This is a genomic window from Isoptericola sp. NPDC056134, from assembly GCF_042264825.1.
GTDB lineage: Bacteria > Actinomycetota > Actinomycetes > Actinomycetales > Cellulomonadaceae > Isoptericola > Isoptericola nanjingensis.
The window spans coordinates 113,854-169,740 of record NZ_JBHJVM010000004.1 but is presented as its reverse complement, the minus strand read 5'-3'; the positions used below and the strand labels follow the sequence as shown (position 1 = coordinate 169,740).

The window sequence follows — 55,887 nt, the reverse complement described above, 5'->3', positions numbered from 1 at the left end:
GACGGCGAGCCGCTGGCGCTGCCCGCCGGACAGGTTGGCCCCGCGCTCGCCGAGGGGCGCGTCGAGCCCGCCGGGCAGCGCGCGCACGACGTCGTCGACGCGGGCGACGCGCAGCGCCTCCCAGACCGCGGGGTCCTCGGGGGCGCCGTCGTCGCCCGGGTCCGCGAGGGTCACGTTGGCGCGGACCGTGTCCTCGAAGACGAACGTCTGCTGCGTCACGAGCGCCACCTGCGCGGGGACCTCGCCCGCGGCGAGGCCGCGCACGTCCGCGCCGTCGAGCAGCACCCGGCCTCGCGTCGGGTCGCTCAGGCGCGCGAGCAGCGACACCAGGGTCGTCTTGCCCGCGCCCGTGCTGCCCACGACCGCGACGGTGGTCCCGGGCGCGACCTCGAGGTCGACGCCGTCGAGCAGGGTGGCCGTCGTGCCCGAAGCCGGGACGTCGACCCCGACGCCCTCGAGGCGGACCGCCAGGCCCCCCGCCGCGTGCGGGAGCGCCTGCGTGCCCGGGACCAGCGTCGACGGGGCATCGAGGATGCCCGCGATCCGGTCGTAGCCGACGAGGGCGCGCGGCAGCTCGCCGAGCACCCAGCCGAACGCGCGCACCGGCACCGCCATGACGGTCAGCAGGTAGGCCGCCGTCACGACGTCGCCCGCGTCGACGGCCCCGGTGGAAGCGCGCCAGGTGCCCACGCCGAGCACGGCCAGGGTGCCGAGGGAGGGCAGCAGCTCGATGACCGGGTCGAAGACGGCCCGGACGGTGCCGACGCGCACGTTCGCGGCGCGCAGCGCGTCCGTGCGCTCGGCGAACCGACGCTCCTCGCGGTCCGCGGTGCCGAGCGACGTGACGAGCAGCGCGCCCTCGAAGGACTCGTGCGCGACGTCGGCCACCTCGGCCCGCAGCTGCTGCGCCCGCGTCACGGCGGGCGTCATGTGCCGTTGGAAGACGACGTTCGCGGCGACCGCGGCGGGCACGACCAGCAGGGCGGCGACGGCCAGCCACACGTCGACCGCGAGGAGCATCCCCGCGGCGACCCCGATCATCACCACGACGCCGAGCGCGAAGGGCAGGGGGTTGAAGACTCCGGTGGCGGCCTCGACGTCGGCGCTCGCCGCGGACAGCAGCCGGCCCGCGGGGTGCGCGCGGTGCCACGACACGGGCAGGCGCAGGTACTGCCGGGACAGCCCCCTCCGGTGGTGCGCCTGGATCGCCGCGAACCCGTAGCCGGCCCAGATGCGCCGCCCGGCGACGCCGAGGGCGAGGGTGAGCGCCACCGCGGCGAGCACGAGCCCGGCGACCCAGATGCGCGAGCGCGCGTCGGGGTCGCCCGCGATCGCGGGGACGACGACCGCGTCGGTGGCCCAGCCCACGGCGCGGCTCACGGCGACGGTGGCGGCGCCGAACAGCGCGGACGCGCCCACGGCGAGCACGTACAGGCGCGGCTCGGAGCGCATGCCGCGCCACACGAGCGTCGCCGAGCGGCGCAGCCTCGACCCCGTGAGCGCGGTCGTGACGGCTCCGCTCACCGTCGGCGGGAGCGTCGCCCGACCGACCCCGCGCTCACCTCCGAACCTCGACGCCCGCCTCGGCCAGGGCCGTCTTGACCTGGCCGACCGTCAGCGTGCCGAAGTGGAAGACGCTCGCGGCGAGCACCGCGTCGGCGCCCGCGCGGGCCGCGGCGACGAAGTGCTCCGGGGTCCCCGCGCCGCCCGACGCCACGAGCGGCACGTCGACCTTGTCCCGCACGGCGCCGAGCATCTCGAGGTCGAAGCCCGCGGTGGTGCCGTCGGCGTCCATCGAGTTCAGCAGGATCTCGCCCGCTCCCAGGTGGGCGACGCGCGCCGCCCACTCGACGGCGTCGATGCCCGTGCCCCGGCGGCCGCCGTGGGTCGTGACCTCGAAGCCCGAGGCGGTCACCGTCTCACCGGTGACGCGGCGGGCGTCCACCGACAGCGTCAGCACCTGCCGGCCGAAGCGGGCCGCGATCTCCGCGACCAGCTCGGGCCGCGCGATCGCGGCGGTGTTGACGCCGACCTTGTCGGCGCCGGCACGCAGCAGGCGGTCGACGTCCTCCGTCGAGCGGACGCCGCCGCCCACGGTGAGGGGCACGAAGACCTGGTCGGCGGTCCGCCTCACGACGTCGATCATCGTGTCGCGGCCGCCCGAGGACGCGGACACGTCCAGGAAGGTCACCTCGTCGGCGCCCTCGCCGTCGTACCGGGAGGCGAGCTCCACGGGGTCGCCCGCGTCGCGCAGGTTCGTGAAGTTGACGCCCTTGACGACCCGACCGTCGTCGACGTCGAGGCACGGGATCACGCGGACGGCCACGGACATGCGGGACTCACCCTTCCTTGCTGCTGTCGTCGCTCCCGGCGGGCTCGTCCGAGCCCTTGCCGGACTTCTGCTCCGGGTCACCGCCGTCGTCGCCCTTGGCCTTGCCGGTCGACTCGTCCTCGGTGACCTGGAAGTGGGCGTCCAGGATGTCCACGACGTAGACCAGGGTCTCGTCGGCGAGGTCGCTGCTGGTGCCACCGTAGCCGAGGCTCGGGGGGACCACGAGCAGCACCTGCGAGCCCACGGTCTGCTCGACCAGCCCCTGGTCGAGGCCGTCGACCAGCTGGCCGATGCCGATCGTGGCGGACTGCGGCCGCGTCCCGGCGGTCCACGTGGTGTCGAACTGCCGCCCGTCGCTCCACCGCACCGCGGTGAACCGCATCGTGACGACCTGCCCCACCTGCACCTGCGGCCCGGTGCCCCGCACCAGCGGCTGCACCTGCAGGTCGGCGGGCGCGTCGGCCTTCCGCGGCACGGTCACGCTCGGCGCGCCGCCGTCGCCACGCTCGACGGTCGGGAGTCCCTTCGCCGCGCTCACCTCGGCACCGGAGGCGTGCGTCGGCAGCACGTCGACGACGAGGATCACGGGCACGTCGCCGTCCTGCTCGAGCAGGAGCATGCGCGCCCCCACCTTCTGGCCGCGCAGCGTGTCGTAGAGGTTCGAGCCGAGCGACTCCGGCGACATCGAGTACCACCCCGGCGCGTCGATGTACGTGCTCGAGATGACGGTGCCGTCGCGCCCGTCCTCGGCGTACATGTTCAGCAGCACGGGCTCACCGTCCACCACGGGCTCGCCCGACCCGGGCCACACCGTCCGCGCGCCCGCCTGCACGACGTCGTACGGCTGCTCGTAGTCGAGGGCGGGCGGCTCCCCCACAGCCCCCGACACCTGCACGGGCGCCGCCGACGGCGCGGACGACGGCCGCTTGCCCAGGTCGTCCAGCAGCGACGAGCCGCACCCGCCGAGCACGAGCGCGCCACCGAGCAGCAGCGAGATCAGGAGGGTGAGACGGCGGAGCACCGCGTCATCCTGCCATGCCCACCCGGCGAACGGGGCCCCCGTCCACCGCCCGCGCGCGACCGGACCACGCCAAGCCGTGAGCCGAGAGCACGGCGGCACCTGCCGACGCGCGACGCTTCACATGGACTCGATCAGCCGATCCACACGCTCGTCCACGCTCTTGAACGGGTCCTTGCACAGCACGGTGCGCTGCGCCTGGTCGTTGAGCTTCAGGTGCACCCAGTCCACGGTGTAGTCCCGACGCGCCTCCTGCGCGGCGCGCACGAAGTCGCCCCGCAGCTTGGCGCGCGTCGTGGGCGGCGGCACGGCCGTCGACTCGAACACCTCGAGGTCGGTGACGACGCGCTCCACCATGCCGCGCGCGGCGAGCAGGTTGTACAGCCCCTCGGTGCGGGAGATGTCGTGGTAGGCGAGGTCGAGGCGCGCGATGCGGGGGTCGTCGAGCGGCAGGTCGTGCTTGGCCTGGTACCGCTCGATGAGCTTGAGCTTGATGACCCAGTCGAGCTCGCGGTCCACGAGGGACAGGTTGCCGGACTCCAGCGCCCGCAGCCCGCGCTCCCACAGGTCCAGGACCTGCTTGACGACGGGAGTGGCACCGGCGTGCGCGTCCACGTGCTCGCGCACGCGGTGGTAGTACTCCCACTGGATGTCGACGGCGGTGGCGGTGCGCCCGTTGGCGAGCTGGACGGGGTGCAGGCCGGTGCGGTCGTGGCTGATCTCGCGGATCGCGCGGATGGGGTTCTCGAGGGTGAGGTCGCGCATCGGCACGCCCGCCTCGACGAGGCGCAGCACGAGGTCCGTGGCGCCGACCTTGAGCATCGTGGTCGGCTCGGCCATCGACGAGTCGCCGACGATGACGTGCAGGCGGCGGTAGCTCTCCGCGTCGGCGTGCGGCTCGTCGCGCGTGTTGATGATCGGCCGGGAGCGGGTGGTGGCGCTGGAGACGGCCTCCCAGATGTGGTCCGCACGCTGGGACAGGCAGTAGACGGCGCCGCGCGGGGTGGCGAGCACCTTCCCTGCACCCGTGAGCACCTGGCGGGTGATGAGGAACGGCACGAGCACCTCGGAGAGGCGCGAGAAGTCGCCCTGCCGGCGCACGAGGTAGTTCTCGTGGCAGCCGTAGGAGTTGCCCGCGGAGTCGGTGTTGTTCTTGAACAGGTGCACCTTGCCGGACAGGCCCTCGTGCTCCAGCCGCTGCTGCGCGTCGGCCACCAGGCCCTCGAGGATGCGCTCGCCGCCCCGGTCGTACGCCACGAGCTGGTGCACGTCGTCGCACTCCGCCGTCGCGTACTCGGGGTGCGACCCCACGTCGAGGTAGAGGCGCGAGCCGTTGCGCAGGAAGACGTTCGAGCTCCGCCCCCATGCCACGACCTTGCGGAACAGGTAGCGGGCCACCTCGTCCGCGGACAGGCCGCGCCCGTCGTCCGCCGCGCACGTCACCCCGTACTCGGTCTCCAGACCGAAGATCCTGCGGTCCACGACGTCTCCCCTCGCTCGGCCCTGCTGCCCGACCTGCTGCCCCACCTTGCGCCCGACTGCGGTGCGACCTGCTCGCCCGTCTCAGTCGCCAGTCTCACTCACCGGGCTGCTCGAGCAGCCCGGCCAGCGTCGCGCCCTGCAGCCGGCGGAACGCCCGCCGCCGGCCCGCGCGCTCCAGCACCGCCACCTCGAGGCCGGCGGGCGCGATCTCGCGCTCCTCCCCCTCGGCGGCGACGGAACCGTCCGACCCGACGGCGCCGAGGGTGCGCACCGCGAGCGCGAGCACCTGCGGCAGCGTCATCCCCTCGTGCCAGGCCTCGCCGACGCGCGCGCCCAGCTGCTCCGCCTGGCCGCCCATCACGACGTGCCCGTGCTCGTCCGCGACGGAGCCGTCGTAGGACAGCCGGTAGATCTGGTCGGCGGCCGGGGTGTCCCCCACCTCCGCCACGACCAGCTCGACCTCCAGCGGCTTGGACTCGGTGGTGAACACCGTGCCCAGCGTCTGCGCGTACGCGTTGGCCAGCCCGCGCGCGGTGACGTCGGTGCGGTCGTAGGAGTACCCGCGCAGGTCGGCGTAGCGGACTCCGGCGACCCGCAGGTTCTCGAACTCGTTGTACTTGCCCACCGCGGCGAACGCGATGCGGTCGTAGATCTCCGAGATCTTGTGCAGCGCTCGCGACGGGTTCTCCGTGGCGAACGCGATCCCGCCCTCGTACGCGAGCACGACGACGGACCGGCCGCGGGCGATGCCCTTGCGGGCGAAGTCCGCCCGGTCCTTCATCAGCTGCTCGGGCGAGACGTAGAACGGCATCGTCATGCGCGCGCACCCCCCTGGTGGCCGGTCCGGGGACCGCCGGCGGGGCGGTCGCCGTGGGCGGCCCGGTGGGCGGCCCCGCGCTCGTCGACGATCCTCTCGACCGACGCGGCGAGCTCCTCGTCCGCCACCCGGCGCACGCCGTCGGCGGTCACGACGTTCACCACGGGCCAGATCTGGCGCACGGGGTCGGGGCCGCCGGTCGCGCTGTCGTCGTCGGCCGCGTCGTAGAGCGCCTCGACCGCGACGCCGACCGCTGCGTCGGCGTCGAGCCCGGGCCGCCACAGCTTCTTCAGCGCGCCGCGCGCGAACACCGAGCCGGAGCCGACCGTGTGGTGGTCGTGCTCCTCGTACCGGCCACCGGTGACGTCGTAGCTGAACAGCCGTCCGTACCCGCGGTCGAGGTCGTAGCCCGCGAACAGCGGCACGACGGCCAGACCTTGCAGGGCGAGGGGCAGGTTGCCGCGGATCATCGTGGACAGGCGGTTGGCCTTGCCGTCGAGGGAGAGCAGGGAGCCCTCGATCTTCTCGTAGTGCTCCAGCTCGAGCTGGAAGAGCCGCACGAGCTCGATCGCCACGCCCGCGGACCCCGCGATGCCGACCACCGAGTAGGCGTCGGCGGCGAAGACCTTCTCCATCTCGCGGCTCGCGATGAGGTTGCCCGCCGTGGCCCGGCGGTCGCCGGCCATGATCACGCCGCGGCCGCCGTCGTCGGTGCCGAAGGTCAGCGCGACGATGGTGGTGGCGTGCGGAGCGAGGCCGTCGGCGCTCGCCCCGCCGACGTCGCGACGCCCGGGCAGCAGGTCGGGCGCGTGGCCTGCGAGGAAGTCCACGAACGAGGACGAGCCGGGGCGCAGGAACGCGTCCGGCAGCCGTCCCGAGGTGTCAGCGTGGGTCATGGGCGCTCACTGACCGCCCTTCTGCACGAAGCCCCGAACGAACGACTCGGCGTTCGTCTCGAGGACCTCGTCGATCTCCTCCAGCAGGGCGTCCACCTCGGCGTCGCGCTCGGTCGCCGCCGGGGCGACCGGGGCGGGGGTGTCCGCGTCGTCGTCGGGCGTGCGGTCCTCGTGCTGCGGGTTGATCCGTTCCTGACCGGCCATGGTCCGCCTCCTTCGCTGCTGCGGAGCCCCCGACAAGGAGCTCCGGGAGAGTCTCGCGACGCCAGCCTATGCGCTGCGGCCGACACCGCGCGGCGACGTCCACGCCGGTTGCGCCCAGGGCTGAACGACTCCACCCGTGCCCGCCCCGGGCACGGGGTGGACGACGTCGTCGCCGGTCAGGCGGTCACCCGTCACCCCGCAGCCCCTTGAGCAGCGCCGCCGCGTCCGGGCTGGCGTCCAGGAGCGCGCCGATGTGCGCGCGGGTGCCGCGGGAGGGATCGAGCATCGGCACCCGCTGCAGGGCGGCGGCCCCCGGGACGTCGAAGATCACCGAGTCCCAGCTCGCCGCCGACACCTGGTCGGCGTACCGGGCCATCACCTCGCCGCGGAACCACGCCCGCGTGTCCGCCGGCGCGTGGTGCACCGCGTCCGCGACCCGCTCGTCGTCCACGAGGCGCTCGACGGCGCCCGACGCGACGAGCCGGTGGTAGACGCCGCGCTCGGGGCGCACGTCCGTCCACTGCAGGTCCAGCGCGTGCAGCCGGGGGTGGTCCCAGCCGAGCCCGTCCCGCGACCGCATCCGCTCCAGGAGCCGGTGCTTCGCCACCCACTCCACCTCGCGCGCGCACGTCGACGGGTCGGTGCCCAGCCGGTGGAGCACCGAGCGCCAGCGGTCCAGCACCGCGGCGGTCTCGTCGTCGCCCGGCGCGCCGGAGGCCGCCGTGCCCCCCGCCGAACCCGCTGCCGTACCCGCTGCCGCGAGCGCCGCGACCGACCGGGCCACGACGTCGGCGTATGCCTCCTGGACCTCCAGCGCCGTGAGCCGGCGGCCGTCGGCGAGCTCGAGGGGGACGGCGAGGGTGAGGTCGCGCGACACCCGCTGGACGTCGGCGACCGGGTCGGCGAGCCGCAGGGCGGCGAGCTCCTCCCGGGCGGGGACGCCCGCCTCGGCCAGCTCGTCGAGGTGCTCGAGCACCCAGAGCACGAGCGAGGTGGTGCCGAGCTTGAGAAAGGTCGCGACCTCGAAGAGGTTGGCGTCGCCGATGATGAGGTGCAGGCGGCGCCACCGCGTGCGGTCCGCGTGCGGCTCGTCGCGGGTGTTGACGATGGGGCGGCGCAGCGTCGTCTCGAGCCCCACCTCCGCCTCGATGTAGTCGGCGCGCTGGGAGAGCTGGAAGCCGGCGTCCGAGCCCGTCGGGCCGAGACCGACCCGCCCCGACCCGGCGAACACCTGCCGCGTGACGAGGAACGGCGTCAGCAGCGCGACGAGCGTGCCGAACGGCAGCGCCCGGTCCACCAGGAAGTTCTCGTGCGTGCCGTAGCTGGCGCCCTTGCCGTCCACGTTGTTCTTGTAGAGGACCACCTCGCCGCCGGGCACCTCCGCGAGCGACCGCACGGCCGCGAGCATGACCCGCTCCCCCGCGACGTCCCACAGGACACCGTCGCGCGGCCCGGTGACCTCGGGCGACGAGTACTCCGGGTGCGCGTGGTCCACGTAGAGGCGCGCGCCGTTGGTGAGGATGCAGTTCGCGGCGCTCGGGTCGTCGTAGTCCTCGACCGACGGCCGCTCCACCTCCTCCGGCTCCTGCCGGACGGGGCGCGCCCGACCGCGGGAGGACCCGGGCGTGCCCGCCGCGGAGGCCACCTGGGCCGACGCGGGGGTGCTGCCGGACGTCGGGCCGGACGACGAGGGTCCGGACGGCGCGGGGCGCGACGGGTCGTCGGTGAGGAGCGAGGGGTGCGCCGAGGCGCGCTGGAGGTGGAACCCGCGCGCGTCCTGCAGCGGGTCCTCGTCGTCGTAGTCCCAGCGGGCCGGCGGGCGCCCGCCCGCCCGCGCCACCAGGGCGCGGTACGTCATGACCACCTGCGAGCTCATGAGCATCGGGTTGGCCATCGGCCGCCCCGGTGCCAGCACGCCGTACTCGGTCTCGATCCCCATCACGCGACGAACGCTCACGCCACCACCCTAGGTGGCCGGGAACGAGATCGAGGTACCCGTCCCGAAGTCGACCCACGGTGGGTCGACCTCGCGGCGGGTACCTCGATCTGGTGGGCTCGCGACGGGCCGGTGCTACAGGTACTGCCCCGTGCTGGTCACCGTGTCGATGGTGCGCGGGGTGCCGTCGCCGCCCTTCTTCTGGACGATCGTGCGGATGAAGACGATGCGCTCGCCCTTCTTGCCGCTGATGCGCGCCCAGTCGTCGGGGTTGGTGGTGTTGGGCAGGTCCTCGTTCTCCTTGAACTCGTCGACGCACGCCGACAGGAGGTGCTCGACCCGGATGCCGCGCTGCCCGGTGGCCAGGAAGTCCTTGATCGCCGACTTCTTGGCCCGGTCCACGACGTTCTGGATCATCGCGCCGGAGTTGAAGTCCTTGAAGTACAGGGTCTCCTTGTCGCCCGACGCGTACGTGACCTCGAGGAACTGGTTCTCCTCGTCCTCGGAGTACATCCGCTCCACCACGCTGCGGATCATCGCCCCGACGGCCTCGTTCTGGCTGCCGCCGTGCTCGGCCAGGTCGTCGGGGTGGATGGGCAGCTGCGGCGTGAGGTACTTGCCGAAGATCTCGGTGGCGCCCTCGGCGTCCGGCCGCTCGATCTTGATCTTCACGTCCAGGCGGCCGGGCCGCAGGATCGCGGGGTCGATCATGTCCTCGCGGTTCGACGCGCCGATGACGATGACGTTGTCGAGCCGCTCGACGCCGTCGATCTCGGCGAGCAGCTGGGGCACGATCGTCGTCTCGACGTCCGACGAGAGGCCCGTGCCGCGGGTGCGGAACAGCGACTCCATCTCGTCGAAGAACACCACGACGGGCGCACCCTGCGTCGCCTTCTCGCGCGCGCGGGCGAAGATCAGGCGGATGTGCCGCTCGGTCTCGCCCACGTACTTGTTGAGCAGCTCCGGGCCCTTGACGTTGAGGAAGTAGCTCTTGGCCGTCGGGTCGCCGCCCTGCGCGCTGGCGACCATCCCGGCCAGCGAGCTGGCCACCGCCTTCGCGATGAGCGTCTTGCCGCACCCGGGCGGGCCGTACAGCAGCACGCCCTTGGGCGGCCGCAGCCCGTGCTCGCGGAAGAGGTCGGGGTGCGAGAACGGCAGCTCGACGGCGTCGCGGATCTGCTCGATCTGCGGCCCCAGCCCGCCGATGTCCTCGTAGGCGATGTCGGGCACCTCTTCGAGGACGAGCTCCTCGACCTCCGACTTCGGGACCACCTCGTAGACGAACCCGCTGCGCACGTCGACCGTGAGCGCGTCGCCCACCCGCAGCTCCGCGTCGGCGACCGACCCGGCGAGGCGCACGACCCGCTCCTCGTCGGCACGCCCGACGACGAGCACCCGCTCGGCGTCGAGCACCTCCTTGACGGTCACCAGCTCGCCCGTGCGCTCGTAGCCGCCGACCTCGACGACCGTCATGGCCTCGTTGAGCTTGACCTCCTGCCCGGGGCGCAGCTCGGCGACGTCGAGGCCCGGGCTCGCCTGCACGTGCATCTTCCGGCCGGCCGACGAGATGTCGACCGAGCCGTCGTCGTGTGCGGCGAGGAACGTCGCGTACGTCCCGGGGGGCTTGGCGAGCTCGTCGATCTGGCCCTTGAGCTCCACGATCTGGTCGCGGGCGGCGCGGAGCGCCTCGGCGAGCCGCTCGTTCTTGGCGGCGAGAAGGGCGAGCTGTGCGTCGTGGCTCGGTCCGGTGGGCAGCGTCGGCTGCTCCGGTCGAGGCTCCGGGCGGACAGGGTTGTCGGACATCGCATCCCCTCTCGTGCGGCCCGGGTGACCGCCTCCCCGGGCGGGAAGGCGTCCCCGGAGTACAGCACCCTAGACATCAACACGGTCGTCCGGGGGTTCATTTCACGGAGCGGTCGCGAGGTTCACACGACCGAGACCTCCCGGTGACCTGCCGCGGGGCCGACGGCCGCCCGAGGGGCGTCAGGCCTGCGCGTCGTCAGGGGCGACGCCGAGGTCGCGCCGGACGCGGCGGATCTTCTTGTCCGAGACGGCGCGCTCGCCCAGCTCCTCCTCCGACCACTCCGCGTCGGGGGCGGGGTAGGAACCCTTGGCCGGGCGTCGCGTGCGCTCCGGCGGCGTGACGCCGTCGGCCAGCCGCCGGGCCGTGACGAGGAAGCCGGTGTGCCCGATCATCCGGTGCTGCGGGCGGACCGCGAGGCCCTCGAGGTGCCAGCCGCGCACCATGGACTCCCATGCCTGCGGCTCCGCGAACCGGCCGTCGGCACGCAGGTCCTCGGCCGTGCGGGACAGCTGCGTGGCGGTCGCGACGTAGCAGATGAGCACGCCGCCGGGGACGAGGGCCCGGGCGACCGGGTCGACGTTCTCCCAGGGCGCGAGCATGTCGAGGACGACGCGGTCGACGCTGCCCGGCTCGGCCACGGTGGGCAGCACGTCGGCGAGGTCGCCGACCGACAGCCGCCACGCCGGGTGCTCGCCGCCGAAGAACGACTCGACGTTGCCGCGCGCGATCGCCGCGAAGTCCTCGCGCCGCTCGATGGAGTGCAGCTCGCCGGCGTCGCCCACGGCGCGCAGCAGCGACATGGTCAGCGCCCCGGAGCCGACGCCGGCCTCGACGACGCGGGCACCCGGGAAGATGTCCGCCATCTGCACGATCTGGCCCGCGTCCTTGGGGTAGACGACGGCGGCACCGCGCGGCATGGACAGCACGTAGTCGCTCAGCAGGGGGCGCAGGGCGAGGTACTCGATCCCCGCCGTGTTGGTCACGACCCACCCCTCGGGGCGGCCGATGAGGTCCTCGTGGCGGAAGTACCCCTTGTGCGTGTGGAAGGTGCCGCCGGGCTTGAGCGTGATGGTGTGCAGGCGCCCCTTGGGGTCCGTGAGCTGCACCCGGTCGCCCTCGCGCAGGGGTCCGCGGCGCAGGTCCGCACCCGTGGCGCGGCCGGTCGGGTCGGCGGTCGGGCGGTTCTCGGGCACGGTGGCGTCGGCGGAGGTCACGACGGGCGAGTCTACCGGCCCGCCTCCCGCCACCTCATCGGCGGAGCGCGGCCGCGACCCGGGCGACGTCGAGCACGCCCGTCAGGCGGCCGGCGTCCACGACCGGCACCACGCGCGCCCCGGACGAGCCGCGGGCGAGGCGGCCGAGGAGGTCGTCGCCCTCGAGCTCGGGGCTCACCGCGGACCCGGGCGGGAACGGGACGACGACGGCCTCCACCGGCGTGGCTGCGGCCTGACCCGCGGGAACGTTCGCGACCGCGGTCGGGTCCACCCAGCCCACGGGCTCCCCGGCGGGCCCGACGACGGCCACGACCGCGCCGGGCTGTCGCGCCGCCGCCTCGGAGACGCCGGCGACGGTGGCGGTGACGGGGAGCACGACGGCCGGCACGGCCAGGCCGCGCGCGGACAGCGTCGCGACCCGGGCCCTGGTCCGCGCGCCCTTGATCGCGTCGCCCGCGCCGGACCACAGGAACGCGCCGATGAGCGCCGCCCACGCGACCGTCACCCACGACGGCCTCCGCCCCTCGAGCAGCGGCCACAGCAACGCCACGACCAGCACGCCGACCGCCACCACCCGTCCGGCCCAGCCCGCCGCGAGCGTGCCCCGCGTGCGCGAGCCGGTCGCGCCCCAGACCGCGGACTCGAGGATCTGCCCGCCGTCCAGCGGCAGCCCCGGCACCAGGTTGAACAGCCCGACGAACGCGTTCGAGAACGCACCGGCGAGGAGCAGCGCCGTCACGACCGACGACACCGGCTGCAGCAGGTACACGACCCAGAACGCGGCCGCGAGCACGAGGTTGGTGAGCGGGCCGACCACGGCCACGAGGGCGCCGTCGAGCGGGCGCCCGCCCGACCCGGTGTACGCGGTGTGTCCGCCCCACAGCGTCAGCGCGATCTCGGTGACGCGGTGCCCGCGCGACCGCGCGACGAGGGCGTGCGCGACCTCGTGCAGGAACACGGACCCGAAGAGGAGCAGCACGAACGCGGCGGCGACGACGAGCACGGCCGTCGTCCCCAGCTGGGGTGCGAACCACGTCCGCACCGAGGGCGCGAACACGAGGGTGAGGACGACGGCTCCGAGGAACCACGACGGGGTGACGAGGACGGGCGCGCCCGCGATGCGGCCGACCACCCATCCCCGGGAGCGAGAGGTCACCCGGTCAGGCTATCCGGCCGGGTTGCCGGTCGGCCGCGCGCCGACCGATCGACGGCCGGTCGACGGCCGATCGACGGTTGCTCGTCAGAGGGCGTGGGACGGCCTGTCACCGTCCGCCCGTAGGGTGGCGCGCATGACGACGACCGCCGCTCCCGACCCGTCGCCGACGGCGTCGCGGGCCCCGGCGCTGTCGCCGTCGCGGGCGGCGGACTTCATGCGCTGCCCCCTGCTGTTCCGGTTCCGCGTGGTCGACCGGCTGCCCGAGCCCCCGGCGTCCGCCGCCGCGCGGGGCACGCTGGTGCACGCCGTGCTCGAGCGGCTCTACGACGCCCCGCGCGGCGAGCGCACGCCGGAGGCGGCGGCCGCCCTCCTGCCGGTCGAGTGGGAGCGGCTCGTCGAGGCGGAGCCGCGGTACGCGACGCTCTTCGACGACGGCGGCGACGCGGCCGGCACCACGCCGACGGAGTGGCTCGGCCGGGCGCGGCGGCTCGTCGGCACGTACTTCACGCTGGAGGACCCCAACCGGCTGGAGCCCGCGTCCCGGGAGCTGCGCGTCGAGACGTCGCTCGACGACGGGCCCGTGCTGCGCGGGATCGTCGACCGGCTCGACGTCGCGCCCGACGGCGCGCTGCGGGTGGTCGACTACAAGACGGGCCGCGCGCCCGGGCCGGGCTTCGAGGGCTCCGCCCTGTTCCAGATGCGGTTCTACGGCCTGGTGCTGTGGCGCGAGCGCGGCGACCTGCCGCGCATGCTGCAGCTGCTCTACCTCGGGGACGGCCAGGTGCTGCGCGCCGAGCCGGCCGAGCGGGAGCTCGAGGCCACGGAGACCAAGGTGCGCGCCCTGTGGTCGGCCATCCAGGACGCCGCCCGCACCGGCGACTGGCGGCCGCGCCGCAGCCGGCTGTGCGGGTGGTGCGCCCACCAGGCGCTGTGCCCCGCGTTCGGCGGCACGCCGCCGGCGATCCCGCCGGGCGCGCTGCGCGAACGGCTCGGGGTGGACCCCGGGCCCGGCGCGGCCTCGGACGTGATCCTCGGTGCGGTCCCCGACGTGGCGCCGGACGACGACCCCGTCAGAGCGTGAGGTCCACGACCTCGCCGGCGCCGATGCGCGAGAGCGTCGCGACGTCGACCTTCTCCAGCGACGCGGCGCGGCTGAGCCCGTCCAGGTGCGGCACGGGCAGGACCGCCTCGACGCCCAGGGTCGCGATGCCCGCGGCCCGCGCCGAGGCGATGCCGGTGGGCGAGTCCTCGATCGCCACGCAGGCCCCGGCGTCGACGCCGAGCCGCTCGGCCGCGACGAGGTAGGGCTCGGGGTCCGGCTTGCCCCGGGTCACCTGGTCGCCCGTGACGAGCGTCGCGAACGCGCCGTCGGGGCCGCGCGACACGACCTCCTCCGCGAGGGCCGAGTAGCTCATCGTCACCAGCGCGCACGGCACGCCCGCCTCGGCGAGGCTCGTGAGGAGTTCCAGCGCACCCGGCTGCCACGGCACCCGCTCGCGGACCTGCTCCACGACCTGACCCAGCAGGCGGTCGACGATCGCGTCGGCCGGCAGGTCGACCCCGCCCTGGTCGCGCAAGATCGTCGCCGAGACCGTCAGCGCGTTCCCCACGAGCTGCAGCGCCTGCTCGTGCGTCCAGGTGCCGCCGTGCTCCGCGACCAGCTCCTGCTCGGCCCGGATCCAGTACGGCTCGGTGTCCACGAGGGTGCCGTCCATGTCCCACAGGACGGCCGCGGGCAACGTCGGGGTGGCGGTCTGCGGGGCGGGGGCGAGGGTCTCGGGCACCCGTCCATCGTACGGACCGGCCCGCGCGCAGCGGCCCCCGCGCCCTCGTGAGATGGGGCACGCCGTCAGGGCAGGGCCACCTGCAGCACCCCCGCGCCCGTCCCGTGCTTCCCGTGGTGCTTCACCGCGGCGTACCCGTCCAGCGCCTCGTACGGGTAGACGTCGGCCGGGTCCCAGCCCGCGGGCCCGACCGGGCCCGCCGTGCCGTCGGTGACCACGTCGTCGAGGTCGACGGCGCTGCCCCGGAACCACGACCCGGTGTCCGAGAACCGGGTCGCGTTCCAGTTCGACACCGCCATCCCCGACCCTGTGCCGGGCCCGGTGTAGTCGAACGCGTTGCCCTCCGACACCACGCTGGACTCGATCCCCAGCCCGATGCCGTAGCAGCGGTCCCCCGTCACGGGGGCGACAGGGTCCCTCGACGACCCGCTGTACCAGTTGTTCAGCACGTGCACCTGCCCGTACCGCACCCGCGGCGCCCGCTGGCAGATGCCCTCGAAGGCGTTGCCCACGAACGTCATCCGCAGGCGGCCCGCGTCGGTGTCGGCGTTGTCGTCGCCGGAGCCGATGAGCAAGGTCTTGTCATGGTCGGTGAACCGGCTGTTCGACACGGTGAACAGGTCGCTGCCGTCCTTGACGTCGAACAAGCCGTCGTGGAAGTTCACCGGGCGCCCGTTCGGCCCCGCGGGGGCGGAGCCGTCCGGGAACCGGCCGTCCGTGAAGGTGACGTGGTCGACCCACACGTTCGTCGACGTCACGGACGACATCGCGTCGAAGCGTGCGTTCCACGCGCCCAGCTCGCCGTCCCACGGGTCCCACGAGGTGAAGTGGTCGACCGGGGCCTCGAGGGTGAGGTTCCGGATCACGACGTCGTGGCTCAGGTGGAGCATGAGGGTCGCCGCGTCGAGGCCGGCGTCGTCGCCGAGGCCGAGGATCGTCGTGTTGCTGGGGACGGAGATCTCGATCTGTCGCTTGAGGTTGTTGCTGCCCGTGGTCCGCAGCCGCCGCTGCGGACCGCAGTACTCGTGCAGGGTGTCGCTCCACCCCTCGTCGCCGAAGCAGCTGAGGTACTTGTCCAGGTCGTACCCGGGCGCGTAGTCCTGCTCGTCGAGCAGGCGCCCGTCGGCGGCCTCGTTGCCGTGGATCGTGCCCCTGATGTACACCACCTTGGGCTCGTCCCGGCGCCCGCCGTTGTCCAGCGCGGCGAGCAGCCCGGCGCGGTCGGTCACGACCGCGACGGATCCCGCCGGCGCCCCGGCCCCGCCGTCCGTCCCGCCGCCCACCGTGGCCCAGCCGACCGTGGCCGTGTCGTCGGCCGAGATGACCGGCGGGCCACCGACCGCGCCCGCCTGTGCCACGGGGCCCGCCGGCCCGGCGAGCAGCAGCGACAGCACGGCCAGCGCGGAGGCCGCCGTCGCCCGCCGCCGGACAGGCCGCCGGACGCGCTGCCAGGTGGAACGCGGGACTGCCAGGGGGATGAAGCTCGTCGACCTCGCTGTCGCAGGCACGGTCACCTCCGTTGGTAAGCGCCTTCCCACACCGAACCAGGGTGGCACCCGCGTGTCAACGACCGTTCCCGCGCGGCGACCTCAGGCCGACCGCCCGCTGTATACGCTGGACGGATGACGACCGAGCCGGAGACCACCGGGCGCCACGCCGCACGGCAGACCGTGATGATCGCCGCGTTCGAGGGGTGGAACGACGCCGGCAGCGCCGCCACCGCCGCGCTCGAGCACCTCGCTCACGTGTGGGACGCCCGCCAGGTGCGCGAGCTCGACCCCGAGGACTACCACGACTTCCAGGTGAACCGGCCCGTGATGGAGACCGGGCCGGACGGCGTGCGCACGATCATGTGGCCCACCACGACGGTGTCGGTCGCTGACCTGCCGGACCGCACCGTGGTGCTGGTGCGCGGCATCGAGCCGTCGTTCCGGTGGCGCTCCTACTGCGCCGAGCTGCTCGACCTGGCCGCCGAGCTGGGCGTGCGCACGGTCGTGACCCTCGGCGCCCTGCTGGCCGACGTGCCCCACACCCGGCCCATCCCGATGACCGCCACGACGGAGAGCGACGGCCTGCAGGCGGTGCTCGACGTCGAGCCGAGCACGTACGAGGGCCCGACCGGCATCGTGGGCGTGCTGCAGCACGAGGCCGACCGCCGCGGGTTCCAGGCCGTGTCGCTGTGGGCCGCCGTCCCCCACTACGTGGCCAACCCGCCGTCGCCCAAGGCCACGCTCGCGATCCTCGCCCGCGTCGAGGAGCTCATCGCCGCGTCGGTGCCCCTCGGCGACCTGCCCGAGGACGCCGAGGCCTGGCAGCACGGCGTCGACGAGCTCGCCTCGGACGACGCCGAGATCGCCGAGTACGTGCAGCAGCTCGAGGAGGCGAAGGACACCGCCGACCTGCCCGAGGCGACGGGCGAGGCCATCGCGCGCGAGTTCGAGCGCTACCTGCGGCGGCGCGACGTCGGCGGTGACAAGGGCGGCGAGAAGGGCGGGGACAAGGGCCCCGACCGCGGCGGGGACAGGGGTCCGGACAAGAGCTGACCCCCCTGCGCCGGCGTCAGGGACGCCGCGTCAGAGCCGGACGCCCAGCAGCGCGTTCACGGCCCGCGCCAGGACGCCGGGCGCGCCCTCGTGATCGTCGGACGTGTCGCGACCGGGCTCGAGCGCGACGTCCGCCCAGGCGTCCACGGCGGCGAGCGCGGCGGGGCCGTCCAGGTCGTCCGCGAGCGCCGCGCGCAGGGCGCCCAGCGTCGCCGTCGCGTCGGGGCCGCCGTTGCCGGAGACGGCCGAGCGCCACCGCTCGAGCCGCGCGACGCCGGCCTCGAGGTCGGCGTCCGTCCACTCCCACTCGGTGCGGTAGTGGTGCGCCAGCAGGGCCAGGCGGATCGCCATCGGGTCGACGCCCGCGCGGCGCAGCGCGGAGACGAACACGAGGTTCCCGCGCGACTTGCTCATCTTCTCGCCCTCGTAGGCGACGAGCCCGGCGTGCACGTGCACGCACGCCCCGCCGCCGCCCAGCAGGCGGTCGTGCGAGGTGGACATCTCGTGGTGCGGGAAGAGCAGGTCCGCTCCCCCGCCCTGCAGGTCGAAGGGCAGGCCGAGCCCGTCGCGGGCGATGACGGCGCACTCGATGTGCCAGCCGGGGCGCCCGGTGCCCAGGGACGCGCCGTCCCACGCGGGCTCGCCCACGCGCTCGCGGCGCCACAGCAGCGGGTCGAGGGGGTTCTTCTTGCCCTCGCGCTGCGGGTCCCCGCCGCGCTCGGCGAACAGGGCCGCCCTGACCTCCGGGTCGAGGCGCGCCACCTGCCCGAAGTCCGGGTCGGCCGACAGGTCGGCGTACACGTCGCCCAGACAGGGGTCGTCCCCGCCGGCGCCCGGCTCGACGGGAACCCGGTAGGCCGCGCCCGCGTCGAGGAGACGCTCGACGGCGGCGACCACGGCCGGCACGGACTCGACGGCGCCGGTCCAGGTGGCGGGCGGCACCATGCCGAGGGCGGTCATGTCCTCGCGGAAGAGCGCGACCTGGTCGGCGGCGAGCTCGCGCCAGTCGACGCCCGTGGCGTCCGCGCGCTCCAGCAGCGGGTCGTCGACGTCCGTGACGTTCGAGACGAACGTCACGTCCTTGCCGGCGTCGAGCCACGCCCGGTGCAGCAGGTCGAACGCCAGGTAGGTGTTCGCGTGCCCCAGGTGGGTCGCGTCGTACGGGGTGATCCCGCAGACGTAGTAGCGGGCGGTGCGCCCCGGGGCCGGGTCCACGAGCCGTCCGGTGGTGCTGTCGTGCACCCGGACGGGGGTGCGGCGGCCGTCGGCCGGGTCGGGGAGCTCGGGGATCTGCGGGGCGGGCCAGGAACGCACGCGCCCAGGCTACCGGGCGTCTCACCCGGTCAGGTTCCCGACCAGGTCCCGACCAGGTCCTGGTCAGGTCCTGGTCAGACGACGATGCCGCCGTTCGCGGTGAGCACGCCCGTCAGCAGCAGGACCACGACCACGGCGGCGAGGCCGAGGCGGTACCAGACGAACGGCATGAACGAGTGGGTGGTGATGAGCTTGAGGAACCCGATGATGACGACGTACCCGACGACGAAGGCGACGAGCGTCGCCACGAGGGTCGCGCCGGCGCCGGGCGACCCGGGGGCAGGGTCCTCGCCCACGGACTTGGCGAGCTGGTAGAAGCCCGACATCAGCACCGCGGGGATGGCCAGCAGGAACGAGTAGTCCGCGGCGGCCTTGCGGGTGAAACCCATGAGCAGCCCGGCGGTGATCGTGCCGCCGGAGCGCGACACGCCCGGGATGAGCGCCAGCGCCTGGGCGAAGCCGAACGCGATCGCGCGCTTCGGGTTGAGCTCGTCGAGCCGACGCGTGCGCCGGCCGATCTTGTCCGCCCAGCCGAGCAGCAGACCGAAGACGACGAGCGTCGTCACGGTGATCCAGAGGTTGCGCAGGTAGGTCTCGATCTGGTCCTGGAAGAGCAGGCCGAGCACACCGATCGGGATGGATCCGAGCGCGATGTACCAGGCCATGCGGGCCTGGTCGTCGTGGGCGCCCATGCGGGAACGCCAGTCGCTGCCGTGCGTGCCCACGAGGGACTTCCACCAGGCGACGCAGATGTCGCGGATCGTGCGGCGGTAGTAGAGCAGCACGGCGGCCTCGGTGCCGATCTGGGTGATCGCCGTGAACGCGGCCCCGGGGTCGGTCCCGCCGAGCAGCTCCCCCACGATGCGCAGGTGCGCGCTCGAGGAGATCGGCAGGAACTCGGTCAGGCCCTGGACCAGGCCGAGCAGGATCGCTTCCCAGGCATTCACGGGCGGTCACACTACCCGGACCTGCGAGGTTTCCCGGTAGCCTGGCCCGCCATGGAGCGTCGTCAGGTGGGCCGCACGGGCCTGCGCGTGTCCGAGCTCGGCCTGGGGACCATGACCTGGGGACGGGACACCGACGACCTGGACGCGGCGGAGCAGCTGCGCGACTTCGTCGACGCGGGCGGCACGCTCGTCGACACCGCCGCGACGTACGGCGACGGGGACGCGGAGCGCGTGATCGGGTCCCTGCTGGGTGACAAGGTCTCCCGCGACGACGTCGTGCTGTGCACCAAGGGCGGCGTGCGCGCCGGCCGGTCGGGCGCGCGTGTCGACGCCTCCCGGGCGGGTCTGCTCGCCGACCTCGACGCGTCCCTCGCCCGGCTCGGCACCGACCACGTCGACCTGTTCCTCGTCGCCTGCCCCGATCCGGCGACGCCGCTCGCCGAGACCGTGTCGGCGTTGCGGCTCGCGGTGTCCTCCGGCCGGGCGCGCTACGTCGGCCTGTCCAACCACCCCGGATGGGCGTCCGCGCGGGTCGCGACCCTGCTGGAGGCGGACGGCACCGGGCTCAGCGCCGTCGAGCTCGAGTACTCCCTGCTGCAGCGGGGCGCGGAGCGCGACGTCGCGCCCGCCGCGGACGCGCTGGGGCTCGGCCTGCTGGCCTGGTCCCCGCTCGGCCGCGGCGTGCTGACCGGCAAGTACCGGCGCGCGATCCCCGCGGACTCCCGCGCGGCGTCGGCCCACCTGGCGGCCTTCGTCGACCCCTACCTGGACGCCGCGGCGTCGTCCGTCGTCGAGGCCGTGGCCACCGCGGCCGACGGGCTCGGGCGCGCGCCGCTCGAGGTCGCTCTCGCCTGGCTGCTGGCCCGCGACACGGTCGCCAGCGCGATCGTCGGGGCGCGGACGCCCGCCCAGCTGCGGGCATCCCTCGCGGCCGTCGACCTCGATCTGCCGGGCGAGGTCCACGCCGCGCTCGATGACGTCTCCGCCCCGGAGATCGGCTACCCCGAGCGCTGGTAGGCCTGGCCCGGGGCGTCGGCCGGCCGGTCGGCGGGAGCCCCCGCCAGGTCAGGCCCCTCGAGGTCCGTGTCGAGCTCCGCGTCGAGGTCGTCGTCGTCCTCGTCGTCGTCCTCGTCGTCCCCGTCGTCGTCTCCGTCGTCGTCCCCGTCGTCGAGGAAGAAGGGCGTGACCTCGGAGTACACCTGGGCCAGCGCGTCCTCGTAGACCTCGAACGCGTCGGCCAGGACCTCGTAGGCGTCGTCGACCGCAGGGTCGTCGTCGCCCCGGCGGGTCGACACCGCGTGGTAGTGGGCCTCCAGCGCGGCGACGAAGCGGTCCAGCGCGGCACGCGGGTCTGCGGTCATGCTCTGACCGTAGCGCCCCACGGGGCACAATGGGCAGACGAAAACCGCCCGCCAGCACTTCGGGAGGACAGCGGATGGCTTCGATCCCGTCCACGCCGCAGGCAGACGCGCGCCCCGGCGCGCCGTCCGCCTGGCGCAAGCACGGCCAGTACGAGTACCGCGTGCTGACCATCGACCGGGGCACGAGCGTCCCGGACGCGCGCAAGATGCTCACCGACGAGGCCGAGTACGGCCGTTGGGAGCTCGCGCGCACCCGCCTGTACATGGGCGGCGAACGCCGGGTGTGGCTGCGCCGCAAGATCATCAAGGTCAGCGCCACCTTCTGACCGGTCGGCACGCCAGGACGCAGGTCAGGACACAGGTCAGGACGCATGGCCGACGCCTTCCGCAAGTCGCGGGCGCACGCGCCGCCGGGGTTCTTCGCCACCGAGGCGGCCGGGCTCCGCTGGCTTGCCGTGCCGGGCGGCCCGCGGGTCGCGCGGGTGCTCGGGCACGGGCCGGATCACCTCGACCTGGAGCGGGTCGACGCGGCGCGCCCCACGCCCGACGCCGCGCACGACCTGGGCCGCCGCCTCGCCGTCCTGCACCGAGCGGGCGCCGCCGGGTTCGGCGTCCTCCCGCCGGGCGCCGGGCGCGGGTACTTCGGCCCGCTCGACGACCCCCTGCCCCTGGCTGCGGGGACCTGGGGCGACTGGCCCGCCTTCTACGCGCACTCCCGGCTCCGGCCGGTCGTCGCGCAGGGGCGGGAGCGGGGCGTGCTCACCGCGCAGGACGCGGCCGCCGTCGAGCGGGTGTGCGGACGGCTCGGCGTCCTCGCCGGCCCTGCGGCGCGGGAGGCGCCGGCCCGCGTGCACGGCGACCTCTGGTCCGGGAACGTGCTGTGGTCGCGCGGGCCCGGCGGCTCCGCCGAGGCGGTGCTCATCGACCCGGCCGCCCACGGCGGGCACCGGGAGGCCGACCTCGCCATGCTCGCGCTCTTCGGGGCGCCGCACCTGGACGAGGTCCTCGCGGGCTACGACGCCGCGTGGCCCCTCGCCCCCGGGTGGCGCGACCGGGTGCCGTTGCACCAGCTGTACCCGCTCGCCGTGCACGCCGTGCTCTTCGGCGGCGGGTACGTCGAGCAGACCCGCCACCTGCTCGCCCGCCTGGGCGGCTGACGACGGCTGACGACGGCTGACGACGGCTGACGACGGCTGACGACGGCTGACGACGGCTGACGACGGCTGACGACGGCTGACGACGGCTGACGACGGTGTGGTCAGCAGTCGCGCAGCAGGCGGTCCAGCACGCGCGTGCCGAAGCGCAGCGAGTCGACCGGCACCCGCTCGTCGACGCCGTGGAACATCCCGGAGAAGTCGAGGTCGGCGGGCAGGCGCAGCGGGGCGAACCCGTACCCGGTGATGCCGAGGCGGGACAGCGACTTGTTGTCGGTGCCGCCCGACAGCGTGTAGGGCAGCACCGTGGCCCCCGGGTCCTCGGCGAGCAGGGACGCGACCATCGAGTCCACGAGGTCGCCGGAGAACGGCACCTCGAGCGCGGTGTCGGTGTGGATCGGCTCGACGCGCACGGAGGGCCCGGCCAGCTCGCGCAGCGTCGCCATCCCCTCCTCCTCGTGCCCGGGCAGCAGGCGCACGTCGACGGTGGCCTCGGCACGGCCGGGGATGACGTTCGCCTTGTACCCCGCGTCCAGCTGCGTCGGGTTGGACGTGTGCCGCACCGTGGCGCCCACGAACTTCGCCGCCGGTCCCAGCGCCGCGACGAGCGCGTCGACCGCGGCCGGGTCCTCGCCCTCGAACGGCAGGCCCGTGAGGTCCGCCACCCCGCGCAACAGCTTGTCCACGGTGGGGGTCAACGTGTACGGCCACGGGTGCCGCCCGATCCGCGCGACCGCCGCCGCGAGCTCGGTCACCGCGTTCTCGGCGTTCACCTGGGACCCGTGGCCGGCGCGCCCGTCGGCGACGAGCCGCAGCCACGCGAGTCCCTTCTCCGCCGTCTGCAGCAGGTACGCCCGACGCCCGCCGACCTCCACCGAGAAGCCGCCCACCTCGCTGATCGCCTCGGTGGCCCCCTCGAAGAGCTCGGGCCGGTGCCGCACGGCCCACTGCGCGCCGCGCACGCCGCCCGCCTCCTCGTCGGCGAAGAAGGCGACCACGACGTCGCGCGCGGGGCGCCGGCCCTCTCGGACCATCTGGCGCACGACCGCGAGGATCATCGCGTCCATGTCCTTCATGTCGACGGCGCCGCGTCCCCACAGGAGGCCGTCGATCTCCTCGCCGGCGAACGGGTCGACCGACCAGTCGTCGGCCGCGGCCGGCACCACGTCCGTGTGCCCGTGCAGCACCAGCGCGGGGCGGCTCGGGTCGGCGCCCTCGAGCCGCGTCACGACCGACGTGCGGCCGGGCTCCGACTCGAACAGCTCCACCTCGAGCCCCACCTCCGTGAGCAGCCCGGCGACGAGCTCCGCCGCCCGCCGCTCCCCTGGTCCCTCGCCGTTGCCGTAGTTCGACGTGTCGATCCGCAGCAGGTCGCGGCAGATGTCCACGACCTCCTGCTCGGCCGTGGGGTGCGCGGTGGGGGACGCGGACGTGGGCGTCGTGGGAGGCGTGCTCGGGCGCGGGGCGAGGGGCTGGGACGTCACCCCGACACCGTACCGGCGCCCGTGCGCGAGACGTCGAGCCGGGGTGACGACGTCCGCACCGTGGACCACCGTCGTGCCCACGCACCTCCGCACCTACGGACCTCGAGGAGGAGGACCATCGTGCGAAGACTCGCGGCATCCCTCGCCGCCGCCGCGCTGACCGCCGTCGGCATCGTCGCCGCCGTCGGCTAGCCCGCCGCAGCCCACGGGGCCGAGGTGTTCCCCGGCTCCCGCCAGATCTGCTCCGGCGGCGACCGCGGCCCGTACGACTTCTCCGCGTTCGACGCGCCACGCACCGGCGGGCCGACGACGCGCCTCACCGCGGGCGGCTAGGACCGCCGCTCGGTGAGCGTCCCGTCCGCGGCCAGCACCAGCTCGGCGTCGAGGCCGAGCCGGTCGAGGAACGCCCGGTCGTGGCTCACGACGAGCAGCGCCCCGCGGTACGCCGCCAGGGCCTGCACCAGCTGGTCGGTGCTGGCGATGTCGAGGTTGTTGGTGGGCTCGTCCAGCACGAGCAGCTGGGCGGGCGGGTCGGACAGCAGCAGGCGTGCCAGGGTCACGCGGAACCGCTCGCCGCCGGACAGCGTCGCGACCGGGCGGCCCACCTGGTCGCCCCGCACCAGGAACCGCGCCAGCCGGTTGCGCAGCTCTCCCGGCGCCACGTCCGGCGCGCCGGCCCGCACGGCGTCGAGCACCGTCTGGTCGTCGTCGAGCACGTCGAGCCGCTGCGGCAGGTAGCCGACCCGGTCGGTGAGCGTCTCGGCGACCGCGCCCGTCCCGACGTCGGCGCCCACGGGCGCCGTCCCGACGAGCCGCTCCAGCAAGGTCGTCTTGCCGACGCCGTTGGGTCCGGTCAGCGCCACGCGCTCCGGCCCGGCGAGCACGACCTCGCGCCCGTCCGTGCCCCGCAGGACGGCCAGCCGACGGCCCGCGGGGACGTCCGGGTCGGGCAGGTCGACGACGATGCGGTCGTCGTCGCGCACGGAGAGCTCGGCGGCCTCGACCGCCGCCCGGGCGTCGGCCTCCTTCCCGGCGGCCTGGCCGCGCCGCGCGGCCTGCGACTTCTCGGCGGAGTTGCGCCGGTCGTTGATGGCCGCCTTGACGTACCGGCGCTCGACGACGTCCTTGCGGCCCCGGCGCTCGGAGTGCGCGATGCGCTCCTCGGCCTTGATCCGCTCGCGCTTCTCGCGCCGCAGGATCTGCTCGGCGTCACGCAGGGCGGCGCGTGCCGCCTCCTGCTGCGCCGCCAGGTGCTCCTCGTACTGCGCGTACGTGCCGCCGTACGTGGTCAGCGAGCCGGTACGCAGCTCCGCGGTCTCGTCGACCAGCTCGAGCAACTGCCGGTCGTGCGAGACGACGACGAGCGCGCCGCGCCACGTGCGCACGAGCTCGTGCAGGCGCTCGCGGGCGTCGCCGTCGAGGTTGTTGGTCGGCTCGTCCAGGAGCGCGACGTCGGCGCCCCGCAGCCGCACGCCGGTGACGGCGACGAGCATAGCCTCGCCGCCCGAGAGGGTGCCGACCGGGCGGTCGAGCACGCCGTCGCCGGCCGGGAGACCCGTGCCGGCGAGCTCGGCGAGGGCGCGCTCCTCGACGTCCCAGCCGTCGCCGACGACGTCGAACAGTGCCGCGAGCTCCGCGTCGGGCGCGGTGCCGTCCGTGATGGCACGCACCGCGTCGACGACGTCGCGCACGCCCAGCAGGTCCGCGACCGTGGCGTCGGTGTCGAGGGTCAGCCGCTGCGGCAGGTAGTCCGCGACGCCGGACACGCTGATCGACCCGGACGTCGGGCGCAGCCGGCCGGCGACGAGGCGCAGCAGGGTGGACTTGCCCGCGCCGTTGAGCCCGACCAGGCCGGTGCGGCCGCGGGAGAAGGCGCCGGACACACCGGCGATCGGGGTGGCCCCGTCGGGCCAGGAGAAGGTGAGGTCGTGCAGGACGACGGAGGGGTGGGGAGCAGGCACGGAGACTCCAGCGGTGCGAGGAACGGCGGACGGCGGGTGCGTCGACGCCGCTCCCCCGGGCCGCACTCGAGCGTGCAGGCCGGCAGGGAGCCTCGGGGTCGACGCGTCAGGCGGTCGTCCGGATGCCCGTCATCGCTGTGGTGCGCCTCTCGTCCTGGAGCCGTCCCCTCTCACGCGCGGCGGAGGCCGCGGGGACGGCGTCGAGGCTCGCACACCGTCGCCCGGGGCGCAACCCCGTTTCCGGGGCCGCACCTAGGCTGTCCGGGTTCCTCCCGAGCCCCTGAGCGACGCCACCCGTGGCTGGACGCGCTGCGCTGAGCCCGCGGCGGGCTCACGACCCGGCCGGCTCCCGGACGCCCCGCCAGGTTTCGAACGCCTCGCGGGACGTCAGGCGCGGCACGTAGAGCTCGGCCTTGAGGCGGGAGTTGTCGAGCACCGGCCGGTAGCGCAGGAACCCCACGCGCTCCGGGCCGTGCACGGTGAGGCGCAGCGCGTGCCCGACGCGCAGCGCGGCGGCCAGCGCCCACGCCGGCACGTCGAGCGTACGGCGGCCGAGGCTCGCGGCGATGTCCGCCACGGTCACGACGCCGTCCCCGCACACGTTGAACGTGCCGGTGGTGGCGCCGGTCGCCCCCGCCACGACCGCGCCGGTCACGTCGTCGACCCACGCGAAGACGAACGGGCTCTCCGAGCCGCGCACCCGCAGCAGCCGGCGGGCGCGCCACAGCGCGGTGATCTGGTTGTCCACCCCCGGGCCGAGGATCGTCCCGATCCGCAGCACGACCTGGCCGAGCCCGGGTTGGTCGGCGCGGTAGCGCGCGAGCATCTCCTCGACCTCGCGCTTGTGCCGCGAGTACGTGAACTCCTCGTTGCCGCGCACCGGGTCGGTCTCGCGCAGCGGCACGGGGTTGTCCGCGTGGTACCCGTACGCGGCGCCCGACGACGAGATCACCACGCGCCGCACCCCGGCCGCCACGCAGGCGTCGAGCACGTTCCGGGTGCCGTCGACGTCGACGGCGCGCTCGGCCGCCGCGTCGAGGGTGCCCGGGTTCACGATCGCGGCGAGGTGCACCACGGTGTCGACGTCGTGCTCCGCGATCACGCCCGCCACCGACGCCGGGTCGGTGACGTCCATGCGCGCCCAGGTCGCGCCGTCGGGCACCCGCGCCTCGCGCAGGTCGCCCGCGACGACGTGCGCGACGTCGTCGCGGGCCGCGAGGGCCGCCACGGCGTGCGACCCGAGGAACCCGGCCCCGCCGGTCACCAGCACGCGGATCATGCCGCCACCTCCTCGCGGGCCGCGCGGGCCCGCGTCCGTCTCGCCCAGACGGTCGCCAGGGCCAGGCCGGCCACGATGTCCCAGATGCCCCACCAGCCGGCGACGACGGCCATGCCGCCCAGCCCGCCGAAGAACGTGAACACGAGGCCGAGACCGAGGCCCGCGTTCCGGATGCCGACCTCGAACGTGACCGCCTTCACCTCGCGCGGCGCGAGCCGCCCGGCGCGGCCCGCGAGGTAGCCCAGGCCGAGGGCCGCGGCGTCGTGCAGGAACACGGCCAGCAGGACCACGCCGATGTACGCGACGAAGACCGCGAAGTTCCCGGCGAGCGCCGCGACGATGAAGCCGACCAGCGCCACGAGGCTCGCCCAGCGCACCGGGCGGTGCACGCGGGCCGCGAGCGCCGGCCAGCGCGTGCGCACCAGCATCCCGGCCGCGAACGGCACGCCGATCACCAGGAGGATCTCGAGCAGCATCTGCCCGGCGTCCAGGCGCACGTCCGTGAGGATCGAGCTCGCCGTCGGGTGCAGCGACCCCCACAGGGCGAGGTTGAGCGGCATCGCGACGATGTAGATCGCGTTCCCGACGGCGGTGAGCGACACCGACAGCGCGACGTTGCCGCCCGAGCGGTGCGTGAGCACCTGGGACACGTTCCCCGGCGGGCAGCACGCGACGAGGATCATCCCGAGGGCCACGGAGGCCTGCACGTCGAGCAGCAGCGTGAGGCCGAAGGTCACGGCGGGGAGCGCGACGAGCTGGGCGAGCAGCGCCAGCACGGCCGCCCGCGGCGCGCGGCGCAGCGCCCGGAAGTCCGCGGGCGACGTGTCGAGCGCGATGCCCAGCATGATGAGGCCGAGCACGAGGTCCAGGGCGACCATCGAGCCCGGGGCGAACCGCACGGCGACGTCGTCGATGTTCATGCCGCGCTCTCCGCGGCCGGCGCGAGCTCGTCGGCCAGGCGCCGCACGGTGCGGCGGTAGGCGTCCTTGTTCACGTAGTAGCTCATCCGCTCCAGCCCGAGGTAGCGGTAGCCGCCCGTCAGGTCCGGCCACGGCTCGGTCAGGCGACGGCGGAACCGCACCGCCCGCTCCCGGGCGGCGACGTCGCCGTCGTCCCCGGCCGCGACGGCCGCGAGGTAGCGCGCCACCAGCTCGGCCTGCTCGGCACGGCCCTGCCAGCCGATGCCCGACGCCTCGAGCATCCCGACGACGAACAGCCCGTTGCCCGACGGCGGCACGATGTTGCAGAACAGCCGCGGCGCCGTCCCGGAGCCCGGCCCCGCCCACGCGAGATGGCGCGGGTCGAGGAACGGGTAGTCGAGCCGGTAGCCGGTGGCGAGCAGCACGAGGTCGTAGTCGCCGCTGCTGCCGTCGGCGAAGTGCACCGTCCGCCCGTCGCACCGCGCGACGTCGGGCCGCACACGCAGGTCGCCCTGCCCGGCGTGCTGCAGCACGAGCGAGTTCACCACGGGGTGCGACTCGTAGATCCTGTGGTCCGGCTCCGGGAAGCCGAAGCGGCGCGGGTCGCCGTTCAGCAGGCGCAGCAGGCGCGAGTCGACGGCCTGCTTGACCCGGGCGGGCAGCGGCCGCCCCTGGTTGAGGGTGTCGGTGGGCCTGCCCAGCAGGTAGCGCGGCACGAACCAGTAGCCGCGGCGCACGGACAGGTCGACCGACGCGGCGCGGTGGACGGCGTCGACCGCGATGTCGCAGCCGGAGTTGCCGCCTCCGACGACGAGCACCCGCTTGCCCGCGAACACGTCCGCGCTCTTGTACGCGCTCGAGTGCAGCGCCTCGCCGTCGAACGTGCCGGGCAGCGTGGGGACGTTCGGCTCGGCGAGCGTGCCGTTCGCGATCACCACGTGCGAGTAGGTGCGCTCGACGGCGTCGTCGGCTCCCGACCCCGGGACCGACCCGGCGGGCGCGGATCGCACCGTCCAGCCGCTGCGCCCGCTGTCGTCGCCGCCCGCCGGCTCGACGCCGAGCACCCGGGTGCCGAAGCGGAAGCGGTCCCGCAGCCCGAACTCGTCGGCGTACCGGCGGAAGTAGCGCAGCAGCTCGCGGTGGCTCGGGTAGTCGGCGGCCGAGTCCATCGGCAGCTCGTCGAACTGGGTCGTGGTGCGCGAGGAGATGAGGTGCGCGGACTCGTAGACCGTCGAGCGGGGGTTGTCGATGTCCCACAGCCCGCCGACGTCCGCGTGGGCCTCGTACCCGTCGAAGGCGAGCCCGGCGCGGTCCAGCGCCCGCGCGGCGGCCAGTCCCGAGGGACCCGCCCCGATCACCGCGACCCGTCGTTCCAGCCCCATCGCCCGCCTCCGTGCTCCCGGCGCGCGCCGTGCGTGCCTCGATCCGCGCCCTTGCGCGCAGGGAGCATACGGTCCGGGCACTGCGGCGCCCAAAGCCGACTGGTCAGGCGGCGGCGGGGGCCTCCGCGGGCCAGGGCTCGTGGGGTTCCCGCGGGTCGCCGGGCACGTAGGACCCCACCCACGAGTCCTGGAGCACGCCGCGCTGCGCGCCGAAGCGGCGCAGCAGCCCCTCGTACCGGAACCCGAGCTTCCACGCGACGCGGCGCGACGCCCAGTTGCCGACGTTCGCGCGCCAGCGCACGACGCCGAGCCCCAGACCTTCGGGGTCGACCGCCCAGTCGACGACGAGCCGCGCCGCCTCCGTCGTCAGGCCGCGGCCCCGTGCGTCCGGTGCGCACCAGAACCCCAGCTCCCCCGCCGGCTCGACACCGGGCCCGCCCTCCCTCGACATGCCCACCATGCCGAGCACCGGGCCGTCGACGCCCCCGGGGGCGCGCACGGCCCAGGTGAAGTCCTTCTCCTCGGACCAGCCGTCGGCGACGAACCTCTCGACGAAGCCCACCGCGTCGTCGCGCGTGTACGGCGACGGCACCGTGGTCCACCGCGCGATGGCGGGGTCGGCGCAGATCTCGGCGATGCGCTCGACGTCGGCGGCGGTCGGGACGGACAGGCGGACGCGGTCGGTGGCGAGGACGAACGGCTCCATCGGGGCATCGTGGCACGCCGGGCCCGACGGCCTCCTGCTATTTGTCCGGAGTCTCCCCGGATGTCTCCGCGGCCCCGCGAGCACCGGGCCCGGCGTCGGCGTCGGGCGGGCCGAGGATCGGGGCCACCGCGAGCGGACCGTCGCCCGGCCCGGGCGGCTCGTCGAGCTCGGGGTGCGGCCGGTCGCCGCGCAGGGTCGAGAACACGGTCCACGCGACCGCCATGAGCGGGACGGCGATGATCGCGCCGAGGATGCCGGCCAGCACGGTGCCGGCGGTGACGCCGAGGCCGATGACCAGAGGGTGCAGGGCGACCTGCTTGCCCATGATGAGCGGCTGCAGCACGTGCCCCTCGAGCTGCCCGATGAGCGCGATCCCGATCGTGACGATGAGGGCCGTGACGAACCCGTTCGCCGCGAGCGCCACGACGGCAGCGATGATCATCGCCAGCGGCGCGCCGATCAGCGGGATGAACGCGCCGATGAACACCAGCACGGCCAGCGGTGCCGCCAGCGGCACCCCGAGGATCGTGAGCAGGATGAACGCCAGGACGCCGTCGACGAAGGCGATGATGACGGTGCCGCGCGCGTACCCGGAGAAGCTGTACCAGCCGGCCCCCGCGGCCGCCTGCCACCGGTTGCGGTGCTCCTCCGGGATCTGGCCCAGGAACCAGCGCCACATCCTGCCGCCCGACGCGACGAAGAACACCGTGCAGAAGATCGACAGGGCGAAGATCGCGAAGCCCTCGAAGACCGAGCCCGCGCTCTGCGCCGCCTGGCTGACCAGCGAGTCGGCGTTGTCGGCGACCCACTGCCGCCCCTGGTCGATCCACTCGTTGATCTGGTCGCCGGTCACGGAGAGCCCGAACGGCCCGCTCTCCACGTACTGGAGGATCTGCTGGACGCCGGTGTCGAACTGCCCGGCGAGCTGCTCCCACTGACCCGCCACCGACGCCACCACGTACGTGAGGAGGCCGCCCAGCACGAGGAACGCGCTGAGGATCGCCAGGGCGGTGGCCAGCGCTCGCGGCATGACCTTGGCGTAGAAGTCCGCGACGGGGTTGAGGACCGAGGCGAACACCAGCCCGAGGAACACCGCGATGAAGACCAGCTGCACCTGCACGGTCGCCCAGAACACGAGCGCGACGGCCGCGGTCAGGGCGATGAGCCGCCACGACCAGCCGGCCGACGTCCGCAGCCAGGCCGGGACGTTCTCGCTCGCGCGCTTCGCCACCCGTGCGCTCCTCTCGCCCGCTCGTCCGCCCAGTGTGCCGCACGGTGCCCACCCGTCGTGGGAGGACGACGCGCGCCGCCTGCCGGGGTGAACTTCCTGGTGAATTTCTCCCGGCCGGCCGGTGGGCCGGTGCGCGACGTGCGCCGCCGCCGGACGATGGACGCACGTCGCCCGGCGACAGGAGGAGCCCACCATGACCCGGACGTCCCCGCAGCCCGGCAGCGACCCCGTGCCCCCTCCGCCGTCGCCGCCCGCGCCGATGCCCGCGTACGACGCCGAGACCCTCGCCGCGGTCCTCGCCGTCCTGCCCGAGGTCGACGCCGTCGAGCTGAAGCTCACGGTGCCCGGTGCGGACCACCGCCGGGTGCTCGACCGGCTCGGGATCGACGCGCTCGACGCGACGATCCGCCAGGTCGTGTTCTTCGACACACCCGCACTCGACCTGTCCACCGCCGGTCTCGTCGTCCGCGCCCGGCGCACGCAGCGCAAGGACGGCGACCTCACCGCGAAGGTGCGACCGATGCTGCCGGCGGACGTCCCGGCGACCGTGCGGCGAGCGGACGGCTTCAAGGTCGAGGTGGACGCGTCGCCCGCCGGCTTCACCTGCTCGTGCTCGGCGACGCGGCGGCTCCCCGACGACGACGTCCGGGCCCTGCTGGACGACGTCGGCCGCCTTCCCGGCCTGCTCGACCGCACGCAGCGCTCGCTGCTCGAGCCGCGCCTCCCGGCCGGGGTCACGCTCGACGACCTGCGCGTGCTGGGTCCGACGACCCTCCTCAAGGCGCGGTTCGCGCCCGAGGAGCTGCCGCGGCGCCTGACCGCCGAGCTGTGGTTCCTGCCCGACGGCGACCGCATCCTCGAGCTGTCCACCAAGACGGCGCCGGCCGCGGCCTTCCAGGCGGCGGCCGAGACGAAGGTGTTCCTCACGAGCCGGGGCGTCGACCTCGGCGCGCCCCAGGAGACGAAGACCCGGGCGGCGCTCGCCGCGTTCGCCGCGCGCTCCGCTGCGGTGTGACGCACACGTACCGTGACGACGTGCGAGGGCACGAAAAAGCCCCCGGGTTGTGGACCCCGGGGGCTTGTTCGTCGCTGTCTCAACGAGTGTCCGGAGGGGGACTTGAACCCCCACGCCCGATAAAGGGCACTAGCACCTCAAGCTAGCGCGTCTGCCATTCCGCCACCCGGACGAGTGGACCTCGACAGCGCCTCGGCGCCGTCTCGGTGCGGGGAAAAACATAGCACGGCGGGGGCGTGCTCTCGCAAACCGCGCCGTCGGCCCGCTGGTCACGGGCCCGGGCGTCGGCGGCGGCGTGTAGCGTCCTGCCCGGCCCGGACCAACCGGTCAAGGGTGCGGAACTGGACAAGCACGACCGGACAGGAGAACGACGACGTCATGATGGGTGGGCACCACGCCGCGTCGGGAGCGGCCGCCTGGGTCGCGGTGACGTCGACGGCACCGTTCGCGTTCGGCTGGCACCCCGTCTCCGAGGTCGGGGTGATGACCGGCGCGCTGGTCTGCGCGGGCGCCGCGCTGCTGCCCGACGCCGACCACCACTCCGGCACCATCGCGCACTCGTTGCCCCCGGTCTCCGAGGGCGTCTCCAAGCTCGTCGCGACCGTGTCCGGCGGGCACCGCAACGGCACCCACTCCATCCTCGGCATCGCCGTCTTCACCGCGATCGCCTGGGTGATGGGCATGGTCTCCATCAGCACGGAGGCCTTCGGCGAGGTGCTCGTCGGCCCCGGCGTCATGGCGGTCCTGCTCATCGCGTTCGCCCTGCGCGCCTGGAAGGTGACGGGCGGCAAGCGCTGGTGGACCTGGACGCTGTCGCTGCTCCTCGCCGCGTGCGTCGCCGTCTTCGCGCCCGAGGAGTGGAACTGGATGCCGTGGGCCGTCGCCCTCGGCTGCACCGTGCACGTGCTCGGCGACCTCGTCACCACCGCCGGCGTCCCCCTCCTGTGGCCGCTGAAGTTCCGCTCCCCCTACTGGGTGCGCCGCTACCGGGCGCTGCCCTTCGACGACGTGTGGCGCGACGGCGGCAACCTCTCGCTGCCCGTCCTCGGCGACGCCGGGTCGTGGCGGGAGTGGCTCGTCATGACGCCGGTCAGCCTCTACGCCGTCGTCGGCGTGGCCTGGGCCGCCCTGGGACAGATGGGGTTCGACACCCAGCCGGTGTGGGAGCAGGTCACTGCCTGGGCGGGGGCGGTCGGCGGCTGACGCCCCCAGGTCAGCGCGCCAGCGCGGCGCGCAGCCGGCCGTCCTCCTCCGCGGCGCCGGGCAGGCCCAGGCGCGGGTCGTCGACGACGCGCCCGCCGAGCACGGCGTCGAGGTAGCGCCGGTCGGCGTCGAGGCGAGCGACCGCGTCCGCCGTGGGCGACCCGTGCCCCGGCACGACGACGGCGCTCCGGGCCGCGAACGGCGCGAGCCGGTCCAGCCCGGCGAGGAAGCGCTCGACGCTCCCCTCCGCGCCCCCGCCGGCGATCTCGTCGAGCGGCAGCGGGAGCTCGACGTCGCTCAGCACGTCCCCCGCCACCAGCACCCGGCTGCGCGGCAGCCAGAGCGCCCCGTGCCCGGGGGCGTGGCCGTCGTGGACCACGAGCTCGGTGGGCGGCAGGACGCCGTCCGGGTCGGGGACCCGGCGCTCGGTCGCCGGGACCGGGGCGACGCGCCCGAGCAGGTCGAGGACCTCGGAAGGGTGCCCGGCTCCCCCGTAGCGCTCGGCGTCGGCGCGCGCCTCCGCCAGCAGCCGCGGGCGCTCCCGGCGCGCGACCCGCGCCGCCCGCGCCGTCGCCCAGCGCGGCACGTCGAGCCCGAGACGCGGGTGCCACAGCAGATGGTCGTGGTGGGCGTGCGTCGCGTACCCGGCGACGACCCGGCCGCCCCGGGCGTCCACCCCGTCGGCGACCGCCACCAGCTCGTCGGGCTCCCACGCCGGGTCGACCAGGAGAGCCGCCCGGGCGCCGTCGCCGGACCCGGGCGGCGCGAGCACCAGGGTCGTCGTGGTGCTCAGGCGGCGGGCGGTGCGGACCAGGACGTCCTCGACGCCCGGGACACCCTCCACGACCGGCACGAACCCCATCCCCGCACCCTACGGACCGAGAAGGCGAAAAAGACGTGGACCGCCGTGACCCGCTCCTGCCATGCTCCCCGCAAGCGGCACGCGATCGACGCGGGCCCGCACGCGAAGGAGGGCAGAGCGATGGACGACGTCGTCATGCGCGCCCTCCCGGAGGCTCTCCGGCGGGCGGACACCACCCGATCCTGAGGGGCCGCTCGAGCTCCTCGACCTGAGCAGGAGTCTCGCGTGCACCAGCACACCCCTTCCCCTTCCCTTTCTTCTTCGTCGTCCTTCGCCGCCTTCTCGGTCGCCGCGGACGGCGACCTCCCCGTGGAGCCCGGCCCCGACCAGCGGTGGTCCACCTGGACCTCCGTGACCAAGGGCCAGCGCGGCCCCGAGCCCGTGCCCGACTGGGTCGTCACCGCCGACGCCGCCCTCGACACCGAGCTCGGCGTGCTCAAGACCGGCAAGGAGGCGGACGTCTTCCTCGTCGAGCGCGCCGTGCCCGACGACCCGACCCGTCGCAGTCTGCTCGCCGCCAAGCGGTACCGCGGTCGCGACCACCGCCAGTTCCACCGCGACGGCGAGTACACCGACGGACGGCGCGTGCGCCGCACCCGCGACCAGCGCGCCATCGAGGACCGCAAGTCGTCGTGGGGCAAGGCCGTCGCCGCGACCCAGTGGGCGGACGCCGAGTTCCTCGCCCTGTCCCGCCTGTGGGACGCCGGTGCGCCCGTGCCCTACCCGGTGCAGATCGACGGCACCGAGCTGCTGCTCGAGTTCGTCGGCCGGGAGTCGGCGGACGGCACGGCCGAGGCCGCGCCGCGCCTCGCCCGCACCCGGCCCGATCCGGCGCACCTCGCGGACTGGTTCGAGCAGCTGCGGCACGGCATGGGCGTCATCGCCCGGCTCGGCTGGGCGCACGGAGACCTGTCGCCGTACAACATCCTCGTGGACGGCCTCTCCGAGGGAGCCGACGACGGCGGGCGGCTCGTGATCATCGACCTGCCGCAGGTCGTGGACCTCGTGGCCAACCCGTTCGGCGCGGACCTGCTGCACCGCGACTGCCGCAACGTGTGCACGTGGTTCGCGTCCCGCGGCCTCGACGTCGACCCCGACGAGCTCTTCGCGGACGTCTTCGCGCAGGCGTGGTGAGCGCCCGTCAGCCGCCCGCGCCGACGGAGTTGTCCGGGGCTCCGTCGCCGGGCGGTAGGTCGCCGCGCTCGACCGGCGGGCCCTGGTCCCGCGGCGTGCCCGCGACGAGCGCGGCCAGCTCGCCGCTCGTCGGCGGGCGGATGTTCGCGGCCGCCTCGCGCAGCACCTCGTGGTCGGCGGCGCTCCCCGAGACCCGGACGAGCGCGCCGTCGCGCAGGACGACGTACTCCTCCGCGTCCCCGGCCGTCCGCCGGAACGCTCCGCCCTCCTTCGTGCACGTCACCGGCCCGCCCACCTCGCCCCCGCCGACGTCCATGACCGTGCCCTCGCCGCAGTCCCCCGCGGTCATGGAGCCCTCGACGGCCGAGAGCATGAACGTGCGCCCGGACCCGCCGCTGAACTGGAGGGAGAAGCCGTCCGACCCGAGGACCCCGGCGGCGATCGGCACCGCCTCGAACCCCGCGGCCGACGTCGTCAGCACGTACCGCGGGGCGGCACCCCACGCCTGGGCCGCCTCGGCGATCTGCTCCTCGGTCGCGGGGGCGTCGGAGGACCCGGACGGCGCCGGCTCGGTGCCCCCGGTCAGCCCGGCGCACGCGCTCACGGACAGGCACACGACCGGCAGGACGGCGACGGTGAGCACCAGGCCCCGCCCGCGACGGCAGCTCATGAGCGCTGATCATGGCACGGGGCTACCGTGAACAGATGGCGAATCCGGCGGGCTCGTACGACGGCGAGGCGCTGTCCTCCTTCCTCGCGGACCTGGGCCTGGTGCTCGGCGCGGAGGACCTCGAGGCGGTGACCGACCGCTACGACCTGCCCGCCCTGCTCGTGGGCCAGGAGAGCTCGACGCTCCTCGCGTCGCCCGAGGACGTGCTCGACCTGTCCAGGGACCGCCCGGTCGCCGCGCGGGCGCGCGAGGCCGTCGCGGTGCTGCCCGAGCTGGTCGCCCTCGAGGAGGTCGGCTGGGGTCTGCTCTGGGTCGAGGTCCGCTGGTCCTACCGGGACGAGCTCGCGGCCGAGATCGCCGACGAGAGGTGCCGCTATCTCCTGCGGCGGGGACGCGGGACCTTCGAGGTCTGCGTCGTCGCTCCCCTGGGCTGACTCCCCGCCCTCTTCCGCGCGGCGTCGTCGCATGGTTATATATAAGCATCCACTTATACGAAGGAGGGTCGCCATGACCACCATCACCATCGACCCGGTCGCCACCGCAGGTCTCGTGGCGCGGGAGATCCGCAGCGGCGAGCGCGACGGCGCGCCGACGAAGATCGCCGTCGCCCGCCGTGCCTACGCCACCGACCGGGCCGACCTGTGGGACGCGGTCACGTCCGCCGCCCGCATCCCCCGCTGGTTCCTGCCCGTCAGCGGCGACCTGACGGTCGGCGGCCGCTACCAGCTCGAGGGGAACGCGGGGGGCACCGTCGAGCGCTGCGACGCCCCCGCGAGCTTCGCCGTCACCTGGGAGTTCGGCGGCTCCGTCTCGTGGCTGACCATCGCCCTGACGGAGGACGGCGACGGCACCGTCCTCGAGCTCGTGCACGAGGCCGTCGTCCCCCAGGAGCTCTGGGACCAGTACGGCCCCGGCGCCACCGGCGTGGGCTGGGACCTGGGGCTCATGGGGCTGGGGCTGCACGTCGCGGACCCGACCGGCGCGATCGACCCGAAGGCTGCGGAGGCCTGGTCGCTCTCCCCCGAGGGCGTCACGTTCTCCCGGCTCGCCGCCGCGGGCTGGGCGGACGCTGCGATCGCCGACGGTGACGACCCGGTCGCCGCCCGCGCGGCGGCCGAGCGCACCGTCGCCTTCTACACCACGGTGCCGGAGGCCTGATGCCGCACGCTGCGGCGTCGGCGGGAGCACCCTCCGAGGTCCCGGGGGGCGAGCGGCACGCGCTGCGGGGGCCCTTCGAGGCGCTGGGCGACCCCGTGCGGCGGCGCCTGCTCGAGCTGCTCGCCGACGGCGAGCGGCCCGCCGGAGCGCTGGTCGACTCGCTGCGGGCGGAGGCCCGCATCTCGCAGCCGGCCGTCTCGCAGCACCTGCGGGTGCTGCGCGACGCGCGCCTCGTCACCGTGCGCGCCGACGGCACGCGCCGCCTCTACGCCGTCGACGACACCGGGCTCGACGTCGTGCGCCTGTGGCTGGGGCGCTTCGGCGACCCGTTCGCGCAACCGCTCGACGCCCTCGCGACCGAGGTCGCCCGCGGCCGTCGCGCGCGGCGGCGCGGGACCGGCGGCACCGGCTCGGACGACGCCACGAGCGCCGCCGGCTGACGACGCGCCCGGTCAGGCGCCCGGGGCGTCAGCCGGCCGTGCCGCCGAGGACTCCGCCCGGTGGCGCGGCTCGTGGTACGGCTGGGGCAGCTTCAGGTGACGCTCGGCCAGGATGCCGCGCAGCACGTCGGGGGCGTCGGTGATGAGGCCGTCGACGCCGAGGTCGAGCAGGGACTCGATCGTCGCGGGGTCGTCCACGGTCCAGGGGACCACCCGCATCCCGGCGTCGTGGGCCGCGTCGACCAGCTCGCGGGTGGTGAACGGCACGTACCCGGGGTCGTCGACGCCGCCGCCCTGCGGGTCGCCGTGCACCGGCGAGACGGCGTCGGCGCCGAACGACGCGGCCGCGGCGACGAACCGTTCCTGGAGCGAACCGTCGAAGTCGTCGATGTCGAGGCCCCCGAGCCACGGGGACGCGCCCGGCAGGCCCTGCTGCAGGAACTGCTGGCCGTTGGTGAGGGCCACGAGCGGCAGGCGCGGCTCGACCTCGCGCATCCGCCTCAGGGAGCCCCAGTCGAAGCTCTGGACCGTCACCTGGTCGACCAGGCGCGCGCGGCGCACCTCCCGGGCCACGACCTGCACGAACTGCTCGCGCGGCGCGGTCTGCTCCGGCGCGCCCGCCTCGACCTTGGTCTCGACGTTGAGCGTGACCTTCCGGGCGCGGTAGTCGTTCACCAGGTCGAAGACCTCCGAGAGCAGCGGGATCCGCTCGCCCGGGTGCAGCTCCTGGCCGGGGAACTGCGGCTGGCGCAGGGACCCGCAGTCGACGGTGCGGACCTGGGCGAGCGTGAGGTCCTTCACGTACGTCGTCCCGGGCACGTACGGGTACTCCGGGTCGCCGGGGAACGCCGGCCCCGTGTCCACGCACTTGGCGGGGTTGAGGTCGCGGTCGTGGGTCACCACGGCGTACCCGTCGGCGGTGATCTGCACGTCCAGCTCGAGGGTGCTCACCCCGAGCTCCAGGGCGTTCGCGAACGCGGGCAGCGTGTTCTCCACCGTCATCGCCACGCCGCCCCGGTGGGCCTGCAGGTCGAAGGCGCGCGGACTCCCGTGCCCGGGTCCATGCCCATGCCCATGCCCATGCCCATGCCCTTGCCCCGCGACGGCCGGCGCGGCGCCCGTGGCCAGAAGGGCGGCGGCGACTCCGGTGCTGACGAAGGCGCTGACGAGGGCGGTTGCGGGGCGACGGGTGCGCATGCGCCGAGCCTGCGCGCCCGCGGTGACCCCGCGGGTGGCCCCGCGACGGCGTGTCGCCGACGGCCCGGTGAACTCCCCGGGGGTGGCCGGCAGGTTCCGGGGGCGTCATCGGAAGTCCCGCGACCGGGTGGACACGGGCAGCCGCAGCGGCGCGAGGTGCTCCGCGAGCAGGTTGACGGCGCCGTCGGCCTTCTCGACCCGGCCCCGGACCACCATCGCGGGGGCGCCGCGCGCCACGGCCCGGAAGCGACGCCACAGCCCCGCCGTGCAGATGACGTTGAGCAGCCCCGTCTCGTCCTCGAGCGACAGGAACGTCACGCCGCCCGCCGTGCCCGGGCGCTGCCGGTGCGTCACGACGCCGCCCACCGCCACCCGCCGGCCGGGCTCCGTGGCGCACACCCCCGCGACGGTGAGCACCCCCGCCTTCTCCAGGCCCTCGCGCACGTGCTCCAGCGGCGACGTCGAGCCGGGTGTGATGCCGGTGGCCCAGGCGTCGGCGACGTCCGTCTCGACCGGGGTCATGCCCGGCAGCGTCGGGGCGTCGACCCCGACGGACACGCCCGGCAGGGTGCCCGGCCCCTCCTGGCCGAGGGCCCCCGCCGCCCACAGCGCCTCGCGTCGCCCGGCGCCCAGGCCCTCCGTGGCACCGGCGGTCGCGAGCGCCTCCAGTTGCGCGGTGCTGAGCCCCACCCGGCGGGCCAGGTCGCGCAGGTCGCGGAACGGTCCGCGCTCGGTCCGCTCGGCGACCATCTGCTCGGCCAGCTCGTCGCCGATGCCGCGCACCGCGGACAGCCCCAGCCGCACCGCGAGCGCAGGGTCGGGTGGCGGGCCGAAGCCCTGGTCGTCGCCGGTCGTGCCCGAGGGCGCGACCGGCTCGGCCGCCGGGGAAGACCGCCGTTCGACGCCCGCGAGCGCCCGCGAGTCGTTGACGTCCGGCCGCAGCACCTGCACCCCGTGCCGGCGCGCGTCGGCGGCCAGCGACTGCGGCGAGTAGAACCCCATGGGCTGCGCGGCCAGGAGACCGGCGTAGAACGCGGCGGGGTGGTGCACCTTGAGCCACGAGCTCGCGTACACGAGGTAGGCGAACGAGTAGGCGTGCGACTCGGGGAAGCCGAAGTCCGCGAACGCCTTGAGCTTGTCGTAGATCTCCTCGCGCACGGCCGGGTCGTCCACCCCCTTCGCGCGCATCCCGTCCATGAGCCGCCCGCGCAGCGCCTCCATCCGCTCCACCGACCGCTTCGAGCCCATCGCCCGGCGCAGCTGGTCGGACTCGGCGGCGCTGAACCCCGCGACGTCGATCGCCATCTGCATGAGCTGCTCCTGGAACAGCGGCACGCCCTTGGTCTTGCCGAGGGAGCTCTCCAGCAGCGGGTGCAGGAAGGTCACCGGCTCGCGACCCCGCGCCCGCTCGATGTACGGGTGCACGGAACCGCCCTGGATGGGGCCGGGGCGGATGAGCGCGACCTCGATGACGATGTCGTAGAACGTCCGCGGCCGCAGGCGCGGCAGGGTGGCCATCTGGGCCCGCGACTCCACCTGGAACACCCCGACGGTGTCGGCGGCGCACAGCAGGTCGTAGACCGCCGGGTCGTCGTCGGGCAGGCCGTGCAGCGTGAGCCGCTCCCCGGTGTGCTGCTCGATCGAGTCGAACGCGTACCGGATGGCGGTGAGCATCCCGAGGCCGAGCAGGTCGAACTTCACCAGCCCCGCGTCGGCGCAGTCCTCCTTGTCCCACTGCAGCACCGTGCGCCCCTCCATCCGCGCCCACTCCACGGGGCAGACCTCGATCACCGGGCGGTCGCACATGACCATCCCGCCGGAGTGGATGCCCAGGTGGCGCGGCAGGCGCAGCATGCGGTCGGCCAGGTCGAGCACCGGGCCGGGGATCTGCCCCTCCTCCTCGGCCGACGGCGGGCGCTGCGCGGGCACGACGTCGTGGGCGTCGTCGGCGCGGCGCACCTCCCCCTCGTCCGTCGCGAGCGGGTCGACGACGCGCCGGCGGCCGTGCGGGTCGCCCTGCCGATGGCCGAGCGTCGGCGACCAGTCCCGCCGGCCGGTCCCCGGCAGGTGCCCCTGGTGCGGGCGGTCGGCACGTGGCCGGCCGGCCCCCGCCGGGAGCGACTCCGTCGGGCCCCACAGCGCCGCCGTGCGCGCGTCCTTGGCGGCGGTCCGGTTCGCCGGCGTCCCGCCCCCGGAGCCGCCGGAACCCGCGGCCGCCCGGGCGGCCTGCGCCGCGGCGTCGGCCGCGGGGCTGACCGGGTCCGGCCCGCGGAGCGACCCCCAGCGCTCGATGGACTTGCTCCACGCGTCCTGCTGCCCGACGTCGTACCCGAGGGCGCGGGCGGCGTCGCGCACCGCGGAGCGCGGCCGGTAGGAGATGACGTTCGCGACCTGCGCCGCGTGCTGCCGGCCGAACTTTCCGTAGACGTGCTGGATGACCTCCTCGCGCCGCCCGGACTCGATGTCGATGTCGATGTCCGGCGGCCCGTCCCGCTCGGGCGCGAGGAAGCGCTCGAACAGCAGGCCGTGCTTCACCGCGTCGACCGCGGTGATGCCGAGCGCGTAGCAGACCGCCGAGTTGGCGGCGCTCCCGCGCCCCTGGCACAGGATGCCCTCCCGGCGGCAGAACTCCACGAGGTCGTAGACGACGAGGAAGTAGCCGGGGAAGGTCAGGTCCTCGATGACGCGCAGCTCGTGGTCGATCTGCGCCCAGGCACGCTCGTCGCCGGGAACCCCGGGGGCGGGCCGCGGGCCGTACCGGTCGGAGGCCCCCCGCCGCACCAGCTCGCGCAGCCAGCTGGCTTCGTCGTGCCCCGCCGGCACCGGGTAGGGCGGCAGGTTCGGCGCCACCAGGCGCAGGTCGAAGGCGCACTCCGCCGCGAGGCCCGCCGCCGCGGTGACGGCCCCCGGGTGGCGTCGGTGCAGGGCCCGCATCTCGGCGGCCGATCGCAGGTGCGCGACCGGGGCACCCGGCAGCCAGCCGTCCAGGCCGTCCAGCGAGGAGCGCGCCCGCACGGCGGCGAGCGCGCCCGCCAGGTCCGCGTCGCGCGGGCGGGCGTAGTGCGCGTTCGCGGTCGCGACGACCGGCAGCCGCGCGTCGTGGGCCAGGGCGGCGAGCGCGTCGTGCAGGTCGGCGTCCCGCGGGTCACCCGTCGCGGTGAGCTCGACGGCCACGTTGTCCCGGCCGAACGTGGCGACCAGCAGGTCGAGCTCGCGCCGTGCCGCGTCGACGCCGCCCGCGGGGGCGGTGAGCGCGCGTCGGACGGCCCCCTTGCGGCACCCGGTGAGCACGAGCCACTCCCCGCCCGCCTCGGCCCCGAGGCCCTCGAGGTCGTACCGGGCCTTGCCCTTGACCCCCGCGTCCAGGTGGGCGGTCGCGATCGCGCGGGACAGGTTGCGGTAGCCCTGGTCGCCGCGCGCCAGCACCAGCAGGTGGGTGGCGCGCGGGTCGGGGACGCCGGTGGGCGGGTCGAGCACCGGCCGGCTCCCGGCGGTGCCCGGCGCCGCACCGGGGGTCACCGGGGCGGGCAGGTGCAGCTCGGCGCCGAAGACGGTGGGCAGCCCCACCTTCCGCGCGGCCTCCGCGAAGCGCACCACCCCGTACAGCCCGTCGTGGTCGGTCAGGGCCAGCGCCTCCAGCCCGAGGCGCGCGCCCTCGGCCGCCAGCTCCTCCGGGTGCGACGCGCCGTCGAGGAAGCTGAACGCCGAGTGCGCGTGCAGCTCCGCGTACCCGCTAGTCATAGAAGGCCTCCACCTGCCACACGCCGCCGGTCTGCGCCAGCAGCAGCGCCCGCCCGTCGTCGAGCACCGCCTGCAGATAGACGCGGCGCGCTCCCCCGCCCGCCGACCACCAGCGCTCCGCGAGCGGCCAGGGGCCCGCCCACCCCGTCACCGCGGCGACGTCCTGCGCCCCGTCCGCCCCACGACCGCCGCCGCACGCGACGGCGGCGGGCTCGCCGCTCATCGCGAGCCGGGCGTCCACGACGACGTCGCGCCCCGCCGCGTCGAGCACCCGGGCAGGCACCGGCTCGCCCGGCAGCCCGGCGGGCGCGGGGCTGGGCAGGGCGCCCGGCCAGGGCAGCCCGGGGTCGCGGCCCGCGCCGCCCTCCGTGCCGAAGGGCACGAGCCGCACCCGGTCGCGGGGCCCGCGGCCGCCCTGCAGCTCCACCGTGAGCACGGCGTGCCCGCCGAGCAGCCCCTGCACCCGCCCGAGCGCCCGCCGGGCACGCTCGCCCTCGCCCGCGTCCGCGCCCCACAGGCCGGGCTGGTGGGTGGTCGCCGGGACGACGTCCTCCGCCGCCAGCGCCAGGTGCGCGATCGGCGCGACGACGGGGTCGTCCGCACCGCCCCCGCGCCGGGCGGACGCCGCGGTCAGCCAGCCCTCGAGCTGCCACCGCACCCGGTCGGTGATCCGCGCCGCGCTCATCCCGCCGGCCGCGGCGTCGTCCGTGCGCCACACCCGCTCCAGCACGGCGCCCTCGCCGACGTCCCCGCCGACGTCGTCCCCGCCGAGGTCGACGCCCGCCGTGCGCGCGGTGATCCGCAGCCGCCCGCAGGCCAGCCCGCGCACGGCGAGCAGGTCGTGCAGCGCGGTGGCCAGGCGGCGCGCGGCGAAGGTCGCGACGTCGACCCGCAGGGCGGGCGGGTCGAGCTCCTCCGCGACGGCCAGGTCCTCCTCGACGCGACGCCGCGCCGGAGGGCGCAGGTCCTCGCCGCGGGCCAGCCGCTGCGCCCAGGCGCCGAGGTCGCCGAAGCGCGCCTGCACGCTCGCCGCGGGCAGGGCGGCCAGGTCGCCGAGGGTGCGCAGGCCGAGCCGCCACCACAGCCCGGCCGCCTCCCGGACGGCGGCCACCCCCGCCGGGTCGCAGACGGCGTGCACCAGCTCCCCCACGGGGCGGTCGGCGAGGAACGCCGCGGAGCCGCCCGGGGGCACGACGGCGTCCTCGCGGGCGGCGAGCACCGCCGCGAGCAGACCGTCGGCGACGCCCACCTGGCTCTCGTGCCCGGTGCGCGCGGCGACGGCGCCCACCAGGGCCTGCGCCAGGGCCAGCTCGGAGCCGTGGTAGCGCGCGGCCCCGCCCGCCGGCAGCAGGAGCAGCCCCGGGCGCGCCACCTCCAGGCCCGCCACCACCGTCTCGGCCGCGAGCGCCACCGGCTCGAACTCCCGCGCGTCACGGCCGTCGTCGGCCGCCAGCAGCGCCACCTCGGGGCACCGCTCCTGCGCCTGCCGGCGCCGCATCCCGCGCCGCACCCCTTGGGCGCGGGCGACGGCGGAGACGGCCACGACGGTGTGCCCGGCGCCCGACCCGCCGCCCGACCGGGCGCCGAGCACCGCCGCGGGGACGTGCGCGTCCAGCCCGGCGCCGGCCAGCGCCGCCACGACCGGCCAGTCCGGGACCCACAGGACGGCCGTCCGCGAGGTCGCCCCGGACGAGGTCGTCGCGGACGCCGTCTTCCCGCCCGTCATCACGCCACCCGCAGCCGGGCGGGCGCGGAGGGGCCGCGCGCCCCGGCGGGCACGTGGGCGCCCGGGACGGTGCCCACGGCGTCGGGGCCGCCGACCACCCGCTCGACCTGCAGCGGCACGTCCACCTCGATCTCGACGGGCCGGGCGGCGGCCCCGCGACCGGTGCGCCGCACGCGCAGGGTGCGGCGGCGCAGCCAGCCCGCCCCGTGGTCCACGCCGGACCAGGTGCCGCCCCGTGCGTCGAGGGTGACGTGCGCGCCGGGCCACGACGCCTGCGCCAGCAGCACCGCGCCCCGCTCCCGGGCGCGCGCGGCCAGGCGGCGCCGGTCGGCGTCGAGCAGGGCCGCGCCCGGGCCGACGACCACCACGTCCATCCCGTCGAGCAGCGCGGCGAGGGCCGCCGGCGCGTCCGGGCCCGGGGCGGGGACGAGCACGGTCCGCCCGAGCGCGACCCCGGCGTCCGCGGCGGCCAGCATCCCGACGTCCGGCGTGCCGACGAACGCGACCCACGCGCCGGACCGCGACGCCTCGGCCAGCAGCGCGAGCAGGAGCGTCGACGAGCCGCGGACGGCGAGCACCGTGCCCGCGGCCAGCCCGCCCTCGGGCAGGAGGGACGCCAGCCCCGGGTGGACCGGCAGCAGGCGGCCGCCCGGCTCCGCCGCGCGGCCTCCGTCGGCGCGCTGACCTGCGCGGGGGGCGGAGTGCGGGGTGGCGCGCTTCCCGGTGCGCTGCTCCGCCGCCCGCAGCGCGGCCCGCGCGACGGCGGCGCGGTCGACCGGTCGCTCGGGCTCGGGCTCGGGCTCGGGCATGGGCTCGGGCATGGAGCGGGCCGCGGTACGCGGCGGGGCGACGACCGTCATGCGACCTCCCCCCGAGCCGGACGCCGGGCGACGCCCGGCGGACCGCGACCAGCAACGACCAGACGACGACAGCACGACGACCGTCGTCGTTCGAACGCTTGTTCGAACACTGCCAGTAGACGTCGCGACGGCGACCGCTGTCAACCGCGCAGGTCGGCCGCACGGGCGCCTCGCTCGTGTACGCTGCTGCCGACATACCGCGCAGTCGGTATGTCGGATGGACGGGCTCTCGGGAGCAGACTGGGGCCCTCAGCGACGAGGAGGTCGACCGTGCAGATCGTGGGCGCCGTGCTGGACCGCACCGGAGCACCCCCGCCGTACGCCACCTCCGGGGCGCTGCGCACCAGCACGCTCGACCTCGACCCGCCCGGGCCCGGCGAGCTCCTGGTCCGCATCGAGGCCGCGGGGCTGTGCCACTCGGACCTGAGCGTCGTGGACGGCAGCCGCGAGCGCCCCGTCCCCCTGCTCCTCGGCCACGAGGCCGCCGGGATCGTGGAGGCCGTCGGCGACGCGGCGCACGACGGCACCGATGGCACCGATGGCACCGATGGCATCGCCCCGGGACGGCGCGTCGTCCTGACCTTCCTGCCGCGGTGCGGCGCCTGCGCAGCCTGCGCCACCGACGGCCGGCTGCCCTGCACGGCCGGCAGCGCCGCCAACGCCGCCGCCACGCTGGTCGGGGGCGCGGTACGGCTGCACCGCGGCCCGGAGCCGGTCCACCACCACCTGGGCGTCAGCGCCTTCGCCACCCACGCCGTCGTGCACCGCACCTCCGTGGTCCCCGTGGACGACGACGTGCCCGCCGACGTCGCCGCCCTGCTGGGCTGCGCGGTCCTCACGGGCGGCGGCGCCGTGATCAACGCCGGCCGCCCGGCACCCGGCGACCGCGTGGCCGTCGTCGGCCTGGGCGGGGTCGGGATGGCCGCGCTGCTCGTCGCGCTCGCCCTGGGGCACGAGGTGCTCGGCGTCGACCCGGTGCCCGCCAAGCTCGACCTCGCGCGCCGCCTCGGCGCCACCACCGCGCGCACCCCCGACGAGGCGCTCGACGCCGGCGAGCGGGCGCCCGTCGTCGTCGAGGCCGCCGGCTCGGCGCGCGCCTTCGAGACCGCGCTCGCGCTCACCGCGCCCGGCGGCACCACCGTGACGGCCGGGCTGCCCGGCCCCGACGCCCGCGCGTCCGTCGCGCCGCTGACCCTGACGGCCGAGGCCCGCACGGTCGTGGGCTCCTACCTCGGGTCGTCCGTGCCGAGCCGCGACATCCCGCGGTACGTCGACCTCTGGCGCGCGGGCCGCCTGCCGCTCGAATCACTCGTCTCGGCCCGCATCGGGCTCGAGGACCTGCCGGCCGCCCTGGACCGGCTCGCCGCCGGCGCCGAGCTGCGCCAGCTCATCACCTTCGACGAGAGGACCACCGCATGACCGCCACCGCCGACCCCACCTCGCGCGTCGCCGTCGTCACCGGAGCCGCCCGCGGCATCGGGGCCGCGACCGCCCGCCGGCTGGCCGCCGACGGCCACGCCGTCGCCGTCCTGGACCTCCTGGAGGAGCAGGCCGCCGCGACCGCCGCCGACACCGTCGCCGGCGGCGGTCGCGCGATCGGCCTCGGCGTGGACGTCGCCGACGCCGCGGCCGTCGAGGCCGCCGTCGCGCGCGTGACGGACGAGCTCGGCGCGCCGACGATCCTGGTGAACAACGCCGGGATCCTGCGCGACAACCTCCTGTTCAAGATGTCCGAGGACGACTGGGACGCCGTGCTGCGCGTGCACCTGCGCGGCGCGTTCGTCGCGACGCGGGCCGTGCAGGCGCACATGGTCGCCGCCGGCTGGGGCCGCGTCGTCAACCTGTCCAGCACGTCCGCGCTCGGCAACCGGGGCCAGGCGAACTACTCCGCCGCGAAGGCGGGCATGCAGGGGTTCACCAAGACGCTCGCGATCGAGCTGGGCAAGTTCGGTGTCACCGCCAACGCCGTGGCACCGGGCGTCATCGCGACCGACATGATCGCCGAGACCGCCGAGCGCATCGGCATGACGCCCGAGGAGTTCCACGCCGCGGCGGCCAAGGACGTACCGGTCGGGCGGGTCGGGCAGCCCGAGGACATCGCCGCCGCCGTGTCGTTCTTCTGCTCCGAGGAGGCGTCGTTCGTCTCGGGCCAGGTGCTCTACGTCGCCGGCGGGCCGAAGGCGTGACCGCGGCCATCCAGGTCTCCTCCCCCGCCGCGCTGGCCGGCGCCGTCGGGCAGAAGGCCACGGGCGAGTGGTTCACGATCGCGCAGGAGCGCATCGACGCGTTCGCCGACGCCACCGAGGACCTCCAGTGGATCCACGTCGACCCGTGGCGCGCCGCCGACGGCCCGTTCGGCACGACGATCGCGCACGGGTTCCTCACCCTGTCCCTGCTGCCCCGGCTGGCGTCGTCGCTGGTCGAGGTGGGCGGCGTCGCGATGGCGATGAACTACGGCCTGGACAAGGTGCGGTTCCTGCACCCCGTCCCCGCCGGCTCGCGCATCCGCGCGACGACGGAGCTCACGGGTGCCGAGACCGTCGCCCAGGGCGTGCGGCTGGCCTCGACCGTGACCGTCGAGATCGAGGGGGTCGACAAGCCGGCGCTCGTCGCGCAGACGCTGGCGCTGTACGTCCCCGAGCGATAGGCGGTGCCCCCGGACGGCGCCGCCGTCCGGGGGCACCGGATCGGGCAGGATGGCGCCATGACGACGAACCCGCAGGTCGCACCCGGTCCTCGCACACGCGAGCAGCGCCGCGCCGACACGCTGGCGATGCTGAGCTCCCCGGTGCGAGACGTCTGGGTCGCCACGGCGTCGACGGCACCCGACGGCACGCCCGAGCCCTACCTGGTGCCCCTGTCGCTGGCCTGGGTCGACGACCGCGTCGTCCTCGCGCTGGAGGCGACGTCGCGCACGGGCCGCAACCTGCTCGCCACCGGTACCGCGCGGCTCTCGCTCGGGGCGACACGCGACGTCGTCATGGTCGACGCCGTCCTCGAGCGCTCGGTCCGGGTCGCCGAGGCGCCGCCGGAGCTCGCCGAGGGGTATGCCGCGCAGGCGGACTGGGACCCGCGCCCGGGCGGCGAGCACGACGTCTACCTCGTGCTGCGCCCGCGACGCGTCCAGGCCTGGCGCGAGGTGGACGAGCTGGCCGGCCGTACCCTCATGCGCGACGGCGAGTGGCTCTGAGCGCTACGCGACGCGCTCCAGCACCATCGCCATGCCCTGCCCGCCGCCGACGCACATGGTCTCCAGCCCGTAGCGGCCGCCCGACGCCTCGAGCCCGTTGATCAGCGTGGAGGTGATACGGGCGCCGGTCATGCCGAAGGGGTGCCCGACGGCGATGGCGCCGCCGTGGACGTTGAGCCGCTCGTCCTCGATGCCCAGCTCGAGGGCCGACGCGATGACCTGCGCGGCGAACGCCTCGTTGATCTCGACGAGGTCCATGTCGTCGATCCCGAGCCCCGCGCGGGCGAGCGCCTGGCGGCTCGCCCCCACCGGGCCCAGGCCCATGATCTCGGGCGACAGGCCCGTGACGCCGGTCGACACGATGCGCGCCAGCGGCGTCAGGCCGAGCTCGTCGACGACGCGGTCGGAGACCACGACGACGGCGGCGGCCCCGTCGTTGAGCGGGCACGCGTTGCCGGCGGTGACCGTGCCGTCGGGGCGGAACACCGGGTCGAGCGTCGCGAGCCTCTCGACGGTCGTGCCGGGGCGTGGGCCGTCGTCCGCGGACACCACCGTGCCGTCGTCGAGCGTGACGGGCGTGATGTCCCGCGCCCAGAAGCCGTCGGCGATCGCCGCCTCGGCGCGCTGCTGGCTGCGCGCGGCGAACTCGTCCTGGTCGCGGCGCGAGATGCCGCGGAGGTCCGCGACGTTCTCCGCCGTCTGCCCCATGGCGACGTACGCGTCCGGCAGGGCCCCGACGGCGCGCGGGTCGGTCCAGGGCCCGGCGCCGCCGACGGCGCGCTTCGCCGTGCGCTCCAGCGCGTCGGCGAAGCGAGGGTTGGTGAGGTCGACGCCGGGGATCTCGTCGCTCGACCCGACGGCCATGCCGCTCACCGACTCGACGCCGGCGGACACGAAGACGTCGCCCTCCCCCGCCCTGATGGCGTGGAACGCCATGCGCGTGGTCTGCAGGCTGGAGGAGCAGTACCGGGTCACGGTGGTGCCGGGCACGGAGTCCCAGCCGTTCAGCACGGCCACGACGCGGGCCATGTTCATCCCCTGCCGGCCGCCGGGCAGGCCGCAGCCCAGCAGGAGGTCGTCGATGCGCGCCGGGTCGAGCCCGGGCACCTGCGCGACGGCGGCCTCGACCATGCGCGCGGCGAGGTCGTCGGCGCGGACGTCCTTGAGCGATCCCTTGTGCGCGCGCCCGATCGGCGAGCGCGCGGTGGCGACGATGTACGCCTCGGTCATGTCGTGTCTCCTTCGGGTCGGTACGAGATGGGGGCGCGGGCGGCTCAGACGAACGCCGCGTGGCCGGTGATCTCGCGGCCCACGATGAGGTTGTTCATGTCCCGGGTGCCCTCGAACGTGTACACGGCCTCGGCGTCGGCGAAGTACCGCGCGACGCCGGTGTCGAGGGTGATGCCGTTGCCGCCGCAGGCCTCGCGGCACAGCGCGACGGTCTCGCGCATGCGGGTGGTGACGAACGCCTTGGCCATCGCGGCGTGCGCGTCGCGCTGCGTCCCGGCGTCCTGCAGCTGGGAGACGCGCACGCACACGGCGAGGCTCGCGGTGACGTTCGCGAGCGCGGTGGCGAGCTTGTCCTGGATCAGCTGGTAGCTGGCGATCGGGTGCCCGAACTGCTCACGCTGCCGCGTGTACGCCACGGCCGCCTCGTAGGCGCCGATCATCGTGCCCAGCGACTGCCAGGACACGCCGTCGCGCGTCACGCGGAGCACCTGGGCGACGTCGCGGAAGCGGTCGATGCGCTGCAGCCTGTCGGCCTCCGCGACCTGGACGCCGTCGAGCGCGATGTCCGCGTTCTGCACGATGCGCAGCGACTGCTTGCGCTCGATCTTCGTGGCGGTGAAGCCTGGCGTCCCCTTCCGGACGAGGAAGCCCTTGACCTGGTCGTCGGCCGTGTCCTTGGCCCAGATCACGACGACGTCGGCGAACGTCGCGTTGCCGATCCAGCGCTTGGCGCCGTGCAGGGTCCAGGTGTCGCCCTGGCGCGTGGCGGTGGTGCGCAGCCCCTTGGCGGTGTCGGAGCCGGACAGCGGCTCGGTGAGGCCGAAGGCGCCGATGACGTCGCCGCTCGCCATCGGGGGCAGCCACTGCGCGCGTTGCTCGGGCGAGCCGCCGAGGCCGATCGCGCTCATCGCGAGCCCCGAGGACACGCCGATGAAGGTGCAGAACGAGGAGTCCACGCGGGCGAGCTCCATGCCGATCCAGCCGCGGAACACCGCCGAGCTCTCGAACGGCGCGCACTCGGGCCACGCCGCACCCACCGTGCCGAGCTCGGCGAACGGCTTGAAGAGGTGGACGGGACACTCCGCTCGCTCCCAGTAGTCGTCCGCGAGGGGGCGTACCTCGCGCTCCATGAACTCGCGCACGGCGAGCGCCGCCGCCTGCTCGCGGGGGGTGAGCAGGTCCTGGAAGCCGTAGAAGTCGGCGTCGAGCACCGCGGGGCCGGTGGTCGGGCCGGTGGTCGGGCCGGTGGTCGGGCCGGTGGTCAGGCCGGTGGTCGAGGTGGCCGGGGAGGTGAACGTCATCGTTGCTCCGATCGTCGTCGAACGCGACCAGTGTGCACCCCCGTGCATCATTTTCCAAGATGTTGCACGGACCTCGTCCCACGACACTAGGCTGCGGTCATGCCGGACAGCGCCACGAGCACCACGCCCGCCCCGCACGACGACGCGCCGATCGCGACCGTCGGCCTCGAGGCCGCGCCCACGCCGCTCTCCCTGCGCCTGGCGCCCGGCGCCCACGCCGACGCGCGGCGGGCGTTCGACCTCGCGCGGGAGACGTTCGTCGCCGGACGGCGCCTCGACATGGCCCCCCTGGCCGCGAGCCTCGGCGTCGACCGGACGTCCGTGTTCCGGTGGGTCGGCAACCGGGACGCGCTGCTCACCGAGGTGCTGTGGTCCCTCGCCGTCCCGACCCTGGTCCAGGCCGACCGCGCGACGGCGGCCGAACGCGGGGCCGAGCGGGTCGCCGGCGTCCTCACGCGCTTCGCCGGCGACCTCATCACCGCCCCGTACTTCCGGGACTTCCTCACCCGCGAGCCCGCGCGCGCCCTGCGGCTGCTCACCACCAAGGCGAGCCCCATCCAGCACCGCTTCCTCGCCACCTGCGAGTGGCTGGTGCGCACCCATCTCGGCGACACCCCGTTCGACGACGACGGCGGGACCGAAGGCGGGAGCACGAGCGGCATCGACCCCGCGTCGCTCGCCTACCTGCTGGTGCGCGTCTCCGAGTCGTTCACCTATGCCGACCTCATCACGGGCGAGACGCCCGAGGCCGACCGCGCCGCCGTCGCGTTCCGCCACCTGCTGCGGGTGCCGTCCACCTCCGCCTGATCCCGCCCGCCGACACCCCTGAGACCCCGCCCGAGACCCCCAGGAGCACCGATGCCCCGCGCCCGCCACCCGTTCCCGCTGCGCTGGAACGACAACGACCAGTACGGCCACGTCAACAACACCGTGTACTACGCCGCGATGGACACCGCCGTGAACGCGTGGATGATCGCCCACGGGGGGCTGGACCCGCGGGGCGACGTGATCGGGCTGTGCGTGGCGTCGTCGTGCGAGTTCCGCGCGCCGGCGTCGTACCCCGAGGAGCTCGAGGTCGGGATCGGCGTGGGGCGCCTGGGGCGCACGAGCCTCACGTGGGACCTGCACGTGCTCCGCGCCGACGGCGACGAGCCGATCGCCGTCGGCCGGTTCACGCACGTGTTCGTCGACGAGCCCTCCCGGCGGCCGGTGCCCGTGCCGGACGGCGTCCGGCGGGCGGTCGCCATCCTGCAGGACTGACACGCCGCAGGACCGACCACGACGGCCCCGCGCGCCCCGCGGACGACCTGGTCGCACCACATACCGACTGCGCGGTATGCTCGCTCGAGCCCCGGGACGATCCGGGTCGACGGAAGGTGGTCATCGATGACCGACGTGCCCGGACTGGACACCGCAGGGCTGCGGGCGTGGCTGGAGCGGGAGCACCCCGAGCTCACCGACGGCGGCACGGGTTCCGGAGGTGAGCTCACCGCGAGCGTGATCGCCGGCGGCCGCAGCAACCTCACGTACCGCGTCCACGGGGCCCGCGTGCCGCTCGTCGTGCGGCGGCCGCCGCTGGGCCACGTGCTGTCCACCGCGCACGACATGCGCCGCGAGCACCGCGTCGTCACCGCCCTCGCGGACAGCCCCGTCCCGGTGCCCCGCACCGTCGACGTCGTCGACGACACCGACCGCGGCGAGGTCACCGGCACCGTCTTCTTCGTCATGGAGCACGTGGCCGGCACGGTGCTGTCCCGCCCGGCGCAGAACGGGGCGTTCACGGCGGACGGCCTGCACGCCCTCGGCCTCGAGCTCGCCGAGGTGCTCGCCGACCTGCACGCCGTGGACCCGGCCGCCGTCGGCCTCGCGGACTTCGGCCGCCCCGACGGGTACCTCCACCGGCAGCTGGCCACGTGGCGGCGCCAGTACGACGCCTCCCGCAGCCGCCCGCAGCCCCGGCTCGACGCGCTGCAGGACCGGCTCGCCGCGGGCGTCCCTGACTCGGGCGGCCGGGCCGGCATCGTGCACGGCGACTTCCGGCTCGACAACGCGATCGTCGCCGGCCCGCCCGACGCGCCCCGCGTCGCCGCCGTCCTCGACTGGGAGATGGCGACCCTCGGCGACCCGCTGGTCGACCTCGGCATGCTCGGCCTGTACTGGGACATCCGCGGCCTCACCGGTGCGGCAGGCGACGACGGTTCCGACGACGGCGCGCTGAGCGCCGTCGTCCCCGGCGCCGGCTACCCGGAGTTCGCCGCCCTCGTCGACGCGTACGCCGCGCGGTCGGGCACCGCGCCGCCCGACCTGGCCTGGTACCGCGCGTTCGCCGCGTACAAGCTCGCCGTGATCCTCGAGGGGATCCACTACCGCTACCGGGCGGGCGAGACGGTCGGCGAGGGCTTCGACCGGATCGGCGCCCTCGTGGCGCCGCTGGCCGAGGACGGCCTCGCGCACGCGACGCCCGCCGGGAGGGCCTGATGGACTTCGCCCCCGACGCCCGCACCGCCGAGCTCACCGACCGGGTCCGCGCGTTCCTCGACGAGCGCGTGCTGCCGGCGGAACCGGTGCTGGACGCGCAGCTCGCCGCCGCCCCGGACGACTGGTCCCCGCGCCCCGTGCTGCGCGAGCTCCAGGGCGCCGCCCGCGAGCAGGGCCTGTGGAACCTGTTCCTCCCGGGCGACGGGCCCGCCGGGGACCGCGGCGCCGGCCTCACCAACCTGCAGTACGCGCCGCTCGCCGAGCTCACCGGCTGGAGCCCGCGGCTGGCCCCGGCGGCGTTCAACTGCGCTGCCCCCGACACCGGCAACATGGAGCTGCTCGCGCACTTCGGCACGCCGGACCAGCAGCACGAGTGGCTCGACCCGCTGCTCGACGCGCGCCTCCGGTCGGCGTTCTGCATGACCGAGCCGGGGGTCGCCTCGAGCGACGCGTCGCAGATCGGCACGCGCATCCGCCGCGACGGCGACGAGCTGGTGATCACCGGCCGCAAGTGGTGGTCCACCGGCGCGATGAACCCGGGCGCCGCGCTGCTCGTCGTCATGGGCAAGACCGACCCGGACGCGCCGCCCCGCCGGCAGCAGTCGATGGTGCTCGTGCCGCGGGACGCCCCGGGCGTGACGGTCGTGCGCCCCCTGACCGTGTTCGGCTACGACGACCGCGACCACGGCGGGCACGCCGAGATCGCCTTCGACGACGTCCGCGTGCCCGCCACGAACCTGCTCGGCGGCGAGGGCGACGGGTTCGCGATGGCGCAGGCGCGCCTCGGGCCGGGCCGCATCCACCACTGCATGCGCGCCCTCGGCATGGCCGAGCGGGCGCTGGCGCTCGCCGTCCGGCGGGCGCGCGAGCGCTCCACGTTCGGCCGCCCGCTCGCCGAGCAGGGCGTGGTCCGCGAGTGGGTCGCCACCTCCCGCGTCGAGGTCGAGGCGTTGCGCCTGCTCGTGCTCAAGACCGCCTGGCTCATGGACACCGTCGGCAACCGGAAGGCCATGCGCGAGATCCAGGCCATCAAGATCGCCGTGCCGCGCACCGTCCAGGCGATCCTCGACCGCGCGATGCAGCTCTTCGGCGCCGCCGGGCTGTCCGGCGACCAGCCGCTCGCCGAGATGTTCGCCGCGGCCCGCGCCCTGCGCCTCGCCGACGGCCCCGACGAGGTGCACCTCGGCTCTCTCGGGCGCGCCGAGCTGCGCGGCTGAGCCGTCCCGGAGCGCCGGGGCCCGCACGACCCTCCGGATCGACGACGACGAAAGGACCGGACATGACACCCACCCCCGACCCCAGCGCGGACTCCCCTGGCCCCGCGCCCGACGCCCCCGCCGACGGTTCCGCCCGGACCTCCACCGACGCCGTCGACGGCCCCGGCTTCGGGACGCTCTCGGCCGCGTCGCTGCTCGTGGAGACGGCGCGACGCCATCCCGGGTACCCCGCGCTGCACTTCGCGGGGACCACCACCACCTACGGCGAGCTCTGGGACCAGACCTGCGCCTACGCCGGCGCCCTCGCGGCACGCGGGATCGGGCGCGGCTCGCGCGTGGCGATGGTCGTGCCGAACGTGCCCGACTTCGCGCGCGTGTACTACGCCGCGCTCTCCGTCGGCGCCGTCGTCGTCCCGATCCACCTGCTGTTCCGGTCGGGCGAGATCGAGTTCGTGCTGCGGGACAGCCGGGCCGACCTCGTGGTCGCGGCCGCGCCGCTGCTCGCCGAGGCCGCGCCCGCCGCCGAGCGCGCGGGCGTCCCCCTCGTCACGGTGCTCGCCCCCACCGCGGAGCAGGGCGGGCCCGCCCTCCCCCGCCTCGAGGACGAGGCGGCCGCGGCGACGCCCGTGGAGCGGCACACGGCGGTGCACCCGACGTCGGCCGCGACGATCCTCTACACCAGCGGCACCACCGGGCTGCCCAAGGGCGCCGTCGGCTCCCACCTCGCCGCCGTCGAGCAGGTGCACTGCTCCCTCATCGACTCCTTCGACCTGCGGCACGACGACGTCGTCTTCGGCGGGCTCCCGCTGTTCCACGCGTTCGGCCAGATGGCGGTGATGAACTGCGCGTTCCGCGTCGGGGCGTCCGTGGTGCTGCTGCCCCGGTTCGACCCGGACCAGGCGCTCGAGCTGCTCGTGGCGCACCGGGCCACGGTGTTCACCGCCGTGCCGACGATGTTCGTCGGGATGCTGGAGGCCGCGCGCCGCAGCGACGCCCGGCCGCCGCTGCGGTACGCCGTCTCGGGCGGCGCGGCGCTGCCGATCAGCGTGCTCGAGGAGTTCGCCGCCGCCTACGGCGCCGAGGTGCACGAGGGCTACGGCCTCACGGAGACGTCCCCGAGCGTCTCGTTCAACACCGTCTTCGAGCCGATCCGGCCCGGCACGGTGGGTCGTCCGATGTGGGGTGTGGACGTGGCCGTCGCCGACGCCGTCATCGACCACGAGGTGCACCTGCTGAGCGAGCCGGGCGCGCTCGGCGAGATCGTGGTGCGCGGGCACAACCTGCTCAAGGGCTACCTGGGACGGCCGGACGCGGACGCCGCGGCCGTCGTCGACGGCTGGTTCCGCACCGGCGACCTCGGCACCCTCGACGCCGACGGCATCCTCGCGATCACCGACCGCAAGAAGGACATGATCATCCGCAACGGGTACAACGTGTATCCCACCGAGGTGGAGGCGACGCTCGTGTCGCACCCCGACGTCGCGCTGGCCGCGGTCTTCGGCGTCGCGGACCCGGTGCACGGGCAGGAGATCCACGCCGC

51 protein-coding genes and 1 tRNA gene (2 of these 52 cut by a window edge) are annotated in these 55,887 nt (G+C 75.2%); 20 read left to right on the top strand and 32 right to left on the bottom strand.

The window, feature by feature from the left end; all coding sequences use genetic code 11:
• The 11 genes from ACFCZN_RS05955 to ACFCZN_RS05905 form a co-directional block, all read right to left on the bottom strand.
• On the bottom strand, window positions 1–1,452 hold the 5' portion of the coding sequence (locus ACFCZN_RS05955) for an ABC transporter ATP-binding protein (RefSeq protein WP_430556207.1). 378 nt of this gene lie to the left of the window's left edge; only the first 1,452 of its 1,830 coding nucleotides appear in the window; it begins with the start codon at window positions 1,450–1,452; its stop codon lies off the left edge, out of view.
• 106 nt (window positions 1,453–1,558) lie between these two features.
• On the bottom strand, window positions 1,559–2,332 hold the full coding sequence (hisF, locus tag ACFCZN_RS05950; protein ID WP_430556154.1) for an imidazole glycerol phosphate synthase subunit HisF: 774 nt from the start codon (window positions 2,330–2,332) through the stop codon (window positions 1,559–1,561).
• 7 nt (window positions 2,333–2,339) lie between these two features.
• Window positions 2,340–3,353 carry an FKBP-type peptidyl-prolyl cis-trans isomerase gene (locus tag ACFCZN_RS05945; protein ID WP_430556153.1) on the bottom strand — a complete coding sequence of 338 codons (1,014 nt, stop codon included), beginning with the start codon at window positions 3,351–3,353 and terminating at the stop codon, window positions 2,340–2,342.
• Between the two features lie 117 nt (window positions 3,354–3,470).
• Window positions 3,471–4,832 (bottom strand): Pup--protein ligase, encoded by a 1,362-nt coding sequence (pafA, locus tag ACFCZN_RS05940; protein WP_429763372.1) that lies wholly within the window; start codon window positions 4,830–4,832, stop codon window positions 3,471–3,473.
• Between the two features lie 94 nt (window positions 4,833–4,926).
• Window positions 4,927–5,649, bottom strand: a complete 723-nt coding sequence (gene prcA, locus ACFCZN_RS05935; protein WP_429763371.1) for a proteasome subunit alpha — start codon at window positions 5,647–5,649, stop codon at window positions 4,927–4,929.
• Window positions 5,646–6,545, bottom strand: a complete 900-nt coding sequence (gene prcB / locus ACFCZN_RS05930) for a proteasome subunit beta (protein WP_430556152.1) — start codon at window positions 6,543–6,545, stop codon at window positions 5,646–5,648. Before prcB ends, prcA begins: the two co-directional genes overlap by 4 nt.
• Before the next feature lie 6 nt (window positions 6,546–6,551).
• The gene (locus ACFCZN_RS05925; RefSeq protein WP_079575068.1) at window positions 6,552–6,749 is read right to left on the bottom strand and encodes a ubiquitin-like protein Pup; all 198 of its coding nucleotides are present in this window, start codon (window positions 6,747–6,749) and stop codon (window positions 6,552–6,554) included.
• A 184-nt stretch (window positions 6,750–6,933) separates the two neighbouring features.
• On the bottom strand, window positions 6,934–8,688 hold the full coding sequence (gene dop / locus ACFCZN_RS05920; protein WP_429763784.1) for a depupylase/deamidase Dop: 1,755 nt from the start codon (window positions 8,686–8,688) through the stop codon (window positions 6,934–6,936).
• A gap of 132 nt (window positions 8,689–8,820) precedes the next feature.
• Window positions 8,821–10,488: a proteasome ATPase gene (arc, locus tag ACFCZN_RS05915; protein ID WP_429763369.1), complete on the bottom strand. Its 1,668-nt coding sequence runs from the start codon at window positions 10,486–10,488 to the stop codon at window positions 8,821–8,823.
• Window positions 10,489–10,668: 180 nt separating this feature from the next.
• Window positions 10,669–11,703 (bottom strand): tRNA (adenine-N1)-methyltransferase, encoded by a 1,035-nt coding sequence (locus tag ACFCZN_RS05910; protein ID WP_429763368.1) that lies wholly within the window; start codon window positions 11,701–11,703, stop codon window positions 10,669–10,671.
• 34 nt (window positions 11,704–11,737) lie between these two features.
• Window positions 11,738–12,859 carry a site-2 protease family protein gene (locus tag ACFCZN_RS05905; RefSeq protein WP_430556151.1) on the bottom strand — a complete coding sequence of 374 codons (1,122 nt, stop codon included), beginning with the start codon at window positions 12,857–12,859 and terminating at the stop codon, window positions 11,738–11,740.
• A gap of 133 nt (window positions 12,860–12,992) precedes the next feature.
• Between ACFCZN_RS05905 and ACFCZN_RS05900 the strand changes: the two genes are divergently transcribed.
• Window positions 12,993–13,940, top strand: coding sequence for a RecB family exonuclease (locus ACFCZN_RS05900; RefSeq protein ID WP_429763366.1), 948 nt, complete (start codon window positions 12,993–12,995; stop codon window positions 13,938–13,940).
• Here the strand turns inward: ACFCZN_RS05900 and ACFCZN_RS05895 are convergent.
• Window positions 13,930–14,643, bottom strand: a complete 714-nt coding sequence (locus ACFCZN_RS05895) for an HAD family hydrolase (protein WP_430556150.1) — start codon at window positions 14,641–14,643, stop codon at window positions 13,930–13,932. The genes ACFCZN_RS05900 and ACFCZN_RS05895 overlap by 11 nt on opposite strands.
• Before the next feature lie 65 nt (window positions 14,644–14,708).
• Window positions 14,709–16,151, bottom strand: coding sequence for a polysaccharide lyase family 1 protein (locus ACFCZN_RS05890; RefSeq protein ID WP_430556149.1), 1,443 nt, complete (start codon window positions 16,149–16,151; stop codon window positions 14,709–14,711).
• Window positions 16,152–16,265: 114 nt separating this feature from the next.
• Here ACFCZN_RS05890 and ACFCZN_RS05885 point away from each other — a divergent pair, with 114 nt between their 5' ends.
• Entirely contained in the window at window positions 16,266–17,186 is a 921-nt protein-coding gene (locus tag ACFCZN_RS05885; RefSeq protein WP_430556148.1) for a PAC2 family protein, read from the top strand.
• A gap of 30 nt (window positions 17,187–17,216) precedes the next feature.
• Here ACFCZN_RS05885 and mshC read toward each other — a convergent pair whose 3' ends face one another.
• Together mshC and ACFCZN_RS05875 are read right to left on the bottom strand one after the other, a co-directional pair.
• Window positions 17,217–18,500 carry a cysteine--1-D-myo-inosityl 2-amino-2-deoxy-alpha-D-glucopyranoside ligase gene (mshC, locus tag ACFCZN_RS05880; protein WP_430556147.1) on the bottom strand — a complete coding sequence of 428 codons (1,284 nt, stop codon included), beginning with the start codon at window positions 18,498–18,500 and terminating at the stop codon, window positions 17,217–17,219.
• Between the two features lie 74 nt (window positions 18,501–18,574).
• A complete protein-coding gene (locus tag ACFCZN_RS05875; protein ID WP_429763360.1) occupies window positions 18,575–19,447 on the bottom strand; it encodes an undecaprenyl-diphosphate phosphatase in 873 nt (290 codons plus the stop codon).
• A 51-nt stretch (window positions 19,448–19,498) separates the two neighbouring features.
• Between ACFCZN_RS05875 and ACFCZN_RS05870 the strand changes: the two genes are divergently transcribed.
• Window positions 19,499–20,464: an aldo/keto reductase gene (locus ACFCZN_RS05870; protein ID WP_429763359.1), complete on the top strand. Its 966-nt coding sequence runs from the start codon at window positions 19,499–19,501 to the stop codon at window positions 20,462–20,464.
• Here the strand turns inward: ACFCZN_RS05870 and ACFCZN_RS05865 are convergent.
• Window positions 20,446–20,808: a primosomal protein gene (locus ACFCZN_RS05865; protein ID WP_429763358.1), complete on the bottom strand. Its 363-nt coding sequence runs from the start codon at window positions 20,806–20,808 to the stop codon at window positions 20,446–20,448. The two genes, ACFCZN_RS05870 and ACFCZN_RS05865, sit on opposite strands and share 19 nt — an antisense overlap.
• A 74-nt stretch (window positions 20,809–20,882) precedes the next feature.
• Here ACFCZN_RS05865 and ACFCZN_RS05860 point away from each other — a divergent pair, with 74 nt between their 5' ends.
• On the top strand, window positions 20,883–21,134 hold the full coding sequence (locus ACFCZN_RS05860; protein ID WP_429763357.1) for a DUF5703 family protein: 252 nt from the start codon (window positions 20,883–20,885) through the stop codon (window positions 21,132–21,134).
• Window positions 21,135–21,179: 45 nt separating this feature from the next.
• Window positions 21,180–21,965, top strand: coding sequence for a fructosamine kinase family protein (locus tag ACFCZN_RS05855; RefSeq protein WP_430556146.1), 786 nt, complete (start codon window positions 21,180–21,182; stop codon window positions 21,963–21,965).
• Window positions 21,966–22,066: 101 nt separating this feature from the next.
• Here ACFCZN_RS05855 and ACFCZN_RS05850 read toward each other — a convergent pair whose 3' ends face one another.
• The 7 genes from ACFCZN_RS05850 to ACFCZN_RS05820 form a co-directional block, all read right to left on the bottom strand.
• A complete protein-coding gene (locus ACFCZN_RS05850) occupies window positions 22,067–23,446 on the bottom strand; it encodes a M20/M25/M40 family metallo-hydrolase (RefSeq protein WP_430556145.1) in 1,380 nt (459 codons plus the stop codon).
• Between the two features lie 329 nt (window positions 23,447–23,775).
• Complete coding sequence (locus ACFCZN_RS05845; RefSeq protein ID WP_430556144.1) at window positions 23,776–25,407, bottom strand: ABC-F family ATP-binding cassette domain-containing protein; 1,632 nt, start codon at window positions 25,405–25,407, stop codon at window positions 23,776–23,778.
• Between the two features lie 331 nt (window positions 25,408–25,738).
• Window positions 25,739–26,686, bottom strand: coding sequence for an NAD-dependent epimerase/dehydratase family protein (locus ACFCZN_RS05840; RefSeq protein ID WP_430556143.1), 948 nt, complete (start codon window positions 26,684–26,686; stop codon window positions 25,739–25,741).
• Window positions 26,683–27,606, bottom strand: coding sequence for a bile acid:sodium symporter family protein (locus tag ACFCZN_RS05835; protein WP_430556142.1), 924 nt, complete (start codon window positions 27,604–27,606; stop codon window positions 26,683–26,685). The genes ACFCZN_RS05840 and ACFCZN_RS05835 overlap by 4 nt, the downstream gene beginning before the upstream one ends.
• Entirely contained in the window at window positions 27,603–28,988 is a 1,386-nt protein-coding gene (locus ACFCZN_RS05830; RefSeq protein ID WP_430556141.1) for a flavin-containing monooxygenase, read from the bottom strand. The genes ACFCZN_RS05835 and ACFCZN_RS05830 overlap by 4 nt, the downstream gene beginning before the upstream one ends.
• A gap of 103 nt (window positions 28,989–29,091) precedes the next feature.
• A complete protein-coding gene (locus ACFCZN_RS05825) occupies window positions 29,092–29,694 on the bottom strand; it encodes a GNAT family N-acetyltransferase (protein ID WP_429763348.1) in 603 nt (200 codons plus the stop codon).
• A 37-nt stretch (window positions 29,695–29,731) separates the two neighbouring features.
• The gene (locus ACFCZN_RS05820) at window positions 29,732–30,925 is read right to left on the bottom strand and encodes an AI-2E family transporter (RefSeq protein WP_429763347.1); all 1,194 of its coding nucleotides are present in this window, start codon (window positions 30,923–30,925) and stop codon (window positions 29,732–29,734) included.
• Between the two features lie 193 nt (window positions 30,926–31,118).
• Between ACFCZN_RS05820 and ACFCZN_RS05815 the strand changes: the two genes are divergently transcribed.
• Window positions 31,119–31,940, top strand: a complete 822-nt coding sequence (locus ACFCZN_RS05815; protein WP_430556140.1) for a hypothetical protein — start codon at window positions 31,119–31,121, stop codon at window positions 31,938–31,940.
• Window positions 31,941–32,027: 87 nt separating this feature from the next.
• On the opposite strand, the gene ACFCZN_RS05810 is transcribed toward ACFCZN_RS05815, so the two are convergent.
• A tRNA-Leu gene (locus ACFCZN_RS05810) sits at window positions 32,028–32,112 on the bottom strand.
• A gap of 206 nt (window positions 32,113–32,318) precedes the next feature.
• Between ACFCZN_RS05810 and ACFCZN_RS05805 the strand changes: the two genes are divergently transcribed.
• On the top strand, window positions 32,319–33,143 hold the full coding sequence (locus tag ACFCZN_RS05805; protein ID WP_430556139.1) for a metal-dependent hydrolase: 825 nt from the start codon (window positions 32,319–32,321) through the stop codon (window positions 33,141–33,143).
• Between the two features lie 10 nt (window positions 33,144–33,153).
• Here the strand turns inward: ACFCZN_RS05805 and ACFCZN_RS05800 are convergent, their stop codons facing one another.
• Window positions 33,154–34,005, bottom strand: a complete 852-nt coding sequence (locus ACFCZN_RS05800; RefSeq protein WP_429763344.1) for an MBL fold metallo-hydrolase — start codon at window positions 34,003–34,005, stop codon at window positions 33,154–33,156.
• A 225-nt stretch (window positions 34,006–34,230) separates the two neighbouring features.
• On the opposite strand from ACFCZN_RS05800, the gene ACFCZN_RS05795 reads away from it, so the two are divergent.
• Window positions 34,231–35,139 carry a serine protein kinase RIO gene (locus ACFCZN_RS05795; RefSeq protein WP_429763343.1) on the top strand — a complete coding sequence of 303 codons (909 nt, stop codon included), beginning with the start codon at window positions 34,231–34,233 and terminating at the stop codon, window positions 35,137–35,139.
• 7 nt (window positions 35,140–35,146) lie between these two features.
• Here the strand turns inward: ACFCZN_RS05795 and ACFCZN_RS05790 are convergent, their stop codons facing one another.
• Window positions 35,147–35,809, bottom strand: a complete 663-nt coding sequence (locus ACFCZN_RS05790; protein ID WP_429763342.1) for a hypothetical protein — start codon at window positions 35,807–35,809, stop codon at window positions 35,147–35,149.
• 35 nt (window positions 35,810–35,844) lie between these two features.
• Between ACFCZN_RS05790 and ACFCZN_RS05785 the strand changes: the two genes are divergently transcribed.
• The 3 genes from ACFCZN_RS05785 to ACFCZN_RS05775 all read left to right on the top strand — a co-directional run bounded on the left by ACFCZN_RS05785 (window position 35,845) and on the right by ACFCZN_RS05775 (window position 37,407).
• Window positions 35,845–36,243, top strand: a complete 399-nt coding sequence (locus tag ACFCZN_RS05785) for a hypothetical protein (RefSeq protein ID WP_429763341.1) — start codon at window positions 35,845–35,847, stop codon at window positions 36,241–36,243.
• Between the two features lie 73 nt (window positions 36,244–36,316).
• On the top strand, window positions 36,317–36,967 hold the full coding sequence (locus ACFCZN_RS05780; RefSeq protein ID WP_430556138.1) for an SRPBCC family protein: 651 nt from the start codon (window positions 36,317–36,319) through the stop codon (window positions 36,965–36,967).
• A complete protein-coding gene (locus ACFCZN_RS05775; protein WP_430556137.1) occupies window positions 36,967–37,407 on the top strand; it encodes an ArsR/SmtB family transcription factor in 441 nt (146 codons plus the stop codon). The genes ACFCZN_RS05780 and ACFCZN_RS05775 overlap by 1 nt, the downstream gene beginning before the upstream one ends.
• A gap of 12 nt (window positions 37,408–37,419) precedes the next feature.
• Here ACFCZN_RS05775 and ACFCZN_RS05770 read toward each other — a convergent pair whose 3' ends face one another.
• The 4 genes from ACFCZN_RS05770 to ACFCZN_RS05755 form a co-directional block, all read right to left on the bottom strand.
• Window positions 37,420–38,604 (bottom strand): glycerophosphodiester phosphodiesterase family protein, encoded by a 1,185-nt coding sequence (locus tag ACFCZN_RS05770; protein ID WP_430556136.1) that lies wholly within the window; start codon window positions 38,602–38,604, stop codon window positions 37,420–37,422.
• 105 nt (window positions 38,605–38,709) lie between these two features.
• Entirely contained in the window at window positions 38,710–42,345 is a 3,636-nt protein-coding gene (locus ACFCZN_RS05765; protein ID WP_430556135.1) for an error-prone DNA polymerase, read from the bottom strand.
• Window positions 42,338–44,071 carry a DNA polymerase Y family protein gene (locus ACFCZN_RS05760; protein WP_430556134.1) on the bottom strand — a complete coding sequence of 578 codons (1,734 nt, stop codon included), beginning with the start codon at window positions 44,069–44,071 and terminating at the stop codon, window positions 42,338–42,340. Before ACFCZN_RS05760 ends, ACFCZN_RS05765 begins: the two co-directional genes overlap by 8 nt.
• A complete protein-coding gene (locus tag ACFCZN_RS05755; RefSeq protein ID WP_430556133.1) occupies window positions 44,071–44,931 on the bottom strand; it encodes a hypothetical protein in 861 nt (286 codons plus the stop codon). Before ACFCZN_RS05755 ends, ACFCZN_RS05760 begins: the two co-directional genes overlap by 1 nt.
• Window positions 44,932–45,201: 270 nt before the next feature.
• Here ACFCZN_RS05755 and ACFCZN_RS05750 point away from each other — a divergent pair, with 270 nt between their 5' ends.
• The 4 genes from ACFCZN_RS05750 to ACFCZN_RS05735 are packed head-to-tail and all read left to right on the top strand — an operon-like array spanning window position 45,202 to window position 48,121.
• A complete protein-coding gene (locus ACFCZN_RS05750; protein WP_430556132.1) occupies window positions 45,202–46,350 on the top strand; it encodes a zinc-binding dehydrogenase in 1,149 nt (382 codons plus the stop codon).
• Complete coding sequence (gene fabG, locus ACFCZN_RS05745) at window positions 46,347–47,117, top strand: 3-oxoacyl-ACP reductase FabG (protein WP_430556131.1); 771 nt, start codon at window positions 46,347–46,349, stop codon at window positions 47,115–47,117. Before ACFCZN_RS05750 ends, fabG begins: the two co-directional genes overlap by 4 nt.
• Window positions 47,114–47,578: a MaoC family dehydratase gene (locus ACFCZN_RS05740; RefSeq protein ID WP_430556130.1), complete on the top strand. Its 465-nt coding sequence runs from the start codon at window positions 47,114–47,116 to the stop codon at window positions 47,576–47,578. Before fabG ends, ACFCZN_RS05740 begins: the two co-directional genes overlap by 4 nt.
• 57 nt (window positions 47,579–47,635) lie before the next feature.
• The gene (locus ACFCZN_RS05735; protein WP_429763331.1) at window positions 47,636–48,121 is read left to right on the top strand and encodes a pyridoxamine 5'-phosphate oxidase family protein; all 486 of its coding nucleotides are present in this window, start codon (window positions 47,636–47,638) and stop codon (window positions 48,119–48,121) included.
• Window positions 48,122–48,124: 3 nt separating this feature from the next.
• Here the strand turns inward: ACFCZN_RS05735 and ACFCZN_RS05730 are convergent, their stop codons facing one another.
• Entirely contained in the window at window positions 48,125–49,351 is a 1,227-nt protein-coding gene (locus ACFCZN_RS05730) for an acetyl-CoA C-acetyltransferase (protein WP_429763330.1), read from the bottom strand.
• 44 nt (window positions 49,352–49,395) lie between these two features.
• Window positions 49,396–50,652 (bottom strand): acyl-CoA dehydrogenase family protein, encoded by a 1,257-nt coding sequence (locus tag ACFCZN_RS05725; protein ID WP_430556129.1) that lies wholly within the window; start codon window positions 50,650–50,652, stop codon window positions 49,396–49,398.
• Window positions 50,653–50,751: 99 nt separating this feature from the next.
• Here ACFCZN_RS05725 and ACFCZN_RS05720 point away from each other — a divergent pair, with 99 nt between their 5' ends.
• From ACFCZN_RS05720 to ACFCZN_RS05700, 5 genes are all read left to right on the top strand, one after another.
• A complete protein-coding gene (locus tag ACFCZN_RS05720) occupies window positions 50,752–51,459 on the top strand; it encodes a QsdR family transcriptional regulator (protein WP_429763328.1) in 708 nt (235 codons plus the stop codon).
• Window positions 51,460–51,510: 51 nt separating this feature from the next.
• Window positions 51,511–51,912, top strand: a complete 402-nt coding sequence (locus ACFCZN_RS05715; RefSeq protein ID WP_430556128.1) for an acyl-CoA thioesterase — start codon at window positions 51,511–51,513, stop codon at window positions 51,910–51,912.
• Window positions 51,913–52,038: 126 nt separating this feature from the next.
• Window positions 52,039–53,130 (top strand): phosphotransferase family protein, encoded by a 1,092-nt coding sequence (locus ACFCZN_RS05710; protein WP_430556127.1) that lies wholly within the window; start codon window positions 52,039–52,041, stop codon window positions 53,128–53,130.
• Complete coding sequence (locus tag ACFCZN_RS05705) at window positions 53,130–54,347, top strand: acyl-CoA dehydrogenase family protein (protein WP_430556126.1); 1,218 nt, start codon at window positions 53,130–53,132, stop codon at window positions 54,345–54,347. Before ACFCZN_RS05710 ends, ACFCZN_RS05705 begins: the two co-directional genes overlap by 1 nt.
• Window positions 54,348–54,409: 62 nt before the next feature.
• Window positions 54,410–55,887: the 5' portion of an AMP-binding protein gene (locus ACFCZN_RS05700; protein ID WP_430556125.1), read on the top strand. It continues 178 nt past the right edge of the window; 1,478 of the gene's 1,656 nt are visible here — the first part of the coding sequence; the start codon lies at window positions 54,410–54,412; its stop codon lies off the right edge, out of view.

Excerpts from the sequence above, each read along its gene's own strand:
- ACFCZN_RS05835 (WP_430556142.1), bottom strand. The coding sequence starts at position 27,606 with ATGAACATCGACGACGTCGCCGTGCGGTTCGCCCCGGGCTCGATGGTC.
- ACFCZN_RS05770 (WP_430556136.1), bottom strand. The coding sequence starts at position 38,604 with ATGCGCACCCGTCGCCCCGCAACCGCCCTCGTCAGCGCCTTCGTCAGC.
- ACFCZN_RS05765 (WP_430556135.1), bottom strand. The coding sequence starts at position 42,345 with ATGACTAGCGGGTACGCGGAGCTGCACGCGCACTCGGCGTTCAGCTTC.
- ACFCZN_RS05805 (WP_430556139.1), top strand. The coding sequence starts at position 32,319 with ATGATGGGTGGGCACCACGCCGCGTCGGGAGCGGCCGCCTGGGTCGCG.
- prcA (WP_429763371.1), bottom strand. The coding sequence starts at position 5,649 with ATGACGATGCCGTTCTACGTCTCGCCCGAGCAGCTGATGAAGGACCGG.
- ACFCZN_RS05830 (WP_430556141.1), bottom strand. The coding sequence starts at position 28,988 with ATGGGGCTGGAACGACGGGTCGCGGTGATCGGGGCGGGTCCCTCGGGA.
- ACFCZN_RS05840 (WP_430556143.1), bottom strand. The coding sequence starts at position 26,686 with ATGATCCGCGTGCTGGTGACCGGCGGGGCCGGGTTCCTCGGGTCGCAC.
- ACFCZN_RS05870 (WP_429763359.1), top strand. The coding sequence starts at position 19,499 with ATGGAGCGTCGTCAGGTGGGCCGCACGGGCCTGCGCGTGTCCGAGCTC.
- ACFCZN_RS05760 (WP_430556134.1), bottom strand. The coding sequence starts at position 44,071 with ATGACGGGCGGGAAGACGGCGTCCGCGACGACCTCGTCCGGGGCGACC.
- ACFCZN_RS05800 (WP_429763344.1), bottom strand. The coding sequence starts at position 34,005 with ATGGGGTTCGTGCCGGTCGTGGAGGGTGTCCCGGGCGTCGAGGACGTC.
- ACFCZN_RS05775 (WP_430556137.1), top strand. The coding sequence starts at position 36,967 with ATGCCGCACGCTGCGGCGTCGGCGGGAGCACCCTCCGAGGTCCCGGGG.
- prcB (WP_430556152.1), bottom strand. The coding sequence starts at position 6,545 with ATGACCCACGCTGACACCTCGGGACGGCTGCCGGACGCGTTCCTGCGC.
- arc (WP_429763369.1), bottom strand. The coding sequence starts at position 10,488 with ATGTCCGACAACCCTGTCCGCCCGGAGCCTCGACCGGAGCAGCCGACG.
- ACFCZN_RS05735 (WP_429763331.1), top strand. The coding sequence starts at position 47,636 with ATGACGACGAACCCGCAGGTCGCACCCGGTCCTCGCACACGCGAGCAG.
- ACFCZN_RS05720 (WP_429763328.1), top strand. The coding sequence starts at position 50,752 with ATGCCGGACAGCGCCACGAGCACCACGCCCGCCCCGCACGACGACGCG.
- ACFCZN_RS05780 (WP_430556138.1), top strand. The coding sequence starts at position 36,317 with ATGACCACCATCACCATCGACCCGGTCGCCACCGCAGGTCTCGTGGCG.
- ACFCZN_RS05885 (WP_430556148.1), top strand. The coding sequence starts at position 16,266 with ATGACGACCGAGCCGGAGACCACCGGGCGCCACGCCGCACGGCAGACC.
- dop (WP_429763784.1), bottom strand. The coding sequence starts at position 8,688 with ATGGGGATCGAGACCGAGTACGGCGTGCTGGCACCGGGGCGGCCGATG.
- ACFCZN_RS05825 (WP_429763348.1), bottom strand. The coding sequence starts at position 29,694 with ATGGAGCCGTTCGTCCTCGCCACCGACCGCGTCCGCCTGTCCGTCCCG.
- ACFCZN_RS05785 (WP_429763341.1), top strand. The coding sequence starts at position 35,845 with ATGGCGAATCCGGCGGGCTCGTACGACGGCGAGGCGCTGTCCTCCTTC.
- ACFCZN_RS05815 (WP_430556140.1), top strand. The coding sequence starts at position 31,119 with ATGACCCGGACGTCCCCGCAGCCCGGCAGCGACCCCGTGCCCCCTCCG.
- ACFCZN_RS05725 (WP_430556129.1), bottom strand. The coding sequence starts at position 50,652 with ATGACGTTCACCTCCCCGGCCACCTCGACCACCGGCCTGACCACCGGC.
- ACFCZN_RS05855 (WP_430556146.1), top strand. The coding sequence starts at position 21,180 with ATGGCCGACGCCTTCCGCAAGTCGCGGGCGCACGCGCCGCCGGGGTTC.
- ACFCZN_RS05710 (WP_430556127.1), top strand. The coding sequence starts at position 52,039 with ATGACCGACGTGCCCGGACTGGACACCGCAGGGCTGCGGGCGTGGCTG.
- hisF (WP_430556154.1), bottom strand. The coding sequence starts at position 2,332 with ATGTCCGTGGCCGTCCGCGTGATCCCGTGCCTCGACGTCGACGACGGT.
- ACFCZN_RS05865 (WP_429763358.1), bottom strand. The coding sequence starts at position 20,808 with ATGACCGCAGACCCGCGTGCCGCGCTGGACCGCTTCGTCGCCGCGCTG.
- ACFCZN_RS05730 (WP_429763330.1), bottom strand. The coding sequence starts at position 49,351 with ATGACCGAGGCGTACATCGTCGCCACCGCGCGCTCGCCGATCGGGCGC.
- ACFCZN_RS05860 (WP_429763357.1), top strand. The coding sequence starts at position 20,883 with ATGGCTTCGATCCCGTCCACGCCGCAGGCAGACGCGCGCCCCGGCGCG.
- ACFCZN_RS05755 (WP_430556133.1), bottom strand. The coding sequence starts at position 44,931 with ATGACGGTCGTCGCCCCGCCGCGTACCGCGGCCCGCTCCATGCCCGAG.
- ACFCZN_RS05705 (WP_430556126.1), top strand. The coding sequence starts at position 53,130 with ATGGACTTCGCCCCCGACGCCCGCACCGCCGAGCTCACCGACCGGGTC.
- ACFCZN_RS05925 (WP_079575068.1), bottom strand. The coding sequence starts at position 6,749 with ATGGCCGGTCAGGAACGGATCAACCCGCAGCACGAGGACCGCACGCCC.
- ACFCZN_RS05715 (WP_430556128.1), top strand. The coding sequence starts at position 51,511 with ATGCCCCGCGCCCGCCACCCGTTCCCGCTGCGCTGGAACGACAACGAC.
- fabG (WP_430556131.1), top strand. The coding sequence starts at position 46,347 with ATGACCGCCACCGCCGACCCCACCTCGCGCGTCGCCGTCGTCACCGGA.
- ACFCZN_RS05900 (WP_429763366.1), top strand. The coding sequence starts at position 12,993 with ATGACGACGACCGCCGCTCCCGACCCGTCGCCGACGGCGTCGCGGGCC.
- ACFCZN_RS05790 (WP_429763342.1), bottom strand. The coding sequence starts at position 35,809 with ATGAGCTGCCGTCGCGGGCGGGGCCTGGTGCTCACCGTCGCCGTCCTG.